Here is a 43,706-nt window from a genome sequence, read left to right on the forward strand (position 1 = left end):
TTCCAGCGATGAGGAGACCATCGAGACCATTCTGGCTGCCATCGAAAAGGCGGGCTATCTGCCGGGCAAGGACTTTATGCTGGCAATGGACGCCGCTGCCTCCGAGTGGAAGAGCCCCAAGGGCAAGGGCTTTTACAAGCTGCCCAAGGCGGGCACCGAGTTCACCTCTGCCGAGCTGATCGCACACTGGAAGAGCCTTGTGGAGAAGTACCCCATCATCTCCATCGAGGACGGTCTGGACGAAGAGGACTGGGAGGGCTGGCAGCAGATGACCCGCGAGCTGGGCGGCAAGGTACAGCTGGTGGGCGACGACCTGTTTGTGACCAACACCGAGCGTCTGGCAAAGGGCATCCAGCTGGGTGCGGGCAACGCTATCCTGATCAAACTGAACCAGATCGGCTCTGTCTCCGAGACCTTGGAAGCCATCAAGATGGCGCACAAGGCCGGCTACAACGCCATCAGCTCCCACCGCTCCGGCGAGACCGAGGACACTACCATTGCGGACCTGGCGGTGGCGCTGAACACCTGCCAGATCAAGACCGGTGCACCCAGCCGCACCGAGCGTGTGGCAAAGTACAACCAGCTGCTGCGCATTGAGGAGCAGCTGGGCGAAAGCGCCGTCTACCCCGGCATGGAAGCGTTTTAAGTAAGACGATTCGGAATGCCCTCCGCGCTGCTATGGGCATTTTCAGCGGAAATAGTATTTTTGATTTGTTGCTCAGAAACGCCTGCGGGCGTTTCTGAGCAACTTTTTCACGGGAAGGGGTCGTAAAGGCAGACGGCAGCTGCGATACTCCCAATATTTACCACCACGGCATTTGCAATCCTGCGGCGGGCTGGTTCGTATATAAGGCAGACCGGCACCCGGCAGCAGTCGGGACGGAATGAAACGAAAGGAGCAACCCTTCCATGTTTCAAGGCCTTGGGCCGCTGCTCGGCCTTTTGGGCGGCGGCAGCTTGACTAAGCTGCTTCTGTTTTTACTGAAGGGGCTGTTCGGCTGAAACGGACGGTCTGAAAGGAGAATACCATGCTGATCGTATTGGAGCATCTGCTGGGTCGAATCAACCTGCCCGGTATGTGGTGGATCATCGCAGAGCGCTGGCTGTGAGGTGACGCCCCGCAAAGCCGCTGCACTTTTTGTGCGGCGGCTTTTTTGCGTTGCCTTACCTGCCTTTCCATTGGCAAAACTGGCAAAAAATGCTTGCATCTAGGCAGTTTTGATAATAGAATTACACTGTTACAGTATGCCCAAAAGCAGGGTGTACAGGAAGGTAAAGTTTGAAATTGCGGTAACAGGGGGTACTGCGTGCTGCAATGCGCGGAGAAAAAGGCAGGAAAGGTAAAATGGAAACAGACGAGACAATAAAAAAAGGATTTCTGCGGCTGGAACGCTATGCACAGAATATACCGGGCGGCTTCCACTGTTGTGCGGATGACCCGGAAAAAGGCTATCCCTTTATTTATATCAGCGACCGCTTTCTGGAGATACTGGGCTGGGGGCGGGCAGAGTTTGCGGCAAGGTTCGATAACCGCTACACCGCGCTGGTGCACCCGGATGATCTGGCGGCCGGGCTGCGCTACCGGAATGCGGAAAACAGCGCGACTTACGCCAAGAATGGTGACAGCATCTTCCGGATTCTGGGCAAAAACGGCTACCGCTGGGTCACCAACGCTGCCAATCAGGTGGAATGGTACGGCAAAGGCTATATCGTGGGCACTATCACGGATATCACCCCCTATATGGAACTGCGGGAAAAGCTGGAACAGCAGAACCGTACCCAGCGGGAGGCGCTGGAAACCGCCAACCATAATCTGCTGCGGATGATGCAGCAGATGGAGGAGCAGAAGGCGCAGTTTGCCCAGACTACTGCCCGGAGCATGGAAAAAGAAAAGCGCTACCGGCAGCGGCTGAACCACGACGCCCTGACCGGCACCTACAACCGCCGCTTTTACGAGGAAGTGGTGCGCAATAACCTCGGCCCGGCAGGCATCGCCCTGATGGATATCGACGATTTCAAGATCTGCAACGATACCTACGGCCACCACGCCGGAGATCTGGCGCTGGAAACCGTTGCAAAGGCCATCCGCAGCTGCATCCGGGAAACAGATCTGCTGATCCGCTACGGCGGCGACGAGTTCTTGCTGGTGCTGCCCGGCATCCCGGCGGATTATTTCAAGGTAAAGCTGGAGCAGATCCGCACCGCCGTGCAGCAAACGGTGGTGCCGGGCTACCCCCACTTCCGGCTGTCGCTGAGCATCGGCGGCGCGATGCAGACCCTTGCCGACCCTATGGAAAACGTGGTGCGCCGGGCAGATTTTATAATGTATCAGGCCAAAAACCACAAGGACGCCGTGGCGGTGGACACACAGGACAGCCGGTTGGCTGCACAGAAGGATGTCTTAGGGGAAAAGCCCGTGATCCTGCTGGTGGACGATTCCATGATGAACCGCATGATGCTTGCCGGCATTCTGGGCGAGGACTACCGCATTCTGGAAGCCGAGAACGGCAAGCAGTGTCTGGAGCTGCTGCGGGCAAACGCCGGGCAGATTTCGCTGGTGCTGCTGGATATCAATATGCCGGTCATGGACGGCTTTGAGGTGCTGCGCACCATGAACACCAACCACACCATCGAGGACGTGCCGGTGATCATGATCTCCAGTGACGACTCGGAGGAAGCCATCCGCAAGGCCTACGAGCTGGGTGCCAGCGACTATGTCAACCGCCCCTTTGACGCAAAGATTGTCTATCGCCGGGTGTCCAACACCATCAAGCTGTACGCCAAGCAGCGGCGGCTGGTGCAGATGGTGTCTGACCAGATCCGCGCACGGGAAAAGAACACCGATGTGCTGGTGGGCGTGCTGAGCCAGATCGTGGAGTTCCGCAACGGCGAGTCCGGCTCTCATGTGCGGCACATCCGCATCATCACCGAGACGCTGCTGCACCGGCTGATGGAGCTGACCAGCCGCTACGACCTGACCCCCGAGCAGCAGGATAACATCCCGCTGGCGTCGGCGCTGCACGATATCGGTAAGATCGGCATTGACGAAGCCATCCTGAATAAGCCCGGCAAGCTGACCGCAGAAGAATTTGCGGTGATCAAGACCCACAGTATGCTGGGCGCAGAGATGCTGCAAAAGACTGAAAGCTTTGCAGACCAGCCGCTGTTGCAGACCGCCTACGAGATCGCCCGCTGGCACCACGAGCGCTGGGACGGCAAAGGCTACCCGGACGGGCTGAAGGGCGACGATATCCCCATCAGTGCACAGCTGGTCTCCATGGCGGATGTGTATGACGCACTGACCAGCGAACGGTGCTATAAAAAGGCTTTCCCGCACGAAACGGCTGTCCAGATGATCACGAACGGCGAGTGCGGAGCCTTCAACCCGCTGCTGCTGCAGTGTCTGCTGGACGTGCAGGGAGAACTGAAACAGGAAATTTTACAATGGTAATGTGAGGACAATTACGCGTGACAGAACAGCGATCCAACCATAAAATACCCCGCCGCACCTTTTTAAAAGTGTGCGCGGCGGCAGCGGCAGCCGGGCTGACCGCCTGCGGCAAAACGCAGGCGGCGGCAGCGCTGCCCAAACTTACGGTAGGCAGCGATTCCTACCCGCCTTTTGTCTACCTGAGCAATGACAGCACCCCCACCGGCATTGATGTGGACATTGCCACCGAAGCCTTTGCCCGCATGGGGTATGCGGTGCGGTTTGAGATCATTGACTGGGAGCAGAAAACAAAGCTGGTGGAAAGCGGCGCCATTGACTGCATCTGGAGCTGCTTTTCCATGGATGGGCGGGAGCAGCTGTACCGCTGGGTAGGGCCGTATATGGTCAGCCGTCAGGTGGTGGCGGTCAATGCCGATAGCGGCATTGAAACGCTTGCCGACCTTGCGGGCAAGACCATGATGGTGCAAAGCACCACCAAGCCGGAAGAGATTTTCCTTGGCGGCACCGACCCCCGCATCCCGCAGTTTGGTGAACTGCTGAGCGCCGAGGACCGCAGCGTGCAGTACGCCATGCTGAACTGCGGCTATGTGGACGCCATTGCCGCCCACGAGGCCGCCATTTTGCGGTATATGCAGGATTGCAATGCCAATTTCCGCATTCTGGAGGAGCCGCTGCTGGTCACCGGCATCGGCGTAGCCTTTGCGCTGAACGACACCCGCGGGCTGGACGAAAAGCTGACCGAGACCTTTGCCGCCATGCGCGCCGACGGCACGATGAAGCAGATTGTAGGCAAGTATCTGCCGGACCCGGAAAAATATCTGGAGGTGGACGCCCTTGAACCGTAACAAGAAAACGTTCACGCCCAATATGCGGGTGGCGGCGCTCTACCTGCTGATGGGGGTGCTGCTTTTGCTGGCAGTGACCCTCTTCTCCGGGCGGGAATCCATGCGCGCTACCGAGGAATACTTTGACCGCACCATCAACTTTGTAAAAGTGCAGTCCACCAGCTACGAAAAATATAACGATACCATCACTGCAAAGTCGCTGCGCCGGATGGCGGTGTCGGTGCGGCAGCTGGCCGAAAATGATACCTTGGATCTCTACGACCCCGAAAGCCTCCGGGCAGAAACGGAGTCCCTCTGGCTTACCGGCATTGCCGTACTGGACGAAAATGGAGAATCACTGTGCGAATATACGGATGGTAATATCGATTATGCGCAGTTTGCGGAATCGCTGCGAGAGCAAGCCGCGCTGAACGTGCTGCAAAACCCGCAAAAGACCTATCTCAAGCGCATTCTGTTACAGGATGGCACGGCGGTGGATGTTGCCACCCGCCGCGCCGCAGCAGGGGACGCCGCACTGCTGGCGTACCGGGTGACCCCGCCGGAGTTTGTGGAGGGGACAGCCCTGTCCATCCAGAGCGTGCTGGACGGCTACCCGAAGAACATCAGCGGCACCATCTTTATCGTGCAGGACGACAAGGTGATCGCCGCAAACGACCCGAGCCTCATCGGACTGTACACCACGAACAGCCCGCTGGTGCAGGGCATCCGCAAGGCCGGTGCGCCCGACATTCTGACCCACACCCGCGACTGGGCAAATTCCGGCTGCTATTTCGGGATGTACAGCAACGGACAGAATTTTGATCTGTATCTCTATATCGACGAAAAATCGGTGTTCCGCAATTTCAGCAGCGCACTGCTGACGGCACTGATCTTCTATCTGATCTGTGTGGCAGTGCTGCAAACGCTGCGCCGCCGCTCCATGAAGCTTGCGGAGCAGCAAAAAAGGGAGCAGGAGCAGAAGTATCACGCCCAGCTGGAAGAGCAGAACCGCAAGCTGGAGCTTGCCGTCCGGCACGAGGCAGCGGCAAACCGCGCCAAGCGGGAGTTCTTGTTCAACATGAGCCACGACATCCGCACTCCGATGAACGCCATTATCGGCTTCACCTCGCTGGCGGCGACCCATGTTGATAATAAAGAACAGGTGCTGGACTACCTGAAAAAGATCTCCACCTCCAGCCAGCACCTGCTCTCCCTCATCAACGATGTGCTGGACATGAGCCGTATCGAGAGCGGCAAGGTGAAGATCGAGGAAAAGGCGGTGCATCTGCCGGATCTCGTGCACGATATACGCTCCATCATCCAGCCCAATATCAGCTCCAAGCGCTTAGCGCTGTTCATCGACACCATGGATGTGGTGGACGAGGACATCATCACCGACCCGCTGCGGCTGAATCAGGTGCTGCTGAACATCCTTTCCAATGCTATCAAGTTCACCCCCACCGGCGGCATGGTGAGCATCCGCATTGCTCAGAAGCCCGGCGCGCCCAAGGGCTGCGGCAATTATGAGTTCCGCATCAAGGACAACGGCATCGGCATCAATAAGGAGTTCCAGAAGCACATCTTTGAGGAGTTCACCCGGGAGGAAAGCTCCACCGTCAGCGGCATCCAGGGCACGGGTCTCGGCCTTTCCATCACCAAGAATATCGTAGACCTGATGGGCGGCACCATCACCCTTGAAAGCGAGCCGGGCAAGGGCAGCGAGTTCATCGTGAACCTCTGCTTCCCCCTCAGCGGGCAGAAGGCGGAGATCAAGCAGCTGCCCCAGCTGGAAGGGCTGCGGGCGCTGGTGGCGGACGACGACACCAACACCTGTCTGAGCGTCAGCACCATGCTTTCCAAGATCGGCATGCGCCCGGAGTGGACCATCTCCGGCAAGGAAGCAGTCATCCGCACGAAGTACGCCGTGGAGCAGGGCGATGCTTTCAGCGTGTATATCATCGACTGGCTCATCCCGGATATGAACGGCATCGAGATCGTGCGGCAGATCCGCAAGGTCATCGGGGACAGCTGCCCCATCATCATCCTGACCGCCTATGACTGGGCGGATATCGAGGAGGAGGCGCGCGCCGCCGGTGTGACCGCTTTCTGCGAAAAGCCGCTCTTCCTCTCGGAGCTGCGCAAGGTGCTGGCAGAGCCCTTCCGGGTGCAGCCGGAGCAGACGACTGCCCCGCAGCCCAAGGCAAGCTTTGACGGTAAGCACTTGCTGCTGGTGGAGGATAACGCCCTGAACCGGGAGATCGCCATAGAGATCTTAAAGGAAGCAGGCTTCCTTGTGGATACCGCCGGAGACGGCGTTGAAGCAGTGGAAAAGATGGAGCAGTCCGTGCCCGGGCAGTACGACCTGATTTTGATGGACATCCAGATGCCCCGGATGGACGGCTACGAAGCCACCCGGCGTATCCGCGCTCTGCCCGACCCCCGCAAGGCAGGCATCCCCATTTTTGCCATGACCGCCAACGCCTTTGAGGAGGACAAGCAGAACGCCGTGAATGCGGGCATGAACGGCCACATCGCAAAGCCGCTGGATATCCCGCACCTGCTGAAGGTGCTGGAAGAAGCGCTGAAATAAGAACCCGCTCAGTCATCGCTGCACGATGACGGCTCCCCCGAAAGGGGGAGCTTTTTTGTTTCTGCCGGTCAGCATCTTTCCGCTCACGCGGTTTCCTCTTCCTGCATAGGATAGTGCACAGCGGAAAAGGGGAGATGACGACATGAGGCAGACAAAGCGGTTTGCGGTGGTGGGCAGCGATGCCCGGCAGGCGGCGGCAGGGCGTGCATTGGCGCGGGCAGGGTATACGGTGGGCGGCGTGCAGCAGCTGCCGCAGGCAGACTGCATCCTGCTGCCGCTCCCGCTGGAACAGGCTGATTTGCCGCTGACGCAGCTGCTGGGCATGGCAAAGCCCGGGGCATTGGCGCTGGGCGGTAAGGTGACGGATAGCGCAAGGACCATCGCCCGGGCGGCGGGGGTGGAACTGGTGGACTACTTTGCCCGCCCGGAGCTGACCGTGTATAACGCCATCCCCACCGCCGAGGGCTGCATCGGCATTCTGCTGGAACGGCGCAGCCGTACTCTGTGGGGCGCGGCGGTGCTGGTGCTGGGCTTTGGCCCGGTGGGGCGGGCGCTTGCGGTGCGTCTGGCGGCGCTGGGTGCGCGGGTGACCGTGGCGGCACGCCGCCCGGTGCAGCGGGCCATGGCAGAGGAGCAGGGGCTGCGGGCGGTGCCGCTGACAGACCTTGCCGCCGCAGCTGCTGCCTTTGATACGGTGGTGAACACCATCCCCGCGCCGGTGCTGACGGCGGCAGTGCTGGCAGCGCTGCCGAAGGGGTGCCTGATCGTGGATCTGGCCTCAAAGCCCGGCGGTACGGACTTTGCCGCCGCCCGGCGGCTGGGGCACACGGCGCTGCACGCGCTGAGCCTACCGACGGTCTGGGCACCGGAAACGGCAGGGGAGGCGCTGGCGCGCACGGTGCAGACCATTTTGCAGGAGCGGGAGGGAACAATATGACCACAGAGAAAAAGGGCTGTCTTGCCTTTGCGGTGTGCGGCAGCTTTTGCACGTTGGAGGACGCCTTGGGCGCGGCGCAGGCACTGACGGCACAGGGCTGGACGCTGCTGCCCGTCATGAGCTTTGCCGCGCAGCAGGATACCCGGTTCGGCACCGGGGAAAGCTGGCGGCAGCGCTTACAGGCCGTTACCGGGCAACCGGTGCTGGACACCCTGCAGGCGGTGGAGCCGCTGGGCCCCCGGCGGCTGGCGCAGGCGCTGGTGGTCGCCCCCTGCACCGGCGCAACGCTGGCGCGGCTGGCGGCGGGACTTTCGGATACGCCGGTGACCCTTGCCGCCAAAAGCCTGCTGCGGGTGGGCAGCCCGGTGGTGCTGGCAGTCTCTACCAACGACGGCCTTGGCGCCTCCGGCGAAAATATGGCGCGGTTGTGCCAGCGCAAGCACTATTACTTTGTGCCCTACGGGCAGGACGACCCCTTAGCCAAGCCCCAGAGCCTGAAGGCCGACCTTGCCCTGTTGCCCGCCGCCGTGGACGCCGCTTTGCGGGGCGAGCAGCTGCAGCCGGTGCTGCTGGGACAAAGGAATGCGTAAATCTCTTTTCAGCGGGGAAAAAATGTGGTATACTTCAAATGATGTCTTGTCGGCATAAAACGGATAAGCGGAGAATATCAGATGAAAAAATTTACCGCAGCACTGTGCACTGTGCTGCTTTTGATAGGCGCTGTGCTGGTGCCCGGCGCAGCAGCAGCCGGCCCGGCGCTGGCCAATACCCGGGCATACTGCATCATGGATGCAGACACCGGCCTTGTGCTGGCGCAGCAGAATATGGACGAGGAGCTGCACCCGGCCTCCATTACCAAAGTAATGACCCTTGGTCTTGCCTGCGAGAAGGCACAGGGGGACTGGGACGATGTAAAGCTGACCGTGACCCATGAGGATGTCTACTCGCTGGCGGGCACGGATTCCAGCCATATCGCCCTGCGGGAAGGGGAAGAAGTCCCCCTGGCGGATGCGCTGTACGCCACCCAGATGGCCAGCGCCAACGACGGTGCCAACCTGCTGGCGGAGTATTTCGGCGGCGGCACCATCGCGGACGGCGTGGCGGCCATGAATGCACAGGTGGAGGAGCTTGGCCTTGCCCACACCCACTTTTCAAACCCCCACGGCATCAGCGACGACGACCACTACACCAGCTGCTACGATATGGCGCAGATCCTGCGCTGGGCGCTGCAGCAACCGGGGTTTGAGGACTTGTTCACCCGCAACGAGATGTACACCATGCAGCCCACCAACATCCAGCCGGTGACCCGCTACTTCTCCCAGCAGGATAAGATCCGCATCGGCTCCAGCCGCTACCATATCGACAGTGTGCTGGGCTCCAAGCTGGGCTATACCAACACCGCCCGGTACAGCTATGTCTGTCTGGCGGAGCAGGACGGGGTGCGGCTGATCTGCGCGACCATGCAAAGCCAGCTGAGCACCGATAAATATAACGATATGCGCACCCTGCTGGACTACGCCTTTTCCACCTATAAAAGCTACACCCAGCTGCCCGGCGGCACGGTCACCGCACAGCTGGCTGTGGCGGGCGGCGGGCAGAGCCTTGGCACCGTTACCGTAGCCGACCCCGGGGTGAAGCTGCTGCTGGCCGAGGGCTTATCCGCGCAGGACGTGACCGTGGACTTGGAGCTGCCGGAGCAGTATCTGCTTGGCGCAGAGCCCGCCGTGTATGCGGTGTACACCCTGAACGGCGGCGCGCAGCAGGAGAGCACCAGCGTGCGGGTAAAGGCGGAGATCACAGGTCTGGCGGAACTGCTGGAGCAGAGCGCCGGCACAAAGCTGGAAGCCGCCAGGGACGTGGAACCGGGCAGCAGCGCATGGCTGCTGGCGGGCATCTCGGTGGGGTGCACCATAGGTGCAGCCGTGGTTACCGTACTGGTGCTGCGGGTACATTCCCGCCTGAAAAAGCGCCGCAAAACGGCAAGGCACCATAAAAAAGCGTAAAAGCCTGTTCAAAACCAGACTTTTCCAGATAAAGAAAAAGCTTTCAGAAAAAAAGAGAGGTACAATATCATGGGTAAGTTTATTTTTACGCAGACCGAGATCCCCGGCGTGGTGGTCATTGAGCCGCAGGTGTTTGGCGACGACCGCGGCTATTTTATGGAGACCTACCAGAAGGACCAGTTCGCAGAGGCCGGTATCGACAAGGAATTTGTGCAGGACAACCAGAGCCGCTCCACCCGGGGCGTGCTGCGCGGGCTGCACTTCCAGAAGAACCACACCCAGGGCAAGCTGGTGCGCGTGACCAAGGGCGAGGTGTATGACGTAGCCGTGGACTGCCGTCCCCACAGCGCTACCTTTGGCAAGTGGGTGGGCGTGACCCTTTCCGAGGACAACAAGAAGATGTTCTATATCCCGGAGGGCTTTGCCCACGGTTTTCTGGTGCTGAGCGATGTGGCAGAGTTCTGCTATAAGTGCACCGATGTCTACGACCCCACCAGCGAGGGCGGCATCCCCTACGATGACCCCACCGTCAACGTGCAGTGGCCGGACTGCGGCTGTGAGCACAAGACCAGCGCAAAGGACAAGCTGCACGAGCCCTTTGCCGCCCAGAAGTTCGAGTATTTTGAAAAGTGGTGATCGCCCGTGGCAAAACTCAAAGCAATGTGGAATGGCTTCTGGCGCTACCGCTATCTGCTGTGGAACCTTGTAAGCCGTGATTTCAAGCTGAAATACCGCCGCAGCGTGCTGGGCGTGGTGTGGAGCGTTTTGAACCCGCTGCTGATGTGCCTTGTGTACTGGGCGGTGTTCAGCAGCCTGATGGATATGCGCGGCAGCGGCATCGACAACTTTGCCGTCTTTCTGATGTGCGGTCAGCTGCTGTTCAACTTCTTCAACGAGGCTACCTCCACCAGCATGAGCAGCGTGCTCAGCGCCGCCCCGCTGCTGAAAAAGGTGTATATCCCCAAGTATATCTTCCCGCTGGAAAAGTGCTGCTTTGCCATGGTGAACTGCATCTTCAGCTTTGTGGCGCTGCTGCTGGTCATGATCTTTACCGGCGCGCCTTTCCACCTGACCATTTTTGAGGCGCTGTACCCGCTGGTGACCTTGTTCTTCTTCAGCCTCGGGGTCAGTATGTTCTTAGCGGCGGCTACCGTGTTCTTCCGGGATATCATGCACATCTGGAGCGTGTTCGTCACCGCGCTGCTGTATTTCTCCGCCATCTTCTACGACCCCACCCAGATGACCTTTTCCATCGGCGGGTTCAATATGCAGCAGATCATCAAACTGAACCCCATGTACTGGTATATCACGGGCTTCCGCCGCACGGTGATGTGGGGCATCCCGCTGGATTGGAATATGTTCCTTGTCTGCGGCATCTGCGCCGTAGTGTCCATGGTAGTGGGGCTGCAGGTGTTCCGCAAAACGCAGGACCACTTTGTGCTGCACATTTAAGGAGGGTGAACAATGGAACCGATCATCAAAGTGGACAATGTTTCCATGTGCTTCAACCTTTCCAAGGAAAAGCATGAGAGCCTGAAGGAGTACTTTCTGGCCATGGTGCAGGGGCGGCTGCAATACGACGAGTTCTACGCTTTAAAGGACGTCAGTCTGGACATCATGCCCGGCGATTTTTACGGCCTTGTGGGATTGAACGGCTCGGGCAAATCCACCCTGCTCAAGACCATTGCCGGGGTGTACAAGCCCAGCAAGGGCAAGGTGACCGTGAACGGCACCATCGCCCCGCTCATCGAGCTGGGCGCGGGCTTTGATATGGATCTGACCGCCCGCGAGAACATCTACCTCAACGGCACGGTGCTGGGCTTCTCGCCCAAGTATCTGGACGAAAAATTTGACGAGATCGTAGAATTCAGCGAACTGGAAAACTTTCTGGATGTGCCGCTGAAAAACTACTCCTCCGGCATGGTGGCACGCATCGGCTTTGCCATTGCCACCATCACAAAGCCCGATATTCTTATTGCGGACGAGGTGCTGTCGGTGGGCGATTTCCTGTTCCAGCAGAAGTGCGAAAAGCGGATGCAGGAGCTGATGGCGGGCGGCACCACGGTCATTCTGGTGTCCCACTCCATCGAGCAGATCGAGCGGATGTGCACCAAGGTGGCATGGCTGAGCCACGGCCACCTGAAAATGAACGGGGATACCCAGACAGTCTGCGCCGCCTACAAGGCGACCCAGCGCGGCGAGGTCTGATATGAATGTACGGTTGAAACGCGCCAAGGAGCTTGCCGGCTATGCCGTGCAGCTGACAAAGGACGAGGGCTTGCCCACCATGGTCAGGCGCGGCGCGGGCTTTGTGAAGCGCCGCTGCTTTGGCAAACGTGCGCGCTACCTGCCCGCCAAAAAGGTGCTGGAAGCCCAGCGCGCAGAGATGGCAGGCAAAACGGCGGCAGACTGCGGTCTGCCCACCATTTCGGTGCTGACCCCGCTGTATAACACCCCGGAAAAATACCTGCGGGAATTTCTGGATTCCTTTGTGGGGCAGACCGCGCCCAACGGACAGCTCTGCCTTGCCGATGCTTCGGACGCTGCCCACGGGGACGTGGAGCGGATCGTAAAGGAATATCAGCAAAAGAATCAACGAATCGTATATAAAAAGATCGAAAATAAGGGCATCGCGGCCAACACCAACGCCGCCGCGCAGCTGGCAACAGGGGAGTATCTGGCGCTGGCTGACCACGACGACATTCTGGCACCCCATGCCCTGTACACCATGGGCAAGGCCATCCTGCAGCTGCGGCAGCGCGGCGAACCGGACGGATTTCTGTACAGCGACGAGGCACTGTTCACCAAAAGCATCCGCCGCCCCATGGTGGCGCACTTCAAGCCGGACTACGCCCCGGATTACCTGCTGTGCTGCAACTACATCTGCCATCTGGCGGTGTTCCAAAAAGCGCTGTGGGAGCAGCTGGGCGGCGAACGCCCGGAATGCGACGGCAGTCAGGATCATGATCTGTTCCTGCGTCTGCTGGAAAAGACCGGCGGTGCCGCCCATGTGCCGCAGGTGCTCTACTACTGGCGGGTGCACGCGGGGTCTACCTCCGGCGGTGCAGACGCAAAGCCCTATGTGGCGGCAGCGGCCAAAAAGGCGCTGGCAGACCACCTGACCCGCACCGGGCGCACCGGCACGGTGGAGGACGGCCTGTTCCCCAGCACCTACCGGGTGAAGTGGGACATCGTGGGCGAGCCGAAGGTGAGCATCCTCATCCCCAACAAGGACCACACCGAGGATCTGGAAAAGTGCCTGCACAGCATCTGGACAAAGACTGAATGGGAGCACTTTGAGGTGATCGTGGTGGAGAACAACTCCACCGACCCCGCCACCTTTGCCTACTATAAAAAGGCGCAGCAGCGCTACGACGGCCTGCGGGTGGTCACCTACCCGAAAAAGGGCTTCAACTTTTCAGGCATCAACAACTTTGGCCGCAAATACGCCACCGGCGAATATCTGCTGCTGCTGAATAACGACGTGGAGGTGCGCAGCGGCGAATGGCTCACTGAACTTCTGCGCCAATGCGCTCACCCCGGCGGGGCGGCAGTGTGCGGTGCAATGCTCTTTTACCCGGACGAGACCATCCAGCACGCGGGCGTCATTACCGGGCTGGGGGGCTACGCGGGGCACAGCCACAAGTACAAAAAGGCAGGCGGCAGCGGGTATCTGTTCCGCACCGCCACGGTGCAGGACTTTTCCGCTGTGACCGGTGCCTGCCTGCTGGTAAAGACCAGCGTGTGGGACGAGGTAAAGGGGTTGGACGAAGCCTTTGCGGTGGCCTTCAACGATGTGGACTTCTGCCTGCGGGTGCGGGATGCGGGCTACCGCATTGCGTGGACGCCCTACGCCCAGCTGACCCACTACGAGAGCAAGAGCCGCGGCGGGGACGAGAAAGACCCGGTAAAGGCACGGCGCTTTGCCGCCGAGCAGCAGCGTCTGTACGAGGTGCACGGCAAGGAGAACATCCTGCATGACCCCTACTACAACCCCAACCTGACCATGGACCGGGAGGATTTTTCCGAAAGCGATGATCTGCGCGGGCTGAAAGAGGGCCGCATCACGGTGCAGTGGAGGGAATAACAGCATGAACATCAAGGGTCATTTCGAGACCATCACCCGGCACAAGCTGCTGGTGATGAAATACTGCTTTGAATGCGGGTTGTATGAGCAGGGTCTTGCCCACGACCTGAGCAAGTATAGCCCCACCGAGTTCATCCCCGGGTGCATCTATTATCAGGGTGACCACAGCCCCAACGAGGCCGAGCGCGCAGCCAAGGGCTACACCTCGGCGTGGCTGCACCACAAGGGGCGCAACAAGCATCATCTGGAATACTGGATCGATTATAGCACCACCAAGACCGGCCTGACCGGCATGAAGATCCCCCTGCGGTACGTCTGCGAGATGGTGTGCGACCGGGTGGCGGCAAGCCAGATCTATCTGGGCGATAAGTACACTGATGCCTCTGCGTGGGAGTACTACCAGCGCAGCAAGGATCACTACCTGATGCACCCGGAGACCCGGGCACTGCTGGAAAAGCTGCTGTGCATGGTGCGGGACCTCGGGCGGGAGCGCACCTTTGCCTACATGAAATTCCTGCTTGGCTGCGAAAAGGATTACTAAGCCCGAAAGGCTGCTGCACAGACTGTGCGGCAGCCTTTTTTGCGTGCAGAAAAGCCCGCGTGCAGACGCGCCTGTGAAAAAGCAATTCCGGAAAATCGGCAGATTTTCCGGAATTGCGAATAAAAAATAATTTTTCCACTGCAACGACGACGACCGCCGCCAGTGGCGGAAACAGGGAGGAGTTGTTGGGGCAGCGGCCAGCAAGATGCGAGTGCCGCCCAAGGCACGATGCGGATGCTGGGTGCCGCAACCCGGAAGGCGCGGCGCGCATTCAAAATGTTCCTGCTTTTGCACGCTTTGCCGAAACTTTCTGCCAAAGTTTGGCGCATCTGCCCATTGACAGCGCGCCGCAGCAGGGGATAAGATGAAACCGGGGAGCAACGCACTCCCATAAGAAGAAAGCGGGGGGACCACAGATGAAGCTTTGGAAACGATGGACGGCAGCGGCTCTTGCAGCTGCAATGGCGCTGCTGCTTTTAGCAGCCTGCGGGCCCTCCGGCCCTTCCGCGCCGGACGCGCCGGACGCGCCGGATAAGCCGGGCAGCAGCGAGACCGGCAAAGACCCCACCGACAAAAAGACCGAGGCGCAGAAGGTGGCTGCGGTGGTGGACACACTGAATGCGGTGCGCAAGGACTACGGCAATAACACCCCGCTGACCATGGACGCCGAGGTCTGCGCCATGGCTGAAAAAATGGCAAAATTGCAGCTGGACTGGCTGCTTGGCAAGTACGGCACCGACCCGAATGGCAAGCGGTATACGAAGGACTGGAACGACATCAGCCAGCTGCCGGTAAAGGGTAAAAAGCTGGTGGGCGTAGGCGGCTACGCTGCGTATCCCACAGAGAGCGTGATCCGCGGCTGGGTAAAGGACACCGGCAAATGGAAACCGGCACTGGTCACGAGCACGGAAGCTACCCTTGTGGGCGTGGGCGTTGTGCATAACACCGACCCCAAAACGAGGGATGAATACCCCATTATGGTGGTCGTGATGACCTACTGATACGAGCAAACGCCGCTGACAAAAAGTCGGCGGCGTTTTTGTGTGGTCTGCCGGATAACGCAAAAACACCCCGGCCGGGCGGTTTTACCGCTTGGCCGGGGTGCTGTTTTGCAAGAAAAATATTACTGCTCGTTTTCGTAGATCTTGATATAGCGCGGGGCGCTTTTATCCTGCCAGAGCAGCAGAATGGCGGTCAGGGCGACAGCCAGTGTGGTGAGGACGGCGAGCAGAGCTTTGAGAACTTTCATGGTTTGGTGCCTCCTTGTGAAGTTCGGGAGCGGAGCGGGGGACGTTCCGCCTGTCATGTTAGGTATAGTATAGCATATTCCCACAGTAAAGGCAAACGGCAGAAGAGGGAGAACAAAAAGAAAAATACGGTGGTTAGTTAAAACTAATCGGCAAAAACGAATAAGAAAGTTCAGGAAAATTCATCATTTGAGCCGTGATGTCGTTGACTTCCCGCGCCAAAATGATACAATAAGTGTGTTAAGCAGCTGCTGTCCCTGTACCAGTGCGCCTGCATGGGCGTGGGGATGGCAATTCAAGCAGAATGGGGGATTTGAAATCCATGTTGAACAAGCTGAAACGTGCGGCGCTTGGCGCGCATACGCCGCATGACAAGGCAACTGCTGCAAGCAAACCTATCCCGATGCCTCTGCCCGCGCAGGTACGCATCCTTATGAGCCAGCACATTGGCGCACCCGCCAAGGCACTGGTCAAAAAAGGCGATGAAGTGTTCGTCGGCACCAAGATCGGTGAGGCGGGCGGCTTTGTCTCCGCAAACATCCACTCCAGCGTTTCCGGTACGGTAGCTGCAGTGGAACCTTTCCGTCTGTCCAATGGCCGTATGTGCGATTCTGTTGTCATCAAGACCGATGGCAAGCAGACCGTAGACCCGGCTGTCAAGGCACCGGAAGTCACCGATAAGGCCAGCTTCCTTGCCGCCGTGCGCGAGTGCGGTCTGGTAGGTCTGGGCGGCGCAGGCTTCCCCACCGATGTGAAGCTGCAGCCCAAGCAGTCGGTGGATACTTTACTGATCAACGCCTCCGAGTGCGAGGTGTGGCTGACCAGCGACACGCAGGAGATGCTGGAGTGCAGCGATGATATCATCCGCGGCATCAAGGCTGTGCTGCAGTATACCGGCATCCCGAAGTGCATCATTGGTATTGAGAACAACAAGCCCGAGTGCATCGACCTGCTGTGCAAAAAGACCAAGGACGACAGCGCTATTGAGGTAAAGCCCCTGCCCAGTGTCTACGGCACCGGCGCAGAGCTGATCCTGATCGAGAAGTGCCTCGGCCGCGAGGTGCCCCACGGCGGTCTGCCCGCCGATGCAGGCGCTATCGTGATGAACGTGACCAGCGTTTCCACGCTGGGCAAGTATCTGGCTACCGGTATGCCGGTGGTCCAGCGTACCATCACCGTGGACGGCGATGCCTGCGCAAAACCCCAGAATGTTGTTGTGCCCGTGGGCACCGCTTATCAGGACATTCTGGACTATGTGGGCGTCAAGGGCGAGCTGGGCAAGGTGGTTGCCGGCGGTGCCATGATGGGCCCCGCTGTGGAGAACCTTTCCTACCCCACCACCAAGACCACTTCCGGTCTGATCCTGCTGAGCAAGGCAGCTGCACAGCCCGCACAGGTCAACCCCTGCATCCGCTGCGGCCGCTGCGTGGAGTACTGCCCCATGGGGCTGGAGCCCGTGGAGGTCAATCAGGCCTACGCCGCCCGCGATGTGCAGGAGCTGGGCAAGCTGCACGCTGACTACTGCTTCAACTGCGGCAGCTGCTCCTTCGTCTGCCCGGCAAAGCGCCCTGTTACCCAGATGATGAGTCTGGCCAAGGCCTTCTATCTTGGCGAAATCAAAAAAGGAGGCAATAAGTAATGGATACGAAGCTTATTGTTTCGGCTTCCCCGCACGTCCGCAGTGATGAGACCACCCAGAGCCTGATGGCTAACGTGATCGTTGCACTGTGCCCCTGCGTGGTTGCCTCTGCGATCATTTTCGGCGTGCGCGCCCTGCTGGTCACCGCCGTTTCCGTGGTGGCCTGTGTGGTTTTTGAGTGGCTGTACTGCAAGCTGCTGAAGCGCCCGAACCCCATCAGCGACCTGTCCGCTGTGGTCACCGGCATCATTCTGGCCATGAACGTGCCCGTGGGTATGCCCATCGGCCAGCTGATCATCGGCGATCTGGTGGCAATTATTGTTGTCAAGCAGCTGTTCGGCGGCATTGGCATGAACTTTGCAAACCCCGCTCTGGTGGGCCGTATCGTGCTGTTTATCAGCTTTGCCGGTTCCATGAATAAGTGGGTGTTCCCGGATGCAGCGGTGGATCAGCTGTCCAAGGCTACCCCGCTGGCTGTGGCAGATCCCTCCAAGCTGAGCCTGCTGGATCTGTTCATGGGCATCCACGGCGGTGTGCTGGGCGAGACCTGCGCACTGGCTATCGTGCTGGGTCTTGTCTATCTGGTGGCTACCAAGACCATCAGCATCGCTATCCCTGCTTCCTACGTTGGCAGCGTGTTCGTGTTCTACCTGATCGCTACCAAGGATCTGCACAGCGCACTGGTTGCCGTGCTGAGCGGCGGCCTGCTGTTCGGCGCTGTGTTCATGGCTACCGACTACGTTACCAGCCCCTTTACCCTGAAGGGCAAGCTGGTGTACGGCGTTTGCCTTGGCATCGTTACCTTTGCTATCCGCTACTGGGGCAGCTACACCGAGGGCGTGTCCTTCGCGCTGCTGTTCATGAACCTGTGGGTCCCGTACATCAATGATCTGACCCGTCAGACCCCGTATGGCTATGTGAAGCCTGCAAAGAAAGCGAAGGAGGGTGCTGGCAAATGAGTAAGACTGCAAATTCCAGCTGGGAAACCACCGGTAAGCCGATCGTTGTGCTGACCGTCATCTCTCTGATCGTCAGCCTGCTGCTGGCTCTGGTGAACGGCATGACCGCTCCTGTTATCAAGGAGAACACCCGCCGCACCACGCTGGCTGCTTATGTCAGCGTGATGCCCTCTGTTTCGGACGCAGCTACGCTGGAGGAAGTTACCGATTACACCACCGCCAATGTTACCGGCGTGGTGAAGGCTCCGGACGGCGGCATTGCCATCAAGGCCGAAGAAAAGGGCTTTGACGGCGGCATCCTGACCGTCATCATGGGCTTTGATGCCAACGGCGCCGAGACCGGCATCTGGGTGGACGCTTCTACCCAGACCAAGGGCATCGGCTCCAATGTGTCCACCGATGACTTCCTGGCACAGTTCAACGGCATGGACGGCACCAAGAACATTGTGATGAATCAGGATTTCGATGCGTACAGTGGCGCAACCATTTCGTCCACCGCTCTGTTTGCTGCCATCAATGATTGTATCAACTGCTTCAACGAGCTGGCATAAAAGGAGGTTGGTAAGAAATGGCACAAGAAAATAAGTCCAAGGTAAGCATCCTTACCAACGGCATCATCAAAGAAAACCCTGTTCTGCGTCTGGTTCTGGGCACCTGCTCCATTCTGGCCGTTACCACGGCAGTTTCCAGCGCACTGGGCATGGGCGCCGCCTTCACCTTCGTGCTGGTGTGCTCCAATATCATGATCTCCCTGCTGCGGAAGGTCATCCCCGGCAAGGTGCATCTGCCCTGCTACATCGTTATCATTGCAGGCTTTGTGACCATCGTGCAGATGTTCATGCAGGCCTACATGGAAAGCCTGTACAACGCTCTGGGCGTGTTCCTGCCCCTGATCGTTGTCAACTGTATCATTCTGGGCCGTGCCGAGATGTTCGCCTGCAAGAACAATGTGGTGGATTCCGCACTGGACGGCGTGGGCATGGGCCTCGGCTACACCCTCACCGCTACTCTGATGGCCTCCATCCGTGAGATCCTGGGCAGCGGCACCTGGCTGGGCTTCCAGATCATTCCGGAAGGCGTTGCCAAGGTGTCCATCATGACGCAGGCTCCCGGTGCATTCTTCTGCTTTGGCCTGTTGATGGCCGGCTGTGTGTGGCTGGAAGGCAAGCTGGACGCCCGCATCGAGCGCAAGAGCTGCTGTGATCTTGATAATCTGAAGAAGGAGGCGGAATAAGATGCTCGTCAAACTCGCTGCGATCTTCTTCAGCATGATCCTTGTCAACAACTATGTGCTGGTGAAGTTCTACGGTATCTGCCCGTTCCTGGGCGTTTCCAAAAAGCTGGATTCCGCTGTTGGTATGTCCGGTGCTGTCATCTTTGTCATGTTCATGGCAACGGCCGTTACCTTCCCCATCCAGATCTTCATTCTGGACAAGGCTGGTCTGAGCTACCTGCAGACCATCGTGTTCATTCTGGTCATCGCCGTGCTGGTGCAGTTCATCGAGATCTTCCTCAAGAAGTACGTCGTTGCACTGTATAACTCACTGGGCGTTTATCTGCCCCTGATCACCACCAACTGCTGCGTGCTGGCCGTTACCATTCTGGTCGTGGGCGACTACGGCGCAGATGTGGCTGCACACGGCTTCGGCTACGCCTACATCGAGGCTCTGATCTGCGCCATCGGCGCAGGCTGCGGCTTTATGCTGGCCATGGTCATGTTCAGCGGCGTGCGTAAGCGCGTGGAAGCCTGCGATCCCCCGGCACCCTTCAAGGGCCTGCCCATCACCCTGATCGCAGCTGCAATCACCAGCCTGTCCTTCATGGGCTTCGGCGGCATCGTCGAAAACCTGTTCAATGTTACGCTGTAAGGGAGGAACAGGACTATGAATATTGTATCTGCTGTTATCCTGTGCACCATCGTGGGCGCTGTGGGTGCTATCGTTCTGGTGGCTGCTGCAAAGTTCATGGCGGTGGAGGAAGACCCCCGCATTGAGGAAGTTTCTGCCTGTCTGGCCGGCGCAAACTGCGGCGGCTGCGGCTACGCCGGCTGTTCCGACTACGCCAAGGCTGTTGTTCTGGACGGCGTGCCCTGCGACAAGTGCGCACCCGGCGGCCCCAAGGCTGCTGCCGCCATTGCCAAGATCATGGGCGGCGAGGCAAGCGCCGTAGAAAAGAAGGCTGTGGTGCAGTGTCAGGGCAGCTCCGAGCACTGCAAGCCCGCCTACGACTACAAGGGCATCCAGACCTGTGCTGCTGCGGCAGCTCTGTACGGCGGCCCCAAGACCTGCACCTTCGCCTGCATTGGTCTGGGCGACTGCACCAAGGTGTGTAAGTTCGACGCCATCCACATCGTGGACGGTGTGGCAAAGGTGGACAAGGACAAGTGCACCGGCTGTGGTGCCTGCGCCAACATCTGCCCCAAGCAGGTGATCATGATCGACGCTGCCGGCCCCCGCAAGCCGGTGGTCATGTGCTCCAACAAGGATAAGGGTGCTGTGGCAAACAAGCTGTGCACCACTTCCTGCATCGCCTGCGGCATGTGCGAGCGCACCTGTAAGTTCGACGCCATCCATGTTGTGGACGGCGTGGCACGCATTGATTACGACAAGTGCAAGGGCTGCGGTATGTGCGCCCAGAAGTGCCCCAAGCACATCATCCTGTTCCCGCTGAAGGACGATCCCAATCCCCCGAAGCCCGTGGTGAAGCCCGCCGCTCCCGCTGCTGCTCCCGCAGCAAAGCCGGAAGCCAAGGCTGAGGCAAAGCCCGAGACCAAGGCAGAGTAAACTGTAAACCAAAGCCCGCCGTGCGCAATGCCCGGCGGGCTTTTTGTATCCGTTTATTCCGTCTTAGTGGGACGAATGGTCACCTCGCCGCAGCGCAGCGCTTCGGTGCGCCCACCCTCCCGCTGCACCACCAGCCGCCCGGTGCCGTCGATAGAAAGCGCCTGTGCGGCGTAGGTCTCGGTGCCGGTGCATACGGTCACCCAGTGGCCGGGCACAAAGCAGCGGGCGCGGTACTCGTCCAGACATTCAAAACCCGGGCACAGCGCTAACAGCTCTCGCCCGATGGCACCCGCCAGCGCCGCCCGGCTTACCGGGGCAGGGCCGCCGGGGTATAAGCTGCCTGCTTTGGCGGTCAGCTCCGGGGGAAAGTCCTCAGCCGTGGCGGTCAGATTCAGCCCAATGCCCACCACCAGCCATTCCAGCTGGCCGCTTTCAAGGTCAGTACCGGCTTCGGTCAGGATGCCGCACACCTTTTTGCCCTTGTAATACAGGTCGTTCACCCATTTGATGGCAAGTTCCAGCCCGCACAGCGTCCGCACCGCCCGGCACACCGCCACCGCTGCGCCGATAGTGGCGGTCTGGGCGTTGGCGGCAGGCAGCGGCGGGCGCAGCACTACCGAACAGTACACCCCTTTGCCCGCCGGGCTGGCAAAGCTGCGTCCCAGCCGCCCGCGCCCGGCGGTCTGCCCGCCCGCCAGCACCAGCGTGCCGTGGGCAGCGCTTTCCAGCGCCAGCAGCTTGGCGGTGCGGTTGGTGCTTTCCAGCGTGTCGTACAGCTGCACCGGGGCGGGGTAGGGGCCTACCGCTTCGGCGCAGAAGGGGTCGCCGCCCAGCAGACGGTACCCCCGGCGGGAGGCGGCCTCCAGTGCATAACCCTGTGCGGTAAGCGCCGCCGCAGCCTTGTGCACGGCGGCGCGGCTGACCCCCAGCTGCTGCGCCAGCTGCTGGCCGGAAATATACGCGCCCTCGGCGGCGCTGAGCGCCTGTAAAAGCGCCTGACGGGTGGTAGAAGCCATGGCGTAAATCCTCCCTGTGTGCTATACTGCTATTGTACCATATCCGTGGAAGAAGAAAAAGTTTGAAAATATTTTAGTTTTTTGCAGGAACTGCCGCCGCTCTCTCGTATTAAAGACAGAAGGGCGGCGCAGAGCACCGCATCCAGAACCGGAAAGGAGGCCGTGCAGCGCGTTGACAACACAGGAATTCAGCACGATGGTGCAGAAATATCAGGCGCTCGTGTACACGGTCTGCCACCAGCTGGTGCCGGATGTGCAGGAAGCGCAGGACCTGACGCAGGAGACTTTTCTGGCGGCGTGGCGGGCCATCGACCGCTGCCCGCCCGGCTTTGAAAAGCAGTGGCTGGCGCGCATCGCCGCCAACAAAGCCAAGGACTATCTGCGCAGCGCATGGGTGCGCAAGATGAACACCCCCGGCGACGAGGTGCTGGCGCTGGAGGGCGCGCCGCCCGGTATGCAGCCGGAACAGCAGGTGCTGGATGCGCTGGGCGAAGAAGAGCTTACGGAGATGATCTTAGATCTGCGTGAGCCCTACTGCACGCCCTGCCGTCTGGTGCTGCTGGAGCAGCACACCATGGCCGAAGCGGCAAGGCTGTGCGGCCGACCGCCCAAAACGGTGGAAGCACAAATCTACCGCGCCAAAAAGATGCTGGCGCAGCAGATCTTGCAAAACGAGCGCATACCCTGTGAAAGGAGGAGCGTACATGGAACTGTTTGACGCAAAAGGCTGTCTGAGCGAGGAAGGCTTACAGGCACTGGTCGGCGGGCAATTGGACGAAACGCAGCGGCTGGAAGCCGCCGAACACCTTGCCTACTGCGACCGCTGCATGGACCGCTACACTGCTCTGCTGACCGACGATGTGCTGGAACAGCCGCCGCGCTCCGCCCGGGGCGCGGTGATGGGCACCATCTGGATACGGCTGATGCAGAACACATGGGGACGCGCCGCTGTGGCCACCGTAGCCGCCGTGCTGGCGCTGACGCTGTGGCGTACCGGTACGCTGGAACAGATCCTGCACACCGGGCAGCAGCTGAACACATGGCTGCCGCAGACTACTCAGCAGACCGAACCGGAGCTGCTGGGCAAGCCGGTGAACGACAAAGCCCCGCAGCCATCCACCGCCCCGCTGGGCAAGCCCATAGAGGACAAAAAACAGCTGACCGAGAAACTATCCGATGCACTGGATGCGCTTTTGCACCACAGTGCAGACACCACTGAGAAATGAGGGAACTGATTATGAAGAAAAACGGGATCCTGACCCTGCTGTTTGCCTGCATCCCCGGTGCGGGGCAGATGTATCAGGGCTATATGAAGCGGGGGCTCTCGCTCATCACCATGTTCTGCCTGTTCATTATCCTAGGCAGCACCACGGGGCTGGACGCACTGGTAGTCGGCTGCATCGTTGTGTATATGTACAGCTTTTTCGATACCTTGAACCTCCGCGCGCAGCTGGCGGCGGAAAAAGCCCCGGAGGACGATTATCTGGTGCACTTTAACTGGCACGATGCCCGTATGACCCAGTTCATGGGCGAAAGCCACAAGCTGGTGGGCTGGGGGCTCATCGCACTGGGCGCCATCGTGTTCTACAACAACATCATCATGCGGGTGCTGGGCGATGTGATGTGGCGCTGGGGACAGGATAACCCGGTTTTCCGAGCCATCTACCTGATGCTGGATGCCCTGCCGCAGATCGTGGTCTGCGTGGCACTGATCGTGTGCGGTATGTGGCTGGTGCGCGGCCCGAAGAACAAAAAGGGCAAGCAGCCCGCCGAGGAGGAACCCGAGGACTTCCACGCCTACACGGCTGCGCCGCAGGCAGAGGATGCAGAGGATGCCGCGGACACCACGGACACGGACACCCATTTTGCCATGCCGGAGCTTTCGGCACTGCTGGGGGAGCCGGTGACCGACGCAGAACAGAACGAAACCCCTACGGAGGATGACGATGACCGAGCAGAATAAGACCCCTTTGACGGCACAGCCGGGCAGCGTGCCCCCGCCGGAACGCAAGCCCGCAGAAAAGCCCCTGCGCCGGGTGGGCAGCCTGACCCTGGGCGCGTGTCTCATTGCGGCGGGCGTGTTCTTCCTGCTGTATTTCTTCGTGCCGGGCTTTGATGTGCAGCTGACCCTGAAAATTGCCCCGGCGGTGGCGCTGGTTCTGCTGGGATGCGAGGTGCTCTTCTTTGCCGCCCGCCCCGGCCGCTGGAAGTACGATTTTGTGTCCGTGCTGGTCTGTCTGGTGCTGATGGCGGGCTGCTTTTGCATGGCAATGCTGCCCATGCTATGGGACGAGTTGAGCGGCGAAAATCAGCAGACGATGAACCGTCTGAGCGCACAGGCCATTGACGAACTGTACTCCGCCTGCAAGCAAGACGCGCAGGACATCGCCATCCAGAACATCAGCGGCTGGCTTTACCTGAACGGCCCGAAGGCCGAGACTTTGCAGCAGGCCGCCGCCCTGCCCGCCGGGGATACCTGCCTGACCTTGACTGTGGAGCTGTTCGGCCCTTACGACAGCGCCGCCGACTTTGCCCGGGACTGCTACACCCTGACCGCACTGGCAAAGCAGTGCACTGTGCCGCCGGAAAAGCTGCACTTTACATGGGATGCCCGCAGCGCGGCGGAAAGCAGCCTGAACACCGGCAGTCTGCTGTACACCGAGGACTATTCGCTGGACCTGAGCGGCGCTGTGCAGCTGGACTGGACAGAGCAGCAGATGGAGCAGCAGACCGAGACCGAGTATCTGCTGGACGCAGAAAATATCCCCGATGGGGAAGAATGAAAAATACCGCCGCACAGCTGTGCGGCGGTATTTTTGCGGTGCGGCGGAAAGGATAAACGAAAAACGCCCCGAAGTCCTAAGACTTCAGGGCGGTTGAGCTGGAGCTGCTATCCAGATTCGAACTGGAGACCTCATCCTTACCAAGGATGCGCTCTACCAACTGAGCTATAGCAGCACATCACAGCTCGATAAGTATAGCACAGCTTGACCGGCTTTGCAAGCATTTTTTGCAAAAAAACTGAAATTTGGCAAAAAAGTCCCCGGAGCATCCGCAGATGCTCCGGGGACTCTGGAAATGCGTTTACTTTGCCAGACTGGTCAGGATGGGCTCGCACTGCTCTACGGTGGAGGAGAGCATCAGGTTGTAGGCGGTGACCATCTCTTGAATGGCGGTACGGTTCTCCTTGGTCAGGGCGTAGCTCTGGGTGGTGCCGTCCCGGCCAACGAATACGGCGGTGACGCTCTTGGCGTTCAGCCACTCGCTCAGCAGGCTGACCTCCTCGTCACTCAGCTGGAACAGCTCCATGTCGAACCAGCAGCCCAGATCCTGATCGTAGCCGCCGCCGTATTCCTCGTCACAGGTAAAGGTGTACAGCTCGTCATCAGCAGATACGTTGACCGTTTTGATGTCCAGCTTCTTGCTGCCAACATAGGTCAGGATCATATTAAAGGCAATGCTATCGTCCTGCAAGAACATATAGGGGTACAGCCCGCAGGACTTTTTATCCATGCTGGCCTGCTCCTGCGGAGAGGAAAGATCCCAGCCGCCGGTCTCCTCGTCGTAGGTGACGGTGAACTTGGAAAAGGCGGCCTTGAGTTCGGCATCGCTGGGGGCGGCGTTGGTAGCCTCCACTGCAGCAGGGGCGGCGGGCAGTGCGGGCGCAGCAGCCGAAGCGGCCATGCCGCCGCACAGCATGGCGGCAGCGCACAGACCGGCAACGACGCGCCGGAACAAACGGGAAGATCTCATAAGTCAGCACTCCTTTCCATTTTCGAAGGGAGATCTCTGGCTTCAGTATATCGCAGCACGACAGAAAAAGCAAGAAAACTGACACGAAACGCCCTGCCGCTGTCACGAAACGATTTTCGCTTGTCTTTAGCCCACCTGATGCTCTTCCAGCCAGCGGGTCATCTGCTGGGCAATGCCCTTGACGCTGCCTTCCTCAAAGGGCACCTTCAGCCCGGCGGTCTGCAGCAGCTCGGTGTAGCTGGCAAGACCGGCGCGGCGCACCAGTTTGAGGTAGCGCTCCCATGCGTCCTTGTGGTCGTCAAGGCTCAGCAGGAAGAACTGCAAGGCTGCCATGGTGGACAGGCAGTAGTCGATATAGTAGAAGGGGCACTCGTAGATGTGCAGCTGGCGCTGCCAGCCTGCACCGCGCCCGTAGAAGGGCAGATTGTCAAAATCGATCCACGGACGGTACTTCTTTTCCAGCTTGAGCCACTCGGCGTTGCGCTGGTCGGGGGTCAGGTCGGGGTTCTGGTACATGATGTGCTGGAACTCGTCCACGGCGCAGCCGTAGGCAAGGAACACAAAGCTGTCCTCGGCGTGGAGCAGGGCATACTTCTCGGTATCTTTGCCGAACAGCAGGTGGTGCCACGGCGCGGTGAGGAACTCCATGGCCATGGAGTGGATCTCGGCGCTCTCCATGGCGGGGCATTCCAGATCGGCAGGCACGTTGGGGTCGCGCTCGGCCACATATCCCTCAAAGGCGTGGCCGCACTCGTGGGTCAGCACGTCCACATCGCCGGAGGTGTTGTTCCAGTTGGCAAAGATGAAGGGTGCCTTGTAGCTGGGCAGGCTGGTCATGTAGCCGCCGGACATCTTACCGGGGCGGCTTTCCACGTCGAACAGCTCGTTGTCCTGCATAAAGTCGATGAACTCCGCCGTTTCGGGGCTGAGTTCGTGGTACATGGTGCGGGCAGCGTCCATGCGTGCCTGATAGCCCGGGATGGGCTTGGGGTTGCCGTCCTTGAAGATGATGGGCAGGTCGGTAAAGGTGGGGTGGGTGATGCCGGTGCGCTTGGCGCGCATGGCCATCACCTTTTGCAGCTCGGGCACAACGTCCCGGGCAACCTGATCCCGGAAGGCTTGGATCTCGGCCTGACCGTAGCCGATGCGGTTCATGCGCACATAGGAAAGTTCGCTGTAATCCTTATAGCCCAGCACCTTGGCCTGCTGATTCAGGTTCTTGACGATCTTGGTGTACAGTGTGTCCAGCTCGTCCCGGTGGGCGTCAAAGTAACCGGCCTCGGCTTCGTAGGCGGCGCGGCGCACGGCGGGGTCCAGATCCTCCTTGTAGGGGCCCAGCTGGGGGATGGTCAGCTGCTTGCCGTCCAGCTCCACCAGTGCGCCGCCGTAGATCTGCTGGTACTGGCTGACCAGCGCGTTGAACTCCTGCTGCAGCTCCACGGTGCGGTCGTCCATGCCCAGCACGGCGTTCTTCATACCGGCTACGCAGGTGGTGCCGAAGTGCTCGGTAAGGGCATCCACATAGGGGTTTGCCAGAAATGCCCGGCTGATCTCCACACTGGCGTTGGTCACGGCGGGGCCGTTGGCATCAAAAAAGTCCTGCTCAGCCTTCCAGTAGGCATCGCGGGTGTCACAGGTGTAGTGGATGTTGGCCAGCTGGGAGGCGGTGGTGTAGTCCGCAAAGGCGCGGCTCTGCTCGTAGTACACCTGAATGAGGGCGTCGCCGTCCTGCGCATCGGCGGCCTTGGCAGCCAGCTGTTTGCACCGTGCCAGCAGAGCGTTGATGTCTGGGCGGGTATAGGTCATTTCGCTGAATTTCATGGAAAATTTCCTTTCCGGGGCAGTTTCCCCTTTGGTATCTTGTGTTCATCTTACCACGTTCTGCGCCAAAAGAAAAGAGGGAGACAGGCAAGCAAAAGTCCTACGTTTATACAACACTGCCAAAAATAAAAACGCTCCTTTGGCAAAGATGTCTGTTTGGGCGCTTGCAGTGCAGCAAAAAAAGGATTATAATGGCATCATCAACAGAGTAAGACCCTGCGCGTTAAGTGCCGCATCAACGGGGAGTTGTGCTGCGGACGAAGGTATTGACCGCGGTGCAGGGTCTGCATCCCGCTGCTGCATGGACTTGGGTGCAGGCGAGAGCCGTCTGCGGTTTTTGCCCGGAAGTGAATGTTGTTGGAATTCACGCCCTCCTTTGTGCGGTCTGTCACAGGGGAGGGCGTTTTTGCGTCCTGCCTGCTGTTCCTTTTTAAGGAGGACAACTACAATGAACGACAAAAAAACTTCTGCGCGTACCCTGACCATGCTGGCTTTGCTGGTGGCTATGAGCATCGTGTTCAGCCGGGTGCTCAGCATCTCCACCGGCTTCGTCCGGTTCAATCTGGGCAGTCTGCCGGTACTGCTGGCGGCGGTGGTGTTCGGCTCCGGCGCAGGCTTTGCGGTGGGCGCGGTGGCCGATATCATCGGCGGTGTGCTGGCGGGCTACGCCATTAACCCGCTCATCACGCTGGGTGCGGGTGCCATCGGCTTGGTGGCAGGTTTTGCGTGGCAGAAGCTGAGCAGCCTTTCCACAAATTTGCGGCTTGCAGCCAGCGTGCTGCTGGGGCACTTTGTGGGCTCCATGGTCATCACCTCGCTGGCGCTGCGCCTGTTTTACGGCTATCCGTGGGCAACACTGGCAGTGCGCATCCCTAACGCCCTCATCCTGAGCGCCGTGAACGTTGTGCTGCTGCGCATCCTGCTGGAAAACCGCAGCCTGATGAAGCTGGCAAAGAAGTAAGAGACTCGTAAAATGGAACACCGGAGCGTCTGCAGACGCTCCGGTGTTCCGAAATTTTTAATATTATTCCTTGAATCGAGGCAGTATCTATGAACTACGAACAGGCAATGGAATACATCCACGCGGTGCAGTGGGCGGGGCATAAGCCCGGGCTTACCCGCACCCGCACCCTGCTGGCGGCACTGGGCGACCCGCACAAAAAGCTGCAATTCGTCCATGTGGCGGGCACGAACGGCAAGGGCAGTACGGCGGCGATGCTGGCTTCCTGCCTGCAAGCCGCCGGTTACCGGGTGGGGCTGTATACCTCGCCCTTCATCAACCGGTTCAACGAGCGCATCCAGATCAACGGGCAGCAGATCCCGGACGAAGCGCTGGTGGCGCTGGTAGAACAGGTAAAGCCCGCCGCCGACGCCATGGAGGACGTGCCCACCGAGTTTGAGATCATCACCGCACTGGGAATGCTCTATTTTGCGCAGCAGCAGTGTGATATCGTGGTGCTGGAGGTGGGGCTTGGCGGCACGCTGGATTCCACCAACGTCATCGAAAAGCCTGCCTGCGCGGTGATCACCGCACTGGGCATGGATCACGTCAAGGAACTGGGCCCCACGCTGGCGGATATCGCCGCCGCCAAGGCGGGCATCATCAAGCCGGGCTGCCCGGTGGTAAGCTACGGCGGCGCACCGGAGGCAGACGCCGTGCTGCGCCGGGTGGCGGCACAGCAGCACGCCCCCTTTACCGAGGTGGACTTTGCCAAGCTGCAGGTTACCGGCGGGGATCTGGATGCAGTCACCTTCAGCTTTGACGGGCTGGACGGGGTGCGCCTGCCGCTCATCGGCAGCTATCAGCCCCGCAACGCCGCACTGGCCATCACCGCCCTGCGGGTGCTGCGGCAGCAGGGCTGGAACATCCCGGAAAGCGCCATCCGCACCGGGCTGGAGCAGGTAAGCTGGCCCGGGCGCTTTGAGCTGCTGCGCCACAGCCCGGCCTTTGTGCTGGACGGCAGCCACAACGCCCACGGGATGCGCGCCACAGTGCAGAGCCTGAAAGACCGCTTCCCCGGGCAGAAATTCGTCTTTCTGGTCAGCATCATGGCCGACAAGGACGTAGACGAGATGCTGGCGCTGCTGGCACCGCTGGCCGAGCGGTTCGTGACCGTGACGGCGCACAACCCCCGCGCCATGCCAGCGCAGACACTGGCAGAGCATATCCGCGCCTACGGCTGCACCGCCGAGGCTGCGGACAGCATTGAGGCCGGTGTAGCGCGTGCGGAAGAACTGGGCGGCGAAGGCCCGGTGTGCGCACTGGGAACGCTGTATTTCTCCGGTGATGTCCGGCAGGCCTTTGCCCGCCTGAATGCGTAACGATGCAGAAAAATATTTTTGAATACAAGCAGAGCCGGACAGCCCGCGGGCTGTCCGGCTCTGCATCTTTGTTTCGTGTTTTGCGTGCAGAGCACACGGCAGATATAGTACCATGAAACCGACTGAAAATCAACATTTTTTCTGCATGGCTTCAAAATATGCGGCGGCGACGCCTACCTGATTGGCCTCACTGCTGAAGGCGCAGGGCACGATCTGGCAGCGGGGTAAGCCCTCCATGTAAGCTTGTCCCGCCCGGGAGGCGTACAGTCCATCGTAGGCGCTGCGCAAGCTTTCCAGCAGCAGGGGCTGCTTGCTGATGCCGCCGCCGATGGCCACCTTTTCCACATCCAGCAGAACGGTCAGGTTGTAGATCTGCACCGCCACCGCGTGGCAGAACCGCCGCAGCACCTCTAAGGCCTCCGGCTCCCCGGCGTTGGCGGCGGCAAAAAAGCTGCGTCCGTCCAGCGGGGCGTCCTCCGGCAGCGCCTTGCGGGCGCGGTACCATTTAAGCAGATTGCTGGTGCTGCACTGGCATGCCATGTTCTGGTCCGGGGCGTCCCATGCTTCGGCGTTGGTGTTGACAAAGCTGTACTCTCCGGCGGTAAAGTGCACCCCGCGCACCAGCTGCCCGTTGGCAATAATGCCGCCGCCCACGCCGGTGCCGATGATGAACACCGCAGCGTTGCAGCAGTCCTTCAGCGCGCCGTTTGCCAGCTCTGCCATGGCGGCGGCTTTGCCGTCATTTTCCAGTATGACAGGACAGCCGCATTTTTCCGCCAGCAGCTGCCCCACCGGGGTGGCGGTATTGTACAGCAGCGCTCCGCCGTTGGAAACATAGCCGGTGCGGTTATCCACAAAGCCCGGCAGCGCCATGGCAATGCCGCTCACCTCGTCCTTATGGGGCGCATACAGCCGGTAGACCGTATCCAGAAACTGCGCCTGCGTATCCTGCGGCGTGGGCACCGCGCCGCTGTCCGTGCGGTGCATCTGCTCATCCATGACCGAGTATTTGATCTCGGTGCCGCCTACATCAAAAACCATGATCTTCATCTTGTTGCCCTCCCGTAAACGGTCATTTTCTGCCCCTATTATGGCAAATCATCGCGGGAAAGTAAAGCCCCGGCGGTAAAAAAGAAAACTGCAAAAAACGCACCGGCTTGCGGTTGCAATCCGCCCTGCCCTGTGATATCCTGAAAAGAGAGTATCTGTTATATAAAGGAAGAAACTGCCATGGATTGCAAACTGCGTGCCAAAAATTGCGGCGGCTGCCCCCTGCTGGGGCTGGACTATGCCGAACAGCTGAAACAGAAGGAAGAAAAAGTGCGTGCTCTGGTGGGCAAATACGGCCCGGTGCACCCCATCCGGGGCATGGAGCAGCCTTACCACTACCGCAATAAGGTGATTTCCACCTTTGCTCCCGGCTTTGGTGGAAAACTGACCTCCGGCATCTACGCGGCAAACAGCCACAAGGTGCTGCCGGTGGAAAGTTGTCTGCTGCAGGACGAGGTGCTGGACAAGACCATGCAGGCGGTGCGGGCTGCCGCCAACGCCTGCCGCTACCAGCCCTACGACGAGGACAAGGGCACCGGCCTTGTGCGCCACTGTCTGCTGCGGCGGGGCGTAGCCACCGGGCAGGTGATGGTGGTGTTGGTGACGGCGCAGCCGGTGCTGCCGGGCGCGAAAAACTTTGTCAAGGCACTGCTGGCCGAAGCGGCGCAGCGCGGCGTGACTGTGACCACCGTGGTGCAGAACGTGAACAGCCGCAAGACCAGCGTGGTGCTGGGCGAAGCGGAAAAGGTGCTGTACGGCAAGGGATTCATTCTGGACACCCTCTGCGGCAAGACCTATGCCATCAGCCCGCGCAGCTTTTATCAGGTGAACCCGGCGCAGACCGCCGTGCTGTACGGCCTTGCGGTGGAAGCTGCAAAGCTGACCGGCAAGGAGGTAGTGCTGGACGCCTACTGCGGCATTGGCACCATCGGCCTGACCGCCGCCGACCATGCAAAGCAGGTGGTGGGCGTGGAACTGAACCGGGACGCCGTGCAGGACGCCATTGGCAACGCAAGGCACAATGGCGTAAAGAACGCCCGCTTCTTTGCCGCCGACGCCACCCGCTGGATCAGCGAAGCGGCCGCAGCAGGGGAGAAGGCAGACGTGATCTTTATGGACCCCCCGCGCGAGGGCTCCACCCCGGAATTTCTTGCCAGCGTGGCCCGCATGGCACCGAAGCGGGTGGTCTATGTCAGCTGCAACCCCGTCACCCTCGCCCGCGACCTTGCCACCCTGACAAAGCTGGGCTATAAGGCCGAGGGCTTTACCCCGGTGGATATGTTCCCGCATACGGAGCATATCGAGACAGTATGTGTATTATCCAAACTGGATGTCCACCGCAAAAAGCCGTCCGGGAGGCGCTGAAGCATTTTTAGCGTGTCCTCTCTGCCGAGGACTTTTATGCAGAGAAAAGAACGTTTTGCAATTTTCCCTGCAAATGGACTGCGAAGGTAAATCCGCAGCTCCCGGTTGAGAAAAGCTTTGTGGAGTGATACAATAATATTGTATGTGCCCTGTCCGGGGCATCAGTTCACAGAACGGTATAACTTGCAATGGATAGATATTTTTTTATTTTAACGACCATTGATCTTTTTGTGCTCGGCTTTATGTGTCTTCTTACAAGGCTGAGCGAATCTTTAAATAAAAAGCAGAAGCGCGGGTTCCTTCTGGCCTTTGCGCTCATTGCGTGCATCTCGGTGCTGGAGGTCATCACCATCGTGGTGGACGGCGCACCGCCGGGCTACCGCTGGCTGAATATTTTGTCCAACTATCTGGGCTTTGGACTGACACCGGCGGTGCCGCTGTGTCTGGTATATGTGCTGGATAAAAAATCCATCATCCGGCGTATATTCAAGGCGGCGGTGTGCTGCGAGGGTGCGTATCTGCTTTTTCTGGCGGCAACGCTGCCCTATGGGCTGGTGTTCTCGGTGAGCAGGGAAAACCTCTACGCCCGGGGCGCGTACTTCTATATTTATGTGGCCATGTACTATGCCGCCATGCTGTACCTTATGGTGGCTACGGTGCGCACGGCGGCGGCCTTTCAGAACCGCAGCCGCATGCTGATCTATCCGTTGACCCTGTTTCTGGGCGCGGAGACCGTGATCCAGCTCGCGCTGCCGGCGCTGCACGTTACATGGCTGTGCGTCACGTTGCTGTCGGTGCTGTACTATATTTATTGCAGCGAAATGTGGAACCAGCTGGACGCGCTGACCGGGCTTTTGAACCAGAACAGCTACCTGAACCGCACCGCTGAGATGCGCCGCAGCGGCGGGGTGCTGGTGGTGTTTGATGTGGATGATTTCAAGCAGATCAACGACCGCTACGGCCATTTACAGGGGGACGTCTGCCTTGCCGAGATCGCAGACTGCATCAAAAAAGCCTATGCCCGCTGCGGCTACTGCTACCGCATCGGCGGCGATGAATTCTGCGTGCTGCTGAAGGACGAGGAAAGCGAAGCCCGCTGCGCAAAAACGATGCAAGCTTTGCTGGCAGAGCGGCGCAAGGTGTTTGCCATTTTGCCGACGGTCTCCCTTGGCTCTGCCGCCTTTTCCGGGGAGGACGTGGTCACAGTGAAGGACCGCGCCGACCGCGCGCTCTACTGCGCCAAAAAGGAACAGAAGGCCCGTGCCGCAGCGGAAAAGCACGCAGACGACAGCGAGCAGACAGCTTGAAATTCTGTCCGCACAACGGATAAACGGAGGAACACCGATGAACACAGATTGGAACAGCCCGCAGGGCGATTTTGATACCGCTGAAAAGCAGGGGGAGCTGCTGATGCTGCTCAGCCGGCAGCAAGTCACCGTGCACACATGGGACGACCCGGACTTTGACTATATGGAGGAGCAGGATCTGGCGCTGGTGGTGCAAAGCCCCTCCGGCACAGAGGATCTGCTGATTGAGCTGTGCGGAGAGTTCTCGGTGTTTTTTGAAAAGTGGCACGGCGAGTACGCCGCCACCGCCGAGGGCTACGCGCAGCTGCAGCAGGACATCACCGCCATTCTGGATGGCAAGGCGGGCGCACTGAGCCTGTACACGGAAAACGGCTGGCAGGGCACGGTGCTGTGCACCGAACTGCCCGGCGCAGAGGATGCCGCTGCGGCGCTCAAGCGCTGCTGGCAGGCGGCAAAGCCGGACGCCGCCCTGCCTGCGGGCAGTCGGCTGGAGCTGGTGTGCTGGGATCCGGCACAGAACCGGAAAGTGCAGCTCCCGGAGGAATAATTTTAAGCGGGACGATTTGGAATATCCGCCGCTTGTGCTCTGGATATTTTCAGCGGAAAAATTATTTTAAATAGAGCAATGCCGGAGCGTCTGCGGACGCTCCGGCATTGCATTTTCACGGAGGGATTGTAGAGGGAAACGGCAGCTGGAATAAAAAGAACACGAAAATTTTTATACAATTTGTTGTTTACTCTTGAGATTCGCCATATAGTTTGCAAATGCGGAGGCCGCAGTGCCCAGTGCGATGCCCAGCACCGCGCCGCCGAGGACATCGGTGGGGAAGTGCACATAGAGGTACAGCCGGGTAAAGGCGATAAAGGCTGCCAGCACCAGCGCGGGCGCGCCCAGCTTCCGGTTTTGCAGCCAGAGCGCATAGGCTGCCGCCACCCCGGAAGCGGTGTGCCCGGAGGGGAAGGAATGCCCGTGCGGTCGCGCCACCAGCATGGTGATGGTGGTGTTGATATCGCAGGGGCGGGGGCGGGCGAACAGCGGCTTGAGGAAGAAGTGCCCCGCCGCCATGTACAGCACCAGCGCCACCGCCATGGCAAAGCCTGCTTTGCGGGTGCGCCGGAAGAGCAAAAGCAGCAGGGTGAACGCGATCCAGATCTCGCCGTGGGCACCGGCGTAATCAAAAAAGATGGAGATTGTGTTCATTACCGGGTTGCGGAACTGGTACAGCCAGTCCAGAAAAGCAAACTCAAAGGGCATGGGTTCCTCCTTTTGGGTGGTTGGAAAGCGGATTTTCTATACAATATAGCATATAAATGTTAAAAAATACAAAATGTGCTGTAAATTTGCCCTCAAGACAGGGGAAAATCGGTTTCTGACTGCTCCATCTGTGCCAAGGTGGGGTAGCTGTCGAGCGCGCCGTGGTGCTGCACGCTGAAGGCGCAGAAGCGGTTGGAAAAGGCCAGATACTCGGTCAGGCGCTTGCGGGAAAGCTTTGGCAGCTCGGCGGCGGTCACGCCGTCCCGCTGCAGCTGCCACAGAAACGAGCCGATAAAGCCATCCCCCGCGCCGGTGGTGTCCACCGCTGTTACCTTGGGGCTGCGGGCGCGGGCACTGGCGGTGCGGGTGTAGGCGCGAGCACCCTTGCTGCCGCAGGTGTACAGCACCAGCTGCACATCTCCGGTAAAGAGCGCGGGCAGCGCGGCTTCAATATCCTCGGTGTCGGTGAGGAAGGGCAGTTCCTCGTCCGAAAGCTTCAGGATATGGGTCAGGGGGAGAAACTGCCACACGGTCTGGCGCAGCTGCTCCCGGTTCGGCCAGAGGGGGAAGCGGAGATTGGGGTCAAAGCTGAGGATGGCGCCCGCCTCCCGCGCGGCAGTGATGGCAGCCAAATGGGCGTAGCGCATGGGGCTGTCCACCAGCGAGACGCTGCAAAAATGCAGGGCAAAGGCCTGCGAGAACCAGCCCGGGTCGATCTGCTCCGGGGCGTACAGCAGGTCTGCGGAGGGCTTGCGGCAGAAGCTGAAAGTACGCTGGCCGTTTTCCGCTAAGCTGACGAAGGCCAGCGCGGTGCTGGCTTTGCTGGTAAATTCCAGATGGGAAAGTTCCACGCCGCATCCAGCCAGCGCCCGGGCGATCTTGTGACCAAAGGGATCGTCGCCCAGCTGGCTCAGCAGCGCACTGCGCCCGCCCAGCCGGGCAACGGCGGCGCAGACATTGGCCGGGGCACCGCCCACCCGGGGGCTGAAGGCGGGCACTTCGTCAAAGCTGCACCCCACCCGGGAGGGGATCATATCGATCAGCGCTTCGCCGATGGAAAATAAGATCCTGTCGGACATAGGGCTTCTTCCTTTCTGCATACAGGTGTGCCGCAAGGTGCGGCAGTGTTCAGTATACACCCGCAGGGCGCTGTGCGCAACTGCTTCTTTTATACGGTAATGGGCGGGTTTTGCGGTTGACTTGCGGCGGCAGATATGCTACAATTTCCAGACGTATGCAAAAACAGGAAAAAAGGAAAAAGTGTATGGATCTGACAAAACAGTTCTTTAAATATGTCTCGCAGAATATTTTCGGCTTGCTGGGCACTTCGTGCTATATTCTGGCCGATACCTATTTTATTGCACAGGCCGCCGGTACGGACGGTGTTACCCTGCTCAACCTCTGCCTGCCCATTTATAACTTTATTTTTGCCATTGGCTCCATGATCGCGCTGGGCTCGGCCACCCGCTACGCCATTGCCAAGGCGCAGAACGATGCCCGGGGACAGCGGTATTTTTCCAACGCCATTCTGTGCGCCGTGCTGGCGTCCATCCCGTGGATGCTGGCGGGTGCCTTTGTGCCCGGGGCGCTGCTGCGGCTCATGGGCGGCGATGCGGGCATCGTGGCGCTGGGCATCCCCTACGCTCGCATCTTTCTGCTGTTCACCCCGTTTTTTATGTGCAACTACATCGTTTCGGCCTTTGTCCGCAACGATGGCGACCCCTCCCTTGCCATGGTGGCGACCTTGAGCGGCAGCCTGTTCAACGTGGTGTTCGACTATATCTTCATGTTCCCCTTGGGGCTGGGCTTGGCCGGTGCGGCGCTGGCAACGGCGGTTTCGCCCATCATCAGCATCGCCATTTGCAGCCGCCATTTTCTTAAAAAGGAAAACACCCTGCAATTCGTGCGGCAGCTGCCCTCGGCAAGGCTGCTGGCGCAGAGCTGTCAGCTGGGCATCTCCGGCTTTGTGGGCGAGCTTTCCTCCGGCGTGACCACCACGGTGTTCAACTTTCTGCTGCTGGGTCTGGCAGGCAACGTGGGCGTAGCAGCCTACGGCGTGGTGGCAAACTTTGCGCTGGTGGCTACCGCCATCTTCAACGGCGTGGCACAGGGCGCACAGCCGCTGGTGAGCCGCTGCTACGGCCAGAACGACCACGCCGGGGCGCGGAAACTGCTGCTGCTGGGCAGCGGCACGGTGCTGGTGCTGGCGGCGGTGCTGTACGCTGCGGTGTTCGGCCTGACCGATACCCTTGTAAGCTGGTTCAACAGCGAAAACTCGGTGCAGATGGCGCAGTACGCCCACACCGGGATGCGGATGTACTTTGTGGGCTACTTCTTTGCAGGCTTCAACATTATGGCGGCGGGCTATCTGAGCGCAGTGAACCGCCCGGTGGAGGCCTCCATCACCTCCATCTGCCGGGGCATGGTGGCCATTGTGGCCTGCTCGCTGGTGCTCAGCGCGGTGTTCGGGATGCCGGGTGTATGGGCAGCCTTCCCAGCCTCGGAGCTGCTCACCGCGCTGCTGACCCTGTTTTTGCTGCGCAGAAAAGAGAGCGGAAAAGCTTAAATATACATCTCCTGCTCCCGCATGGTCTCTTCGGGCGTAAGCCCGGACTGTGCGGCGCGACCGGTCAGTGCCCGCCATTGTGCAGGGGACTGGCCGGTTTCTTTTTTGAATACCCGGCACAGGTAGTTGGCCCCGGAAAAACCGCACAGGCTGGCCACCACGTCCAGCGTGTACTCCCGGTGCAGCAGCAGCCGCTGTGCGGCCTCGATGCGCACGGTGGTCAGGTACTTGCCCGGCGGCACGCCCACGGAGGCGGTAAAGGTGCGCACCAGATGACTTTTGGAGACCCCCAGCCGTTCGCTGAGCTCCTCCACGCCGTATAGCCCGGCGTAGTTGGCGCGGATATCCTCAATGGCGGCCTGCACCAGCGGCGGCAGGGCGGGCGCGGCGCTGTCGGCATCCGCCAGTTCACACAGCAGGGCAAAGGCCAGCTGGCTGCGGGCACGGCTGTGGGTGGGCTTTTCCTCGGCAAGCCGTCCCATCAGTTCGGCGGCGGCAGGGCAGGTCTCGCCTTTGGCAAGGTAGGGCAGCTCCCGCAAGCCGTTCAAAAACTGCGTGCTGGCCTGCCCGGTCAGCTGGACGCACAACAGGTGGCAGCTGTCCTCCGGGGTCAGGGTGAGCGGGGCGCGGCTTAAGATCAGATGTCCTGCCGCTGCGGACTGCGGCGGCAGCACCAGCACAGAGCCGGCGGGCGCAGCCGACGCCCCGGGCAGGAAGACCGTGCATCTGCCGCTGGAAACAAGGCAGACCCACAGCCCCTCGCCGGTCAGGGTGCGGGGCGCGGAAAGCTGCACGTCCAGCAGTGCAGCCGGTGCGGCGATGGTGTTCCAGTCAAACAGCAATATCTGACACCTCTAATCAATAAAATGCTATTTTATATCACAAAATTATCTGCTATTATAGTACCAACGAAACAACACGCCGTCAAGGGCGTGAAACACCAAATATTTACGGAGGATAACGATTATGGCTTCCATTAGCTGCCAGCACATCTACAAGATCTATCCGGGCGCAACTGCCCCGTCTGTTACCGACTTCAACCTGGAGATCCAGGATAAGGAGTTCATCATCTTCGTCGGCCCCTCTGGCTGCGGCAAGTCCACCACCCTGCGTATGATCGCCGGTCTGGAGGAGATCTCCAAGGGCGAGATGTACATCGGCGGCCGTCTGATCAACGACGTTCCCCCGAAGGATCGTGATATCGCCATGGTGTTCCAGAGCTACGCTCTGTACCCCCACATGACCGTTTACAAGAACATCGCTTTCGGTCTGGAACTGCGCAAGACCCCGAAGGATGAGATCGACAAGCGCGTGCACGAGGCTGCTAAGATCCTGGAGATCGAGCACCTGCTGGATCGCAAGCCCAAGGCTCTGTCCGGTGGTCAGCGTCAGCGTGTTGCTCTGGGCCGTGCAATGGTTCGTAACCCGGCAGTCTTCCTGCTGGACGAGCCCCTGTCCAACCTGGATGCTAAGCTGCGTACCTCTATGCGCACCGAGATCATCAAGCTGCACAAGAAACTGGCTACCACCTTCATCTACGTTACCCACGACCAGACCGAGGCTATGACCATGGGCGACCGTATCGTGGTTATGAAGGACGGCATCATCCAGCAGGTCGATACCCCGCAGAACCTGTACGATATGCCCTGCAATATGTTCGTTGCAGGCTTCATCGGCAGCCCCCAGATGAACTTCCTGGACGGCACCCTGATCAAGAAGGGTGACCTGTACGGTGTTGATCTGGGTGGTGACGTGATCCCCCTGCCCAAGGAAAAGACCGCCGACGGCAAGCTGGATTCCTACGTTGGCAAGAAGATCAAGATGGGCATCCGTCCCGAGGATATCGATGACGAGCCCGAGTTTATGGCAAAGCACACCGATTGCCAGCTGGATACTCAGGTCGATGTTTCCGAAATGATGGGCGCTGAGATCTACCTGTACCTGGAGTACAAGGGCAACAAGATGACCGCTCGTGTTGCTCCCACCTCCAAGGCTCGCAACGGAGACACCGTCCGCGTTGCATTCGATCCCCATAAGGTGCACCTGTTCGACATCGAGACCGAGCAGACCATCCTGAACTAAGACTTAGCAAAGATCATTTTTGATCCTCCTATCATACGAAAGACCGCCGAAGGAAAACCTTCGGCGGTTTTTCGTTTTGAAAAACCCTCTCGTGAAAATGGGGTTCAGAAACGCCCACAGGCGTTTCTGAACCCCGAAATAAAAATAATTTTTACGCTGAATATGCCCAAAGCAACGCGGCGGGCATTCCCAATCATTTTATCTGTGCGCCCTGCCGCACCAGCTCGATGAATACATTCATCTGCGGGGTCACCCATTTGTCCCGGTGGTAGAACAGCTGCCGGTGCATCATGACGGTGCAGTCCGGTACGTTCAGCCGCGCCAGACGCCCTTCGGCCAGCGCGCTGCGCACGATGTACTCCGGCAAAAAGGAAAGCCCCATGCCCTGCTCCACCATCTGGCACAGCAGCGCGGCGCTGCCCAGCTCCAGATAGGGGTGGATGGCAAGACCGTGCGCCGCCATGCACTGGTCCAGTGCGTCCCGGTAACTCATGCCCCGCTCGGTGAGCAGAAACTCCTGCCGGGGCAGAATGTCCAGTGGGAGTGCGCTTTCCTGCGCCAGCGGATGCTGCGGCGATGCAATGAAGCACACCGGCTCCGGTACATCTGCCGCCAGCACCAGCGCAGGCTGCAAAAGGGGCTGGTCCAGCGTGTAGACAAGGTCTACCTGATTGGTGCTCAGCAATTGCAGCATCTCGTCCGTGGAAGCGGTGTGCAGCACCAGCTCTACCTGCGGGCAGCGGGCATGGTAGCGCTGCAACAGCTCCGGCAAAAAGGTGCTGCACACGGAATCCGCCAGCGCGATGCGCAGACTGCCCCGCACCTGCTGGGCGGGCTGCAAGGCGGCCTGTGCCTGCTGGGCGGTTTCCAGCAGGGTGCGGGCGTAGCCTAAAAAGGTCTGCCCGGCATCGGTCAGGCGCACCGTTTTACCCACGCGGTCAAACAGCGGGGTGCCCAGCTCGGCCTCCAGCTGTGCGATTTGGGAGGACACCGCCGACTGCGAGTAGCCCAGCTGCCGCGCAGTGCGGGAAAAGCTGTGCAGCTCGGCGATGTGCAAAAAGGTATTGACAGTCCGCAGTTCCATGAACGGCTCCTTTTATAACAGGGTGATGTCCCGCACGGTGAGCTGAGCACCGTCCACGGTAAAATGCACTTCCAGCCCGGCAAACTCCATGCCGTACACCCGCTGCGGGTCGTGCTGGTAGGAGGGGCGGGGGTCACTGGCAAGCACGCCCTGCAAAGCGGCGCGGTCGGCCTCCGGTACGGTTTGCCACAGCGTCTCCGGGCAGGAGACTTCCAGATGGTGGGTGCGGGTCTGCCCGGTAAAGCCCTCGGCGGCGTCCGGGTGGCAGTCCGCATAGGGGATGTAGGGCTTGATATCGTAGATGGGGGTGCCGTCCATCAGGTCGGCACCGCGCACGATGAGCACCGGCCCAACGTCCGGGCGCTGCTCAATGGCCTCCAGCTTTACGCTGGAAAGCCCCAGAGGGTTCGGCCGGAAGGGCGACCGGGTGGCAAACACGCCCACCCGGGTGTTGCCGCCAAGGCGCGGCGGGCGCACGGTAGGGGACCAGTTTTCCCGCACCGCGCCGGAAAACTGCCACACCAGCCAGATATGACTGAAATCCTCCAAACCGCGCAGGGCGTCGGGGTTGCGGTATTCCGAGGTAAAGATGATCTCGCCCCGCAGCTCTTCTACCAGCCCGCTCTGGCGCGGGATGCCGAACTTGGTGGGAAAGGCGGTATGGATATGGGCAATGACCTTCAGGGTCATAGCTTCGGGTGCCTGCTGCATGATGAACTCCTTGCTCAATAGATCTTTTCAATGGGGCAGTCGGCGGGGATGCCGTACCGGCTGCGGAAGGCCTGCAATTCCTGCGGGCTGCGAATCAGCTGTACCTCGGTAAAATGGCCGGTGTGCAGATCCTGAAACCCGGCCACCTGCTCCCCGGTGCAGATGCTGCACCGCAGCACCGGCTTCTGGGCGGCGGGGTCGTAAGCGGGGGATGCTTTCTTTTTGCCGAACACAGGCTGCTCCTTTCTCTCCTTATCTTATAGGCCGCGGCAAAGCCCCACGGCCTTGCCCTCGATGTGCAGCTCCGAAAGCTGCTCTCCGGCGTAGAACATGGGCGGGCAGACGGCGGCGTTATCGGCCAGCAGCATCACGGCATCGCCCTGCCGGTGGAAGTGCTTGAGGGTGGCTTCCTCGCCCACCCGCACGGCAGCGATCTCGCCCTGCTCCACCTCGGGCTGGCAGCGGATGCATACGATGTCTCCGTTGCATATCGTGGGAGACATACTGTCGCCGTGGCAGGTCAGGGCGAAATCCGCGTGCCACGCGGCGGGCACTCCGATATAGCACTCGATGTTCTGCTCGGCGGTGATGGGCGTGCCGCAGGCGATGGAGCCGATCAGCGGCACCTGCACCATGGTGGGCAGCGGCTCAAAGCCCGGGGGACAGGCGCAGGGCGCGTCCAGCCCCAGCAGAGCGGCGGGAGTGGTCTCCAGCGCCTGCGCCAGCTCCTCCACTTTGGACTGGGGCAGATCGTTGATGCCTTTTTCCAGCTTGGTGATGGAGGAACGGGAGCGGTAGCCCATGCGCCGGGCAAGCTCCTCCTGCGAAAGACCCAGCTGCTCCCGGCGCAGACGGACACGGGTGGACAGATCAGACATGACGGTTCTCCTGAAAACTATGTGTTGTGGTGTACGATACAGTGTTCTGCCTTGAGTATAGCAGAAAATTTCCTGAAAATCAACAATTACAGCGCGTTTTGGAAATAATAGGTTGACAGATAATCAACAACGGAGTATAATACAACCAATGATTGTTTCAAACGCAGCGAACTACAAAAAAGGAGCGAAGCCATGGCAAACACGAATCTGATCTACACCTACATTCAGGACAGTGGCTACAAGCTGCAATATGTGGCCAGTGTGCTGCACATCAGCAGCAACACCCTGCGGCACAAGCTGCTGGGCGAGACCCAGTTCAAGCTGGACGAGGCCGAGCGGCTTTCCACCATGCTGGGCCTGACGATGGCCGAGCGGGACGCCTGCTTTTTCGATGCCGAGAACCGGTTCTCGCGCAGTGCAACGCTGGAGCTGCCCAAAAGGGGGAAGCGCCAGTGACACCGGAGCAGCGCGATGTGACCCGGAACGCCCTGCGCAAGTACGGCGAGCGGCACTGGGCGCGCACGCCGGAAAACCGCCGCTGGCAAAGCGCCATTGATGAGGGCCTCGACTACTATCAGGCGCACGACCCCATGCGGGCAGACCTGCTGCGAATGCGCTTTTTTGAGCAGCGCCCGGAGGACGAGATCTTGGAGCAGCTGCACATCGGCCGCACCACCTACCAGAAGGCGTTGCAGGACCTTTTGAGCACCATCGCTGTCTACGCCGCCCAGCGCGGCGCGTTCTGAGCAAACAGCCGTGAAAAGTACCCCAGAAACGCTCGCGGGCGCTTCTGGGGTACAACCATAAAACAGGGCTGCTGCACCGTGTTTCGTGCAGTAGCCCTGTTTTGGTTATTTCTTCTTGGCGTTCGGGTCCTCGCAATGGCTGTGGCAGGAGGCGCAATTGCCGTTGCAGCCCTCGCCCTTCCAGCCGCCCTGTCTGGAGATCCAGACCACAGCCAGCGCAAACAGCACAGCCAATATTACCAGCGTGATGATCCCGCGAAGTGTCATATTCATCCCTCGATTTCTTTTGTACGGCTTTCTGCCCCAAGTATACACGATTTGCAGGCAAAGAGCAACAGCCTGCCGCACATTTTTTGTGCAGGGTGCAGCCGATGCGGCTGCCCGGCGGTAATGTTGCACGCCCGGCGGTCGGCGCACCATTTTTGCAGCCGGAGAAAGCGTTTCGAGAAAAGTAAAAGTTTTTTAAATTAGGGCTTGCATTTCTGCAAAGGCCGTGCTATAATAATCACGTTCCAGTTCGGAGCGCACAACACAAGCGAATATGGAGGATTAGCTCAGCTGGTTAGAGCACCTGCATCACACGCAGGGGGTCTGGGGTTCGAGTCCCTAATTCTCCACCATACAGTTCGTACTCGAACCCGATTCTTTATGAAAAAGGGTTTGGGTACGTTTTTTGTTTATCGGAAGTT

Annotated in this window: 46 protein-coding genes, 2 tRNA genes and 1 riboswitch (1 of these 49 running past the window's edge); of the genes, 33 read left to right on the forward strand and 15 right to left on the reverse strand. The window is 59.7% G+C overall.

Annotated elements, in window-relative coordinates:
* The 12 genes from eno to C7J97_RS09990 all read left to right on the forward strand — a co-directional run.
* Positions 1-646 carry the 3' portion of a phosphopyruvate hydratase gene (gene eno, locus C7J97_RS09935; RefSeq protein ID WP_113992814.1) on the forward strand. Its footprint begins 641 nt before the window's first position, so 646 of the gene's 1,287 nt are visible here — the last part of the coding sequence; its start codon lies beyond the left edge, outside the window; the stop codon is at positions 644-646.
* Positions 647-1,345: 699 nt separating this feature from the next.
* Positions 1,346-3,451, forward strand: coding sequence for a diguanylate cyclase (locus tag C7J97_RS09940; protein ID WP_242983491.1), 2,106 nt, complete (start codon positions 1,346-1,348; stop codon positions 3,449-3,451).
* Positions 3,452-3,468: 17 nt separating this feature from the next.
* A complete protein-coding gene (locus C7J97_RS09945; RefSeq protein WP_242983492.1) occupies positions 3,469-4,296 on the forward strand; it encodes a substrate-binding periplasmic protein in 828 nt (275 codons plus the stop codon).
* Positions 4,286-6,865 carry a response regulator gene (locus C7J97_RS09950; protein ID WP_242983493.1) on the forward strand — a complete coding sequence of 860 codons (2,580 nt, stop codon included), beginning with the start codon at positions 4,286-4,288 and terminating at the stop codon, positions 6,863-6,865. Before C7J97_RS09945 ends, C7J97_RS09950 begins: the two co-directional genes overlap by 11 nt.
* Positions 6,866-7,007: 142 nt before the next feature.
* Positions 7,008-7,802 (forward strand): NAD(P)-dependent oxidoreductase, encoded by a 795-nt coding sequence (locus C7J97_RS09955; RefSeq protein WP_113992812.1) that lies wholly within the window; start codon positions 7,008-7,010, stop codon positions 7,800-7,802.
* Positions 7,799-8,392 carry a dipicolinate synthase subunit B gene (locus C7J97_RS09960; RefSeq protein ID WP_113992811.1) on the forward strand — a complete coding sequence of 198 codons (594 nt, stop codon included), beginning with the start codon at positions 7,799-7,801 and terminating at the stop codon, positions 8,390-8,392. Before C7J97_RS09955 ends, C7J97_RS09960 begins: the two co-directional genes overlap by 4 nt.
* Before the next feature lie 81 nt (positions 8,393-8,473).
* On the forward strand, positions 8,474-9,805 hold the full coding sequence (locus tag C7J97_RS09965) for a D-alanyl-D-alanine carboxypeptidase family protein (RefSeq protein ID WP_113992810.1): 1,332 nt from the start codon (positions 8,474-8,476) through the stop codon (positions 9,803-9,805).
* Between the two features lie 69 nt (positions 9,806-9,874).
* Complete coding sequence (gene rfbC, locus C7J97_RS09970; RefSeq protein WP_005923016.1) at positions 9,875-10,441, forward strand: dTDP-4-dehydrorhamnose 3,5-epimerase; 567 nt, start codon at positions 9,875-9,877, stop codon at positions 10,439-10,441.
* Between the two features lie 6 nt (positions 10,442-10,447).
* Positions 10,448-11,257: an ABC transporter permease gene (locus tag C7J97_RS09975; protein ID WP_223450751.1), complete on the forward strand. Its 810-nt coding sequence runs from the start codon at positions 10,448-10,450 to the stop codon at positions 11,255-11,257.
* A 12-nt stretch (positions 11,258-11,269) separates the two neighbouring features.
* Positions 11,270-12,013, forward strand: coding sequence for an ABC transporter ATP-binding protein (locus C7J97_RS09980; RefSeq protein ID WP_005923018.1), 744 nt, complete (start codon positions 11,270-11,272; stop codon positions 12,011-12,013).
* Between the two features lies 1 nt (position 12,014).
* Positions 12,015-13,892 (forward strand): glycosyltransferase family 2 protein, encoded by a 1,878-nt coding sequence (locus C7J97_RS09985; RefSeq protein ID WP_113620745.1) that lies wholly within the window; start codon positions 12,015-12,017, stop codon positions 13,890-13,892.
* Positions 13,893-13,896: 4 nt separating this feature from the next.
* A complete protein-coding gene (locus tag C7J97_RS09990; protein ID WP_005923021.1) occupies positions 13,897-14,433 on the forward strand; it encodes a DUF5662 family protein in 537 nt (178 codons plus the stop codon).
* On the opposite strand, the gene C7J97_RS15245 is transcribed toward C7J97_RS09990, so the two are convergent.
* Positions 14,430-14,750 (reverse strand): hypothetical protein, encoded by a 321-nt coding sequence (locus C7J97_RS15245; protein ID WP_162789026.1) that lies wholly within the window; start codon positions 14,748-14,750, stop codon positions 14,430-14,432. The two genes, C7J97_RS09990 and C7J97_RS15245, sit on opposite strands and share 4 nt — an antisense overlap.
* A gap of 99 nt (positions 14,751-14,849) precedes the next feature.
* Here C7J97_RS15245 and C7J97_RS09995 point away from each other — a divergent pair, with 99 nt between their 5' ends.
* Positions 14,850-15,434 carry a hypothetical protein gene (locus C7J97_RS09995; RefSeq protein ID WP_242983494.1) on the forward strand — a complete coding sequence of 195 codons (585 nt, stop codon included), beginning with the start codon at positions 14,850-14,852 and terminating at the stop codon, positions 15,432-15,434.
* A 122-nt stretch (positions 15,435-15,556) separates the two neighbouring features.
* Here C7J97_RS09995 and C7J97_RS15515 read toward each other — a convergent pair whose 3' ends face one another.
* The gene (locus C7J97_RS15515; RefSeq protein WP_015537317.1) at positions 15,557-15,682 is read right to left on the reverse strand and encodes a hypothetical protein; all 126 of its coding nucleotides are present in this window, start codon (positions 15,680-15,682) and stop codon (positions 15,557-15,559) included.
* A gap of 320 nt (positions 15,683-16,002) precedes the next feature.
* On the opposite strand from C7J97_RS15515, the gene rsxC reads away from it, so the two are divergent.
* Genes rsxC through C7J97_RS10025 form a run of 6 tightly spaced genes read left to right on the forward strand, consistent with a single transcriptional unit; the run spans position 16,003 to position 21,061 of the window.
* Positions 16,003-17,319 (forward strand): electron transport complex subunit RsxC, encoded by a 1,317-nt coding sequence (rsxC, locus tag C7J97_RS10000; protein WP_223452891.1) that lies wholly within the window; start codon positions 16,003-16,005, stop codon positions 17,317-17,319.
* Positions 17,319-18,278 (forward strand): RnfABCDGE type electron transport complex subunit D, encoded by a 960-nt coding sequence (locus tag C7J97_RS10005; RefSeq protein WP_005923034.1) that lies wholly within the window; start codon positions 17,319-17,321, stop codon positions 18,276-18,278. The genes rsxC and C7J97_RS10005 overlap by 1 nt, the downstream gene beginning before the upstream one ends.
* Positions 18,275-18,829, forward strand: a complete 555-nt coding sequence (locus tag C7J97_RS10010) for an RnfABCDGE type electron transport complex subunit G (protein ID WP_005923037.1) — start codon at positions 18,275-18,277, stop codon at positions 18,827-18,829. The genes C7J97_RS10005 and C7J97_RS10010 overlap by 4 nt, the downstream gene beginning before the upstream one ends.
* A gap of 17 nt (positions 18,830-18,846) precedes the next feature.
* A complete protein-coding gene (rsxE, locus tag C7J97_RS10015; protein WP_055186231.1) occupies positions 18,847-19,512 on the forward strand; it encodes an electron transport complex subunit RsxE in 666 nt (221 codons plus the stop codon).
* A 1-nt stretch (position 19,513) separates the two neighbouring features.
* Positions 19,514-20,146 carry an electron transport complex protein RnfA gene (locus C7J97_RS10020; protein ID WP_055186232.1) on the forward strand — a complete coding sequence of 211 codons (633 nt, stop codon included), beginning with the start codon at positions 19,514-19,516 and terminating at the stop codon, positions 20,144-20,146.
* Positions 20,147-20,161: 15 nt separating this feature from the next.
* Positions 20,162-21,061: an RnfABCDGE type electron transport complex subunit B gene (locus C7J97_RS10025; RefSeq protein ID WP_113992808.1), complete on the forward strand. Its 900-nt coding sequence runs from the start codon at positions 20,162-20,164 to the stop codon at positions 21,059-21,061.
* Positions 21,062-21,114: 53 nt separating this feature from the next.
* Here C7J97_RS10025 and C7J97_RS10030 read toward each other — a convergent pair whose 3' ends face one another.
* Positions 21,115-22,077: a biotin--[acetyl-CoA-carboxylase] ligase gene (locus C7J97_RS10030; protein WP_113992807.1), complete on the reverse strand. Its 963-nt coding sequence runs from the start codon at positions 22,075-22,077 to the stop codon at positions 21,115-21,117.
* A 172-nt stretch (positions 22,078-22,249) separates the two neighbouring features.
* Here C7J97_RS10030 and C7J97_RS10035 point away from each other — a divergent pair, with 172 nt between their 5' ends.
* From C7J97_RS10035 to C7J97_RS10050, 4 genes are read left to right on the forward strand one after another with little or no spacing between them, the layout of a single operon-like run.
* Positions 22,250-22,795 (forward strand): RNA polymerase sigma factor, encoded by a 546-nt coding sequence (locus tag C7J97_RS10035; protein ID WP_242983495.1) that lies wholly within the window; start codon positions 22,250-22,252, stop codon positions 22,793-22,795.
* Entirely contained in the window at positions 22,782-23,303 is a 522-nt protein-coding gene (locus C7J97_RS10040) for an anti-sigma factor (RefSeq protein WP_113992805.1), read from the forward strand. The genes C7J97_RS10035 and C7J97_RS10040 overlap by 14 nt, the downstream gene beginning before the upstream one ends.
* 11 nt (positions 23,304-23,314) lie before the next feature.
* Positions 23,315-24,040 (forward strand): hypothetical protein, encoded by a 726-nt coding sequence (locus C7J97_RS10045; protein ID WP_113992804.1) that lies wholly within the window; start codon positions 23,315-23,317, stop codon positions 24,038-24,040.
* The gene (locus tag C7J97_RS10050) at positions 24,024-24,860 is read left to right on the forward strand and encodes a hypothetical protein (RefSeq protein WP_170126658.1); all 837 of its coding nucleotides are present in this window, start codon (positions 24,024-24,026) and stop codon (positions 24,858-24,860) included. The genes C7J97_RS10045 and C7J97_RS10050 overlap by 17 nt, the downstream gene beginning before the upstream one ends.
* Positions 24,861-24,959: 99 nt before the next feature.
* Here C7J97_RS10050 and C7J97_RS10055 read toward each other — a convergent pair.
* The 3 genes from C7J97_RS10055 to C7J97_RS10065 all read right to left on the reverse strand — a co-directional run bounded on the left by C7J97_RS10055 (position 24,960) and on the right by C7J97_RS10065 (position 27,651).
* Positions 24,960-25,035, reverse strand: a tRNA-Thr gene (locus tag C7J97_RS10055).
* Between the two features lie 126 nt (positions 25,036-25,161).
* Positions 25,162-25,830, reverse strand: coding sequence for a hypothetical protein (locus C7J97_RS10060; protein WP_015537321.1), 669 nt, complete (start codon positions 25,828-25,830; stop codon positions 25,162-25,164).
* Between the two features lie 126 nt (positions 25,831-25,956).
* Positions 25,957-27,651 (reverse strand): M3 family oligoendopeptidase, encoded by a 1,695-nt coding sequence (locus C7J97_RS10065; RefSeq protein WP_097783001.1) that lies wholly within the window; start codon positions 27,649-27,651, stop codon positions 25,957-25,959.
* 202 nt (positions 27,652-27,853) lie between these two features.
* Positions 27,854-27,950, forward strand: a riboswitch (THF riboswitch).
* Between the two features lie 149 nt (positions 27,951-28,099).
* On the opposite strand from C7J97_RS10065, the gene C7J97_RS10070 reads away from it, so the two are divergent.
* Together C7J97_RS10070 and C7J97_RS10075 are read left to right on the forward strand one after the other, a co-directional pair.
* Positions 28,100-28,612 carry a folate family ECF transporter S component gene (locus tag C7J97_RS10070; RefSeq protein WP_113992802.1) on the forward strand — a complete coding sequence of 171 codons (513 nt, stop codon included), beginning with the start codon at positions 28,100-28,102 and terminating at the stop codon, positions 28,610-28,612.
* Between the two features lie 89 nt (positions 28,613-28,701).
* Positions 28,702-29,973 carry a bifunctional folylpolyglutamate synthase/dihydrofolate synthase gene (locus tag C7J97_RS10075; RefSeq protein ID WP_113992801.1) on the forward strand — a complete coding sequence of 424 codons (1,272 nt, stop codon included), beginning with the start codon at positions 28,702-28,704 and terminating at the stop codon, positions 29,971-29,973.
* 129 nt (positions 29,974-30,102) lie between these two features.
* Here the strand turns inward: C7J97_RS10075 and C7J97_RS10080 are convergent, their stop codons facing one another.
* Positions 30,103-31,023, reverse strand: coding sequence for an ROK family protein (locus tag C7J97_RS10080; protein WP_113992800.1), 921 nt, complete (start codon positions 31,021-31,023; stop codon positions 30,103-30,105).
* Between the two features lie 180 nt (positions 31,024-31,203).
* On the opposite strand from C7J97_RS10080, the gene rlmD reads away from it, so the two are divergent.
* The 3 genes from rlmD to C7J97_RS10095 all read left to right on the forward strand — a co-directional run bounded on the left by rlmD (position 31,204) and on the right by C7J97_RS10095 (position 34,242).
* Positions 31,204-32,388: a 23S rRNA (uracil(1939)-C(5))-methyltransferase RlmD gene (rlmD, locus tag C7J97_RS10085; RefSeq protein WP_113992799.1), complete on the forward strand. Its 1,185-nt coding sequence runs from the start codon at positions 31,204-31,206 to the stop codon at positions 32,386-32,388.
* A 242-nt stretch (positions 32,389-32,630) separates the two neighbouring features.
* Positions 32,631-33,695: a GGDEF domain-containing protein gene (locus C7J97_RS10090; RefSeq protein WP_242983496.1), complete on the forward strand. Its 1,065-nt coding sequence runs from the start codon at positions 32,631-32,633 to the stop codon at positions 33,693-33,695.
* A 37-nt stretch (positions 33,696-33,732) separates the two neighbouring features.
* Positions 33,733-34,242 (forward strand): hypothetical protein, encoded by a 510-nt coding sequence (locus C7J97_RS10095; protein ID WP_113992797.1) that lies wholly within the window; start codon positions 33,733-33,735, stop codon positions 34,240-34,242.
* A 171-nt stretch (positions 34,243-34,413) separates the two neighbouring features.
* Here the strand turns inward: C7J97_RS10095 and C7J97_RS10100 are convergent, their stop codons facing one another.
* Together C7J97_RS10100 and C7J97_RS10105 are read right to left on the reverse strand one after the other, a co-directional pair.
* Entirely contained in the window at positions 34,414-34,950 is a 537-nt protein-coding gene (locus tag C7J97_RS10100) for a phosphatase PAP2 family protein (protein ID WP_113992796.1), read from the reverse strand.
* Between the two features lie 92 nt (positions 34,951-35,042).
* Positions 35,043-36,029: a carbohydrate kinase family protein gene (locus C7J97_RS10105; RefSeq protein WP_113992795.1), complete on the reverse strand. Its 987-nt coding sequence runs from the start codon at positions 36,027-36,029 to the stop codon at positions 35,043-35,045.
* A 185-nt stretch (positions 36,030-36,214) separates the two neighbouring features.
* On the opposite strand from C7J97_RS10105, the gene C7J97_RS10110 reads away from it, so the two are divergent.
* Entirely contained in the window at positions 36,215-37,516 is a 1,302-nt protein-coding gene (locus tag C7J97_RS10110; RefSeq protein WP_113992794.1) for an MATE family efflux transporter, read from the forward strand.
* Here the strand turns inward: C7J97_RS10110 and C7J97_RS10115 are convergent.
* The gene (locus C7J97_RS10115; protein WP_005923096.1) at positions 37,513-38,358 is read right to left on the reverse strand and encodes a helix-turn-helix domain-containing protein; all 846 of its coding nucleotides are present in this window, start codon (positions 38,356-38,358) and stop codon (positions 37,513-37,515) included. The two genes, C7J97_RS10110 and C7J97_RS10115, sit on opposite strands and share 4 nt — an antisense overlap.
* 124 nt (positions 38,359-38,482) lie before the next feature.
* Between C7J97_RS10115 and C7J97_RS10120 the strand changes: the two genes are divergently transcribed.
* Entirely contained in the window at positions 38,483-39,598 is a 1,116-nt protein-coding gene (locus tag C7J97_RS10120) for an ABC transporter ATP-binding protein (RefSeq protein WP_005923102.1), read from the forward strand.
* 193 nt (positions 39,599-39,791) lie between these two features.
* Here C7J97_RS10120 and C7J97_RS10125 read toward each other — a convergent pair whose 3' ends face one another.
* From C7J97_RS10125 to C7J97_RS10140, 4 genes are read right to left on the reverse strand one after another with little or no spacing between them, the layout of a single operon-like run.
* Positions 39,792-40,682 carry a LysR family transcriptional regulator gene (locus C7J97_RS10125; RefSeq protein WP_113992793.1) on the reverse strand — a complete coding sequence of 297 codons (891 nt, stop codon included), beginning with the start codon at positions 40,680-40,682 and terminating at the stop codon, positions 39,792-39,794.
* A gap of 12 nt (positions 40,683-40,694) precedes the next feature.
* A complete protein-coding gene (tsaA, locus tag C7J97_RS10130) occupies positions 40,695-41,393 on the reverse strand; it encodes a tRNA (N6-threonylcarbamoyladenosine(37)-N6)-methyltransferase TrmO (RefSeq protein ID WP_044960226.1) in 699 nt (232 codons plus the stop codon).
* Positions 41,394-41,407: 14 nt separating this feature from the next.
* Complete coding sequence (locus C7J97_RS10135; protein WP_113992792.1) at positions 41,408-41,626, reverse strand: aspartate dehydrogenase; 219 nt, start codon at positions 41,624-41,626, stop codon at positions 41,408-41,410.
* A 24-nt stretch (positions 41,627-41,650) separates the two neighbouring features.
* Positions 41,651-42,271: a LexA family protein gene (locus C7J97_RS10140; RefSeq protein WP_005923114.1), complete on the reverse strand. Its 621-nt coding sequence runs from the start codon at positions 42,269-42,271 to the stop codon at positions 41,651-41,653.
* Positions 42,272-42,463: 192 nt separating this feature from the next.
* Between C7J97_RS10140 and C7J97_RS10145 the strand changes: the two genes are divergently transcribed.
* Positions 42,464-42,727, forward strand: coding sequence for a hypothetical protein (locus tag C7J97_RS10145; protein WP_015536590.1), 264 nt, complete (start codon positions 42,464-42,466; stop codon positions 42,725-42,727).
* Positions 42,724-43,017, forward strand: coding sequence for a hypothetical protein (locus tag C7J97_RS10150; protein ID WP_005923120.1), 294 nt, complete (start codon positions 42,724-42,726; stop codon positions 43,015-43,017). Before C7J97_RS10145 ends, C7J97_RS10150 begins: the two co-directional genes overlap by 4 nt.
* A gap of 105 nt (positions 43,018-43,122) precedes the next feature.
* On the opposite strand, the gene C7J97_RS10155 is transcribed toward C7J97_RS10150, so the two are convergent.
* Complete coding sequence (locus C7J97_RS10155; RefSeq protein ID WP_113992791.1) at positions 43,123-43,290, reverse strand: FeoB-associated Cys-rich membrane protein; 168 nt, start codon at positions 43,288-43,290, stop codon at positions 43,123-43,125.
* A 270-nt stretch (positions 43,291-43,560) separates the two neighbouring features.
* On the opposite strand from C7J97_RS10155, the gene C7J97_RS10160 reads away from it, so the two are divergent.
* Positions 43,561-43,637: transfer RNA gene (locus C7J97_RS10160), tRNA-Val, on the forward strand.
* The last annotated feature ends 69 nt before the right edge of the window (positions 43,638-43,706 follow it).

It is taken from the genome of Faecalibacterium prausnitzii (assembly GCF_003324185.1).
In the GTDB taxonomy this organism is placed as follows: domain Bacteria; phylum Bacillota; class Clostridia; order Oscillospirales; family Ruminococcaceae; genus Faecalibacterium; species Faecalibacterium prausnitzii.

Bases quoted from the DNA above. Each gene is read 5' to 3' on its own strand.
- C7J97_RS09940 (WP_242983491.1), top strand. From the start codon at position 1,346: ATGGAAACAGACGAGACAATAAAAAAAGGATTTCTGCGGCTGGAACGC.
- C7J97_RS09955 (WP_113992812.1), top strand. From the start codon at position 7,008: ATGAGGCAGACAAAGCGGTTTGCGGTGGTGGGCAGCGATGCCCGGCAG.
- C7J97_RS09960 (WP_113992811.1), top strand. From the start codon at position 7,799: ATGACCACAGAGAAAAAGGGCTGTCTTGCCTTTGCGGTGTGCGGCAGC.
- C7J97_RS09965 (WP_113992810.1), top strand. From the start codon at position 8,474: ATGAAAAAATTTACCGCAGCACTGTGCACTGTGCTGCTTTTGATAGGC.
- rfbC (WP_005923016.1), top strand. From the start codon at position 9,875: ATGGGTAAGTTTATTTTTACGCAGACCGAGATCCCCGGCGTGGTGGTC.
- C7J97_RS09980 (WP_005923018.1), top strand. From the start codon at position 11,270: ATGGAACCGATCATCAAAGTGGACAATGTTTCCATGTGCTTCAACCTT.
- C7J97_RS09985 (WP_113620745.1), top strand. From the start codon at position 12,015: ATGAATGTACGGTTGAAACGCGCCAAGGAGCTTGCCGGCTATGCCGTG.
- C7J97_RS09990 (WP_005923021.1), top strand. From the start codon at position 13,897: ATGAACATCAAGGGTCATTTCGAGACCATCACCCGGCACAAGCTGCTG.
- C7J97_RS09995 (WP_242983494.1), top strand. From the start codon at position 14,850: ATGAAGCTTTGGAAACGATGGACGGCAGCGGCTCTTGCAGCTGCAATG.
- C7J97_RS15515 (WP_015537317.1), bottom strand. From the start codon at position 15,682: ATGAAAGTTCTCAAAGCTCTGCTCGCCGTCCTCACCACACTGGCTGTC.
- rsxC (WP_223452891.1), top strand. From the start codon at position 16,003: ATGTTGAACAAGCTGAAACGTGCGGCGCTTGGCGCGCATACGCCGCAT.
- C7J97_RS10005 (WP_005923034.1), top strand. From the start codon at position 17,319: ATGGATACGAAGCTTATTGTTTCGGCTTCCCCGCACGTCCGCAGTGAT.
- C7J97_RS10010 (WP_005923037.1), top strand. From the start codon at position 18,275: ATGAGTAAGACTGCAAATTCCAGCTGGGAAACCACCGGTAAGCCGATC.
- rsxE (WP_055186231.1), top strand. From the start codon at position 18,847: ATGGCACAAGAAAATAAGTCCAAGGTAAGCATCCTTACCAACGGCATC.
- C7J97_RS10020 (WP_055186232.1), top strand. From the start codon at position 19,514: ATGCTCGTCAAACTCGCTGCGATCTTCTTCAGCATGATCCTTGTCAAC.
- C7J97_RS10025 (WP_113992808.1), top strand. From the start codon at position 20,162: ATGAATATTGTATCTGCTGTTATCCTGTGCACCATCGTGGGCGCTGTG.
- C7J97_RS10030 (WP_113992807.1), bottom strand. From the start codon at position 22,077: ATGGCTTCTACCACCCGTCAGGCGCTTTTACAGGCGCTCAGCGCCGCC.
- C7J97_RS10040 (WP_113992805.1), top strand. From the start codon at position 22,782: ATGGAACTGTTTGACGCAAAAGGCTGTCTGAGCGAGGAAGGCTTACAG.
- C7J97_RS10045 (WP_113992804.1), top strand. From the start codon at position 23,315: ATGAAGAAAAACGGGATCCTGACCCTGCTGTTTGCCTGCATCCCCGGT.
- C7J97_RS10050 (WP_170126658.1), top strand. From the start codon at position 24,024: ATGACCGAGCAGAATAAGACCCCTTTGACGGCACAGCCGGGCAGCGTG.
- C7J97_RS10060 (WP_015537321.1), bottom strand. From the start codon at position 25,830: ATGAGATCTTCCCGTTTGTTCCGGCGCGTCGTTGCCGGTCTGTGCGCT.
- C7J97_RS10065 (WP_097783001.1), bottom strand. From the start codon at position 27,651: ATGAAATTCAGCGAAATGACCTATACCCGCCCAGACATCAACGCTCTG.
- C7J97_RS10070 (WP_113992802.1), top strand. From the start codon at position 28,100: ATGAACGACAAAAAAACTTCTGCGCGTACCCTGACCATGCTGGCTTTG.
- C7J97_RS10075 (WP_113992801.1), top strand. From the start codon at position 28,702: ATGAACTACGAACAGGCAATGGAATACATCCACGCGGTGCAGTGGGCG.
- C7J97_RS10080 (WP_113992800.1), bottom strand. From the start codon at position 31,023: ATGAAGATCATGGTTTTTGATGTAGGCGGCACCGAGATCAAATACTCG.
- rlmD (WP_113992799.1), top strand. From the start codon at position 31,204: ATGGATTGCAAACTGCGTGCCAAAAATTGCGGCGGCTGCCCCCTGCTG.
- C7J97_RS10090 (WP_242983496.1), top strand. From the start codon at position 32,631: ATGTGTCTTCTTACAAGGCTGAGCGAATCTTTAAATAAAAAGCAGAAG.
- C7J97_RS10095 (WP_113992797.1), top strand. From the start codon at position 33,733: ATGAACACAGATTGGAACAGCCCGCAGGGCGATTTTGATACCGCTGAA.
- C7J97_RS10100 (WP_113992796.1), bottom strand. From the start codon at position 34,950: ATGCCCTTTGAGTTTGCTTTTCTGGACTGGCTGTACCAGTTCCGCAAC.
- C7J97_RS10105 (WP_113992795.1), bottom strand. From the start codon at position 36,029: ATGTCCGACAGGATCTTATTTTCCATCGGCGAAGCGCTGATCGATATG.
- C7J97_RS10110 (WP_113992794.1), top strand. From the start codon at position 36,215: ATGGATCTGACAAAACAGTTCTTTAAATATGTCTCGCAGAATATTTTC.
- C7J97_RS10120 (WP_005923102.1), top strand. From the start codon at position 38,483: ATGGCTTCCATTAGCTGCCAGCACATCTACAAGATCTATCCGGGCGCA.
- C7J97_RS10125 (WP_113992793.1), bottom strand. From the start codon at position 40,682: ATGGAACTGCGGACTGTCAATACCTTTTTGCACATCGCCGAGCTGCAC.
- tsaA (WP_044960226.1), bottom strand. From the start codon at position 41,393: ATGCAGCAGGCACCCGAAGCTATGACCCTGAAGGTCATTGCCCATATC.
- C7J97_RS10140 (WP_005923114.1), bottom strand. From the start codon at position 42,271: ATGTCTGATCTGTCCACCCGTGTCCGTCTGCGCCGGGAGCAGCTGGGT.
- C7J97_RS10145 (WP_015536590.1), top strand. From the start codon at position 42,464: ATGGCAAACACGAATCTGATCTACACCTACATTCAGGACAGTGGCTAC.
- C7J97_RS10155 (WP_113992791.1), bottom strand. From the start codon at position 43,290: ATGAATATGACACTTCGCGGGATCATCACGCTGGTAATATTGGCTGTG.